General features: G+C 42.3%; 70 protein-coding genes, 2 rRNA genes and 2 other annotated features (1 of these 74 running past the window's edge). All 72 genes read right to left on the bottom strand.

The genetic code is table 11. The annotated features are described in order from the left end of the window. Window positions 1–176, bottom strand: partial view of an N-acetylmuramoyl-L-alanine amidase CwlD gene (cwlD, locus tag BAA9072_RS20060; protein WP_201716430.1) — the start only. The gene continues 553 nt to the left of window position 1, outside the view; the window shows 176 of its 729 coding nt (coding positions 1–176); it begins with the start codon at window positions 174–176; its stop codon lies beyond the left edge, outside the window. A gap of 95 nt (window positions 177–271) precedes the next feature. Further along, window positions 272–718, bottom strand: coding sequence for a DUF2521 family protein (locus BAA9072_RS20055; protein ID WP_201716429.1), 447 nt, complete (start codon window positions 716–718; stop codon window positions 272–274). 246 nt (window positions 719–964) lie between these two features. Then, the gene (gene rpsI, locus BAA9072_RS20050) at window positions 965–1357 is read right to left on the bottom strand and encodes a 30S ribosomal protein S9 (protein ID WP_034765933.1); all 393 of its coding nucleotides are present in this window, start codon (window positions 1355–1357) and stop codon (window positions 965–967) included. A gap of 22 nt (window positions 1358–1379) precedes the next feature. After that, complete coding sequence (rplM, locus tag BAA9072_RS20045) at window positions 1380–1817, bottom strand: 50S ribosomal protein L13 (RefSeq protein WP_034765935.1); 438 nt, start codon at window positions 1815–1817, stop codon at window positions 1380–1382. Window positions 1818–2357: 540 nt separating this feature from the next. Continuing rightward, window positions 2358–3116: a tRNA pseudouridine(38-40) synthase TruA gene (gene truA, locus BAA9072_RS20040; RefSeq protein WP_201716428.1), complete on the bottom strand. Its 759-nt coding sequence runs from the start codon at window positions 3114–3116 to the stop codon at window positions 2358–2360. A gap of 14 nt (window positions 3117–3130) precedes the next feature. Further along, window positions 3131–3928 carry an energy-coupling factor transporter transmembrane component T family protein gene (locus BAA9072_RS20035; protein ID WP_201716427.1) on the bottom strand — a complete coding sequence of 266 codons (798 nt, stop codon included), beginning with the start codon at window positions 3926–3928 and terminating at the stop codon, window positions 3131–3133. Then, a complete protein-coding gene (locus BAA9072_RS20030) occupies window positions 3925–4794 on the bottom strand; it encodes an energy-coupling factor ABC transporter ATP-binding protein (RefSeq protein ID WP_201716426.1) in 870 nt (289 codons plus the stop codon). Before BAA9072_RS20030 ends, BAA9072_RS20035 begins: the two co-directional genes overlap by 4 nt. Then, on the bottom strand, window positions 4770–5633 hold the full coding sequence (locus BAA9072_RS20025; protein ID WP_201716437.1) for an energy-coupling factor ABC transporter ATP-binding protein: 864 nt from the start codon (window positions 5631–5633) through the stop codon (window positions 4770–4772). The genes BAA9072_RS20030 and BAA9072_RS20025 overlap by 25 nt, the downstream gene beginning before the upstream one ends. A 253-nt stretch (window positions 5634–5886) precedes the next feature. After that, the gene (gene rplQ / locus BAA9072_RS20020) at window positions 5887–6249 is read right to left on the bottom strand and encodes a 50S ribosomal protein L17 (protein ID WP_034765940.1); all 363 of its coding nucleotides are present in this window, start codon (window positions 6247–6249) and stop codon (window positions 5887–5889) included. Window positions 6250–6295: 46 nt separating this feature from the next. Then, a complete protein-coding gene (locus BAA9072_RS20015; protein ID WP_034765941.1) occupies window positions 6296–7240 on the bottom strand; it encodes a DNA-directed RNA polymerase subunit alpha in 945 nt (314 codons plus the stop codon). A gap of 170 nt (window positions 7241–7410) precedes the next feature. Further along, window positions 7411–7800 (bottom strand): 30S ribosomal protein S11, encoded by a 390-nt coding sequence (rpsK, locus tag BAA9072_RS20010; RefSeq protein ID WP_032085294.1) that lies wholly within the window; start codon window positions 7798–7800, stop codon window positions 7411–7413. A 25-nt stretch (window positions 7801–7825) separates the two neighbouring features. Then, window positions 7826–8191 (bottom strand): 30S ribosomal protein S13, encoded by a 366-nt coding sequence (rpsM, locus tag BAA9072_RS20005; RefSeq protein WP_034765943.1) that lies wholly within the window; start codon window positions 8189–8191, stop codon window positions 7826–7828. 24 nt (window positions 8192–8215) lie between these two features. Beyond that, the gene (gene rpmJ / locus BAA9072_RS20000; protein ID WP_003156543.1) at window positions 8216–8329 is read right to left on the bottom strand and encodes a 50S ribosomal protein L36; all 114 of its coding nucleotides are present in this window, start codon (window positions 8327–8329) and stop codon (window positions 8216–8218) included. Between the two features lie 38 nt (window positions 8330–8367). Then, window positions 8368–8586, bottom strand: coding sequence for a translation initiation factor IF-1 (infA, locus tag BAA9072_RS19995; RefSeq protein WP_034765945.1), 219 nt, complete (start codon window positions 8584–8586; stop codon window positions 8368–8370). Then, window positions 8579–8902, bottom strand: coding sequence for a KOW domain-containing RNA-binding protein (locus tag BAA9072_RS19990; protein ID WP_201716425.1), 324 nt, complete (start codon window positions 8900–8902; stop codon window positions 8579–8581). The genes infA and BAA9072_RS19990 overlap by 8 nt, the downstream gene beginning before the upstream one ends. A gap of 15 nt (window positions 8903–8917) precedes the next feature. Then, window positions 8918–9664: a type I methionyl aminopeptidase gene (gene map / locus BAA9072_RS19985; RefSeq protein WP_201716424.1), complete on the bottom strand. Its 747-nt coding sequence runs from the start codon at window positions 9662–9664 to the stop codon at window positions 8918–8920. Beyond that, a complete protein-coding gene (locus tag BAA9072_RS19980) occupies window positions 9664–10314 on the bottom strand; it encodes an adenylate kinase (protein WP_034765951.1) in 651 nt (216 codons plus the stop codon). The genes map and BAA9072_RS19980 overlap by 1 nt, the downstream gene beginning before the upstream one ends. 61 nt (window positions 10315–10375) lie before the next feature. Then, on the bottom strand, window positions 10376–11668 hold the full coding sequence (gene secY / locus BAA9072_RS19975) for a preprotein translocase subunit SecY (protein ID WP_201716423.1): 1293 nt from the start codon (window positions 11666–11668) through the stop codon (window positions 10376–10378). Beyond that, entirely contained in the window at window positions 11668–12108 is a 441-nt protein-coding gene (gene rplO / locus BAA9072_RS19970) for a 50S ribosomal protein L15 (RefSeq protein WP_060674101.1), read from the bottom strand. Before rplO ends, secY begins: the two co-directional genes overlap by 1 nt. A gap of 32 nt (window positions 12109–12140) precedes the next feature. Further along, a complete protein-coding gene (rpmD, locus tag BAA9072_RS19965) occupies window positions 12141–12323 on the bottom strand; it encodes a 50S ribosomal protein L30 (protein ID WP_034765956.1) in 183 nt (60 codons plus the stop codon). Between the two features lie 13 nt (window positions 12324–12336). Continuing rightward, a complete protein-coding gene (gene rpsE, locus BAA9072_RS19960; protein WP_098438509.1) occupies window positions 12337–12837 on the bottom strand; it encodes a 30S ribosomal protein S5 in 501 nt (166 codons plus the stop codon). 23 nt (window positions 12838–12860) lie between these two features. Continuing rightward, window positions 12861–13223 (bottom strand): 50S ribosomal protein L18, encoded by a 363-nt coding sequence (gene rplR / locus BAA9072_RS19955; RefSeq protein WP_201716422.1) that lies wholly within the window; start codon window positions 13221–13223, stop codon window positions 12861–12863. A gap of 33 nt (window positions 13224–13256) precedes the next feature. Beyond that, the gene (gene rplF, locus BAA9072_RS19950; RefSeq protein ID WP_201716421.1) at window positions 13257–13796 is read right to left on the bottom strand and encodes a 50S ribosomal protein L6; all 540 of its coding nucleotides are present in this window, start codon (window positions 13794–13796) and stop codon (window positions 13257–13259) included. A gap of 30 nt (window positions 13797–13826) precedes the next feature. Then, on the bottom strand, window positions 13827–14225 hold the full coding sequence (gene rpsH / locus BAA9072_RS19945) for a 30S ribosomal protein S8 (protein ID WP_060674108.1): 399 nt from the start codon (window positions 14223–14225) through the stop codon (window positions 13827–13829). A gap of 30 nt (window positions 14226–14255) precedes the next feature. Continuing rightward, complete coding sequence (locus tag BAA9072_RS19940) at window positions 14256–14441, bottom strand: type Z 30S ribosomal protein S14 (RefSeq protein ID WP_010191505.1); 186 nt, start codon at window positions 14439–14441, stop codon at window positions 14256–14258. A gap of 24 nt (window positions 14442–14465) precedes the next feature. Further along, window positions 14466–15005 carry a 50S ribosomal protein L5 gene (gene rplE, locus BAA9072_RS19935; protein WP_060674110.1) on the bottom strand — a complete coding sequence of 180 codons (540 nt, stop codon included), beginning with the start codon at window positions 15003–15005 and terminating at the stop codon, window positions 14466–14468. A gap of 26 nt (window positions 15006–15031) precedes the next feature. Beyond that, window positions 15032–15343, bottom strand: a complete 312-nt coding sequence (gene rplX / locus BAA9072_RS19930) for a 50S ribosomal protein L24 (RefSeq protein WP_034765969.1) — start codon at window positions 15341–15343, stop codon at window positions 15032–15034. Between the two features lie 39 nt (window positions 15344–15382). Then, the gene (rplN, locus tag BAA9072_RS19925; RefSeq protein ID WP_060674112.1) at window positions 15383–15751 is read right to left on the bottom strand and encodes a 50S ribosomal protein L14; all 369 of its coding nucleotides are present in this window, start codon (window positions 15749–15751) and stop codon (window positions 15383–15385) included. A 44-nt stretch (window positions 15752–15795) separates the two neighbouring features. Then, on the bottom strand, window positions 15796–16059 hold the full coding sequence (gene rpsQ / locus BAA9072_RS19920; RefSeq protein WP_032085279.1) for a 30S ribosomal protein S17: 264 nt from the start codon (window positions 16057–16059) through the stop codon (window positions 15796–15798). 20 nt (window positions 16060–16079) lie between these two features. After that, complete coding sequence (gene rpmC, locus BAA9072_RS19915; protein ID WP_060674114.1) at window positions 16080–16283, bottom strand: 50S ribosomal protein L29; 204 nt, start codon at window positions 16281–16283, stop codon at window positions 16080–16082. Continuing rightward, entirely contained in the window at window positions 16273–16707 is a 435-nt protein-coding gene (gene rplP, locus BAA9072_RS19910; RefSeq protein WP_060674116.1) for a 50S ribosomal protein L16, read from the bottom strand. The genes rpmC and rplP overlap by 11 nt, the downstream gene beginning before the upstream one ends. Before the next feature lie 2 nt (window positions 16708–16709). Next, the gene (gene rpsC / locus BAA9072_RS19905) at window positions 16710–17366 is read right to left on the bottom strand and encodes a 30S ribosomal protein S3 (RefSeq protein WP_060674118.1); all 657 of its coding nucleotides are present in this window, start codon (window positions 17364–17366) and stop codon (window positions 16710–16712) included. Window positions 17367–17369: 3 nt separating this feature from the next. Then, complete coding sequence (gene rplV, locus BAA9072_RS19900; RefSeq protein ID WP_034765976.1) at window positions 17370–17711, bottom strand: 50S ribosomal protein L22; 342 nt, start codon at window positions 17709–17711, stop codon at window positions 17370–17372. A gap of 19 nt (window positions 17712–17730) precedes the next feature. After that, on the bottom strand, window positions 17731–18009 hold the full coding sequence (rpsS, locus tag BAA9072_RS19895) for a 30S ribosomal protein S19 (RefSeq protein ID WP_060674120.1): 279 nt from the start codon (window positions 18007–18009) through the stop codon (window positions 17731–17733). A 60-nt stretch (window positions 18010–18069) separates the two neighbouring features. Then, the gene (rplB, locus tag BAA9072_RS19890) at window positions 18070–18900 is read right to left on the bottom strand and encodes a 50S ribosomal protein L2 (protein WP_201716420.1); all 831 of its coding nucleotides are present in this window, start codon (window positions 18898–18900) and stop codon (window positions 18070–18072) included. A gap of 31 nt (window positions 18901–18931) precedes the next feature. Continuing rightward, window positions 18932–19216, bottom strand: coding sequence for a 50S ribosomal protein L23 (rplW, locus tag BAA9072_RS19885; RefSeq protein ID WP_034765982.1), 285 nt, complete (start codon window positions 19214–19216; stop codon window positions 18932–18934). Then, on the bottom strand, window positions 19216–19839 hold the full coding sequence (gene rplD, locus BAA9072_RS19880; protein WP_201716419.1) for a 50S ribosomal protein L4: 624 nt from the start codon (window positions 19837–19839) through the stop codon (window positions 19216–19218). Before rplD ends, rplW begins: the two co-directional genes overlap by 1 nt. Window positions 19840–19869: 30 nt before the next feature. Beyond that, window positions 19870–20499 (bottom strand): 50S ribosomal protein L3, encoded by a 630-nt coding sequence (gene rplC, locus BAA9072_RS19875; protein ID WP_060674124.1) that lies wholly within the window; start codon window positions 20497–20499, stop codon window positions 19870–19872. 35 nt (window positions 20500–20534) lie between these two features. Further along, on the bottom strand, window positions 20535–20843 hold the full coding sequence (gene rpsJ / locus BAA9072_RS19870) for a 30S ribosomal protein S10 (RefSeq protein ID WP_034676072.1): 309 nt from the start codon (window positions 20841–20843) through the stop codon (window positions 20535–20537). A gap of 1044 nt (window positions 20844–21887) precedes the next feature. Next, a complete protein-coding gene (gene tuf, locus BAA9072_RS19865; RefSeq protein ID WP_044340522.1) occupies window positions 21888–23078 on the bottom strand; it encodes an elongation factor Tu in 1191 nt (396 codons plus the stop codon). Window positions 23079–23207: 129 nt separating this feature from the next. Further along, window positions 23208–25286 carry an elongation factor G gene (fusA, locus tag BAA9072_RS19860; protein WP_201716418.1) on the bottom strand — a complete coding sequence of 693 codons (2079 nt, stop codon included), beginning with the start codon at window positions 25284–25286 and terminating at the stop codon, window positions 23208–23210. Between the two features lie 51 nt (window positions 25287–25337). Next, window positions 25338–25808 (bottom strand): 30S ribosomal protein S7, encoded by a 471-nt coding sequence (gene rpsG / locus BAA9072_RS19855; RefSeq protein WP_034765993.1) that lies wholly within the window; start codon window positions 25806–25808, stop codon window positions 25338–25340. A gap of 44 nt (window positions 25809–25852) precedes the next feature. Further along, on the bottom strand, window positions 25853–26275 hold the full coding sequence (rpsL, locus tag BAA9072_RS19850; RefSeq protein WP_034765995.1) for a 30S ribosomal protein S12: 423 nt from the start codon (window positions 26273–26275) through the stop codon (window positions 25853–25855). A 99-nt stretch (window positions 26276–26374) separates the two neighbouring features. Beyond that, on the bottom strand, window positions 26375–26623 hold the full coding sequence (locus BAA9072_RS19845) for a 50S ribosomal protein L7ae-like protein (protein ID WP_201716417.1): 249 nt from the start codon (window positions 26621–26623) through the stop codon (window positions 26375–26377). A gap of 160 nt (window positions 26624–26783) precedes the next feature. Further along, window positions 26784–30383, bottom strand: coding sequence for a DNA-directed RNA polymerase subunit beta' (gene rpoC, locus BAA9072_RS19840; protein WP_201716416.1), 3600 nt, complete (start codon window positions 30381–30383; stop codon window positions 26784–26786). A gap of 51 nt (window positions 30384–30434) precedes the next feature. After that, window positions 30435–33992, bottom strand: a complete 3558-nt coding sequence (gene rpoB / locus BAA9072_RS19835; protein WP_201716415.1) for a DNA-directed RNA polymerase subunit beta — start codon at window positions 33990–33992, stop codon at window positions 30435–30437. A 232-nt stretch (window positions 33993–34224) separates the two neighbouring features. Then, window positions 34225–34833: a class I SAM-dependent methyltransferase gene (locus BAA9072_RS19830; RefSeq protein ID WP_201716414.1), complete on the bottom strand. Its 609-nt coding sequence runs from the start codon at window positions 34831–34833 to the stop codon at window positions 34225–34227. A 123-nt stretch (window positions 34834–34956) separates the two neighbouring features. Continuing rightward, window positions 34957–35316, bottom strand: a complete 360-nt coding sequence (rplL, locus tag BAA9072_RS19825) for a 50S ribosomal protein L7/L12 (protein WP_201716413.1) — start codon at window positions 35314–35316, stop codon at window positions 34957–34959. A 57-nt stretch (window positions 35317–35373) separates the two neighbouring features. Beyond that, window positions 35374–35874: a 50S ribosomal protein L10 gene (gene rplJ / locus BAA9072_RS19820; protein WP_201716436.1), complete on the bottom strand. Its 501-nt coding sequence runs from the start codon at window positions 35872–35874 to the stop codon at window positions 35374–35376. Between the two features lie 42 nt (window positions 35875–35916). Beyond that, window positions 35917–36061 (bottom strand) — a sequence feature (ribosomal protein L10 leader region). A 51-nt stretch (window positions 36062–36112) separates the two neighbouring features. Beyond that, window positions 36113–36814 carry a 50S ribosomal protein L1 gene (gene rplA / locus BAA9072_RS19815; RefSeq protein WP_034766007.1) on the bottom strand — a complete coding sequence of 234 codons (702 nt, stop codon included), beginning with the start codon at window positions 36812–36814 and terminating at the stop codon, window positions 36113–36115. A 125-nt stretch (window positions 36815–36939) separates the two neighbouring features. Beyond that, window positions 36940–37365 (bottom strand): 50S ribosomal protein L11, encoded by a 426-nt coding sequence (gene rplK, locus BAA9072_RS19810; protein WP_032085258.1) that lies wholly within the window; start codon window positions 37363–37365, stop codon window positions 36940–36942. Between the two features lie 176 nt (window positions 37366–37541). After that, window positions 37542–38075, bottom strand: coding sequence for a transcription termination/antitermination protein NusG (nusG, locus tag BAA9072_RS19805; RefSeq protein ID WP_098353402.1), 534 nt, complete (start codon window positions 38073–38075; stop codon window positions 37542–37544). A 170-nt stretch (window positions 38076–38245) separates the two neighbouring features. Next, window positions 38246–38425, bottom strand: coding sequence for a preprotein translocase subunit SecE (gene secE / locus BAA9072_RS19800; protein ID WP_201716412.1), 180 nt, complete (start codon window positions 38423–38425; stop codon window positions 38246–38248). A gap of 45 nt (window positions 38426–38470) precedes the next feature. After that, window positions 38471–38617 (bottom strand): 50S ribosomal protein L33, encoded by a 147-nt coding sequence (rpmG, locus tag BAA9072_RS19795; RefSeq protein ID WP_079534455.1) that lies wholly within the window; start codon window positions 38615–38617, stop codon window positions 38471–38473. Window positions 38618–38689: 72 nt separating this feature from the next. Next, a complete protein-coding gene (gene sigH / locus BAA9072_RS19790; RefSeq protein WP_374056919.1) occupies window positions 38690–39334 on the bottom strand; it encodes an RNA polymerase sporulation sigma factor SigH in 645 nt (214 codons plus the stop codon). Window positions 39335–39411: 77 nt separating this feature from the next. Then, window positions 39412–39921, bottom strand: coding sequence for an NYN domain-containing protein (locus BAA9072_RS19785; protein WP_201716411.1), 510 nt, complete (start codon window positions 39919–39921; stop codon window positions 39412–39414). Between the two features lie 5 nt (window positions 39922–39926). Then, complete coding sequence (rlmB, locus tag BAA9072_RS19780) at window positions 39927–40670, bottom strand: 23S rRNA (guanosine(2251)-2'-O)-methyltransferase RlmB (RefSeq protein WP_201716410.1); 744 nt, start codon at window positions 40668–40670, stop codon at window positions 39927–39929. Window positions 40671–40672: 2 nt separating this feature from the next. Continuing rightward, window positions 40673–41092, bottom strand: coding sequence for a Mini-ribonuclease 3 (locus tag BAA9072_RS19775; RefSeq protein ID WP_201716409.1), 420 nt, complete (start codon window positions 41090–41092; stop codon window positions 40673–40675). Further along, the gene (gene cysS, locus BAA9072_RS19770) at window positions 41092–42492 is read right to left on the bottom strand and encodes a cysteine--tRNA ligase (RefSeq protein ID WP_201716408.1); all 1401 of its coding nucleotides are present in this window, start codon (window positions 42490–42492) and stop codon (window positions 41092–41094) included. Before cysS ends, BAA9072_RS19775 begins: the two co-directional genes overlap by 1 nt. Beyond that, on the bottom strand, window positions 42489–43139 hold the full coding sequence (gene cysE / locus BAA9072_RS19765; RefSeq protein ID WP_201716407.1) for a serine O-acetyltransferase: 651 nt from the start codon (window positions 43137–43139) through the stop codon (window positions 42489–42491). Before cysE ends, cysS begins: the two co-directional genes overlap by 4 nt. 426 nt (window positions 43140–43565) lie before the next feature. Continuing rightward, window positions 43566–43787: a binding site (T-box leader), on the bottom strand. A 43-nt stretch (window positions 43788–43830) separates the two neighbouring features. Then, window positions 43831–45288 carry a glutamate--tRNA ligase gene (gene gltX, locus BAA9072_RS19760; protein WP_201716406.1) on the bottom strand — a complete coding sequence of 486 codons (1458 nt, stop codon included), beginning with the start codon at window positions 45286–45288 and terminating at the stop codon, window positions 43831–43833. A gap of 87 nt (window positions 45289–45375) precedes the next feature. Continuing rightward, the gene (gene ispF, locus BAA9072_RS19755; RefSeq protein ID WP_201716405.1) at window positions 45376–45852 is read right to left on the bottom strand and encodes a 2-C-methyl-D-erythritol 2,4-cyclodiphosphate synthase; all 477 of its coding nucleotides are present in this window, start codon (window positions 45850–45852) and stop codon (window positions 45376–45378) included. After that, window positions 45845–46549: a 2-C-methyl-D-erythritol 4-phosphate cytidylyltransferase gene (gene ispD / locus BAA9072_RS19750; RefSeq protein ID WP_201716404.1), complete on the bottom strand. Its 705-nt coding sequence runs from the start codon at window positions 46547–46549 to the stop codon at window positions 45845–45847. Before ispD ends, ispF begins: the two co-directional genes overlap by 8 nt. Window positions 46550–46627: 78 nt before the next feature. Further along, window positions 46628–47719, bottom strand: coding sequence for a PIN/TRAM domain-containing protein (locus tag BAA9072_RS19745; RefSeq protein WP_201716403.1), 1092 nt, complete (start codon window positions 47717–47719; stop codon window positions 46628–46630). Between the two features lie 213 nt (window positions 47720–47932). Next, a complete protein-coding gene (gene disA / locus BAA9072_RS19740; RefSeq protein ID WP_201716402.1) occupies window positions 47933–49006 on the bottom strand; it encodes a DNA integrity scanning diadenylate cyclase DisA in 1074 nt (357 codons plus the stop codon). Between the two features lie 3 nt (window positions 49007–49009). Next, window positions 49010–50386: a DNA repair protein RadA gene (gene radA, locus BAA9072_RS19735; RefSeq protein ID WP_201716401.1), complete on the bottom strand. Its 1377-nt coding sequence runs from the start codon at window positions 50384–50386 to the stop codon at window positions 49010–49012. A gap of 340 nt (window positions 50387–50726) precedes the next feature. Continuing rightward, entirely contained in the window at window positions 50727–53174 is a 2448-nt protein-coding gene (gene clpC / locus BAA9072_RS19730; protein ID WP_201716400.1) for an ATP-dependent protease ATP-binding subunit ClpC, read from the bottom strand. A gap of 1 nt (window position 53175) precedes the next feature. Further along, complete coding sequence (locus BAA9072_RS19725) at window positions 53176–54258, bottom strand: protein arginine kinase (protein ID WP_201716399.1); 1083 nt, start codon at window positions 54256–54258, stop codon at window positions 53176–53178. After that, the gene (locus BAA9072_RS19720; protein WP_201716398.1) at window positions 54255–54803 is read right to left on the bottom strand and encodes a UvrB/UvrC motif-containing protein; all 549 of its coding nucleotides are present in this window, start codon (window positions 54801–54803) and stop codon (window positions 54255–54257) included. The genes BAA9072_RS19725 and BAA9072_RS19720 overlap by 4 nt, the downstream gene beginning before the upstream one ends. 20 nt (window positions 54804–54823) lie before the next feature. Further along, window positions 54824–55285: a CtsR family transcriptional regulator gene (locus tag BAA9072_RS19715; RefSeq protein ID WP_201716397.1), complete on the bottom strand. Its 462-nt coding sequence runs from the start codon at window positions 55283–55285 to the stop codon at window positions 54824–54826. Window positions 55286–56039: 754 nt separating this feature from the next. Next, window positions 56040–56156, bottom strand: a 5S ribosomal RNA gene (rrf, locus tag BAA9072_RS19710). A gap of 103 nt (window positions 56157–56259) precedes the next feature. Further along, window positions 56260–56387: ribosomal RNA gene (locus BAA9072_RS19705) — 23S ribosomal RNA — on the bottom strand; the annotation flags it as partial.

Genomic DNA, 56387 nt, shown 5'->3' with positions numbered 1-56387 from the left:
TCATCACCGGCGCCGCCGTCCGGTCCACCATGTCCTGGATCTATATAAATGATCTTTCCTGATAAGGGGAGATTCCATGAATCCCATGTATCTTTGTCTAATATCTTATATTGAATGATGAATAATAAAATAGCCAGTGCGGAAATTATCCCGATAACCTTAAGTTTCTGAACCATTCCAGTCCTCCTATTTCAAGTGTTAACCACGGAGAACAGCCCCTCCGTTGCCCTTACTAAAAAATATGGGACAAGAATGGATTTTAGAACTGAAATTAATGCAAACGTAATTTGAGGCGCTTGATTCCCTTTTCGTACCCTTCTGACCACCATGTTTCCACAAAGTGCTCACAGCAAAAATAAAAGGACTCGTCAACCTGATTCGAAACACCCATCTCAGACCAATACAGCCAGAAATTATAAAGTGTATCAATAAAATGCTTCAATTCTTCTTCGCAACGTTTTTTTACTAACTCGGTGTCTTCACCTGAATAACCGAACTTGCTGACCTTCCCTCCAAGGAGATAAGCTTCAATGGCTACATCAAAACATGCCTCATCAAAGCCCTGCTGCATAAACACGCCGCCTTGAACCTTTATATATCCAAAATGCCTGCGAACACTCTCCTGCAGCATCTTAATCGAAATTTCTTTCAGTAATGTTCTTTCCGTCTTAATTTGCTTCTCTCTTCTCTTTGTATTGAAAGTAGTAATAACGTTCAAAAATCATCCACCCCTTTGAACGTATTTTCCTACTTAACACACCACTTCATTCGAGTAACTGTTACCAATTTTTTGAGGGACGGACCTCTGGATTCAGTATTTAAATTGAGGAATTTCTTGGTATTAAAGGATTCAGGTAGAGAATTGAAGTGAAAGGAGAGGTCCGTCCCTCAAAATGAAATTCCCTCAAAACCAATAAAAAATCCCAGCCGACAGAATCGGCTGAGCTTTCGTGTGAAATAATAATTAACGCTTAGAGAATTGTGGCGCGCGACGTGCACCTTTAAGACCGTATTTTTTACGCTCTTTCATACGAGAGTCACGAGTTAATAATCCAGCGCGTTTTAGTGTTCCACGGTATTCAGGGTCTGCTTGTAGTAAAGCACGAGCGATTCCGTGACGGATCGCACCAGCTTGACCAGCATAGCCTCCACCATTAACGTTTACTAAAACGTCATAGTTACCAAGAGTTTCAGTTGCAACTAGTGGTTGCTTAATTACTTCTCTTAGTGCTGCGAATGGGATATAAACTTCTACTTCACGATCATTGATAACAATGTTTCCGTTACCTGGTACTAAACGTACACGAGCTACTGAGCTCTTACGACGACCAGTTCCGTAATATTGAACTTGAGCCAAGATAATAACCTCCTCTTATTAATTATCCACGAAGTTCGTAAACTTCAGGTTGTTGTGCTTGATGTGGATGCTCTGCTCCAGCATATACATGTAATTTCTTGAACATTTGACGACCTAGAGAACCTTTTGGAAGCATACCTTTGATAGTAAGCTCAAGCATTTTCTCTGAGTAGTTTGTACGCATTTCTAATGCTGTACGTTGTTTTAAACCACCTGGGTGATTTGTGTGACGGTAGTAGATCTTGTCCGTTAACTTCTTCCCAGTTAATTCAATTTTTGAAGCATTAAGAATGATTACATGATCACCAGTGTCAACATGTGGTGTGAATGTTGGTTTGTGTTTTCCGCGTAGAATTGAAGCAACTTCACTGGATAGACGTCCAAGAGTTTTACCTTCAGCATCTACAACGAACCATTTACGATCGATTTGATTGGCTTTTGCCATATACGTTGTACGCATGATTTAACCTCCTATTTAATGAATCCGTAGTATTTATTTTCTAATCACAATAAGTTTCCGGGGCTTATCGTGGGGTTAATAACATACCATATGCTATATTATCTTGTTCCCAGTCTATTGTCAAGAGAATGTTACACCAGGATTAGTTGTTTTAGTATTTTTTTTGAATCATGATTATCATTTATAATACATGTTCAAGCTTTTCACTGGAAAAACTGTTGTTTTTCAAATAGATAGTGGTCGTTGATTTCCGCTTCAAGTGCTCGCTTTCCGCGGGGCTGGCGGTGAGCCTCCTCGGGCTAAAGCCCTGTGTGGTCTCACCTGTCCAGCTACGGCGGCAAGCCCCTCTAGGTCATAAGCTAAATGGTCCAAGAAGGCAAAAAACGCCTTCTCGGCCCATTCATCTTATGCTTGGCGGGGCAGGACGAGCTGCCTCCGCTTTTCGTACTGTCCAGCGTTTCCCGCAGGAGTCGAGCACCTTCCCCTCCAATCAACAAAAGGGTGCTTTACTATACCCTCTTTCAAAATGCTAAAGACCCTCTAAATCTCATCAGATCCATAATCCACTTTCCACAGATATAACCCATGTGGCGGGGCAGTCTTTCCTGCACGGTTGCGATCCCGTGCATCCAGTATTCCGGGTATTTCCTCCACAGGTATATTCCCAGAACCTACCTCCAATAAAGTACCGACCAGGATCCTCACCATATTATATAGAAATCCATTGCCCACAAATGAAAAAATGATTTCTTCTTCGTGTTCCTGAATTTCAATATGATGAATGGTTCTTACTTTGTCTTCCACTTCCGTCTTCGCTGAACAAAAGCTTGTGAAGTCGTGCTCCCCGATCAGGTGCCGGGCAGCGCGCTTTATATCAGGAACGGAAAGCGTATCGGGATAGTGAAGGGCAAAATGCCGGTTGAACGGACTTCTTGATTCCCCCGTATAAACCCGGTAACGGTATTCTTTCTGCTCCACGGAAAACCGCGAATGAAAGTCTGTTGAAACAAACTCGGCTTCTTTCACGTTCACTTCATCCGGTAACCTTGTATTCAGAACGATCGGCCATTTCTCTTCTGGAATGGATAAAGGTGTGTCAAAATGAAAGACCTGACCGTTTGCATGGACACCTGCGTCGGTACGGCCAGACCCGCTGATCCGGATCCGGACAGGACCACCTTTATGGATAGTGGACAAGATGCTCTCAATAAGGCCCTGGACGGTACGTTGATTCGGTTGTACCTGGTAACCATGAAAATACGTCCCATCATAAGCGATGGTACACTTCACTCTTTGCATACACGACACTCCCATTATCCTCTGAAAATAATCAATACAGCCGTCAGGAGGGCAAGTACAACCAACGCTCCTGTATCCTTCTTATGCCAGGATAACAGGCGGTACTTCGTCCTGCCCTCCCCTCCTTGATATCCTCTTGCTTCCATGGCCGTTGCCAGGTCTTCGGCGCGTTTAAATGCACTGACAAACAGAGGAATCAACAGAGGGATGATGGCTTTGATCCGATCTTTAATGGGGCCGGATGAAAACTCAGCACCCCTTGCAATCTGTGCTTTCATGATTTTGTCGGTTTCCTCCATCAAGGTTGGAATAAATCGTAAGGAAATCGACATCATCAGTGCCAGTTCATGAACGGGAAACTTCACTTTTTTCAATGGATTCAAAAGGGTTTCAAGACCATCCGTAATCGTGATGGGAGAAGTCGTTAGCGTTAATAAAGATGTAACAAGAATAAGATAAAAGAACCGTAAAGAAATAAAGATCCCCTGTCTTAACCCCTCTTCATGAACAGACAATATCCCTAAGTCAAGAATGACAGGACCTTCCTTTGTGAAAAACACATGTAAGAAAAATGTAAATAGAATCAGCCAAAGGATTGGCTTCAGTCCTCCGATAATAAAACGGATGGAAAGATTGGATAGTATGAGTGCGCTAAACGTAAAAAGACCTAGCAGTGCATATGTCACAGCATTGTTTGCCAAAAAGACGACACATATAAATCCGAAAATAAATAAAAGCTTTGCCCTTGGATCCATTTGGTGAAGAATGGATTTGGCCGGCACATAACGGCCGAAGATCATCTTTTCCATCATAGATCTTCACCCCCATCCTGAATTCCACGGATGGCTGAGGCTAATTCGGTGATGGTTAAACAGGTCTTCGGGAGCTTCTTCCCTGTTCTCAGTTCAAATTGATATTGAAATCGAACGACATCAGGTACGTCCAACCCCATCTTAAACAGGTCTTCGGTCTGGGAGAAGATTTCCGCAGGGCCTCCTCTTCTCTTTAAACGTCCCTTCTGCATGATCACGATCTCTTCCGCATAATGAGCGGCGTCTTCCATGCTGTGGGTGACGAGAATAGTGGTCAGACCCTTTTCCTTATGAAGGGCATAGAACATATCCATGATCTCCCTTTGCCCTCGTGGGTCGAGTCCTGCAGTCGGCTCATCCAACACAATGACTTCGGGATTCATTGCCAGTACTCCTGCAATGGCAACACGCCTCATTTGTCCACCTGACAAATCAAATGGGGATTTCTGTAACACATCTTCAGATAAGCCCACCTTTACGATCAGTTCTTTCGCCCTGAGTATCGCTTCTTCTTCTGATACGCCAAAATTCATTGGACCGTAGCAGATATCTTTAAGGACGGTTTCTTCAAACAATTGATGTTCCGGAAATTGAAAGACGATTCCTACCTTCTGTCTGACAGGCTTTAAGTTCTTGGCCTTTTGCTTTGCCTTGATTTCATGTTCTCCAACTTTGACAAGTCCCTCTGTCGGCTTTAGTAATCCATTAAGATGCTGCAACAGTGTAGACTTACCTGAACCAGTGTGACCAATCACCGCAAGAAACTGACCTGTCGGAATGGTTAGGTTAATATCCTGAAGGGCAAGTTTTTCGAATGGAGTGTTGAATGAATATCGGTATTCTACCTGTTGAAATGTGATTTGCATAATTCATCCACCAACTCTTCTTCTGTAAAATAGGTTTTAGACAAAGGAATTCCTGCTTCCTTCAGTGCTCCAGCAAGCTTAATGGTAAATGGGGAATCCAACCCAAGCTTAATGAGCTCGTCCTCCAATAGGAAAATCTCTTCTGGTATTCCCTCCTTAAAAACACTCCCCTGATTTAAGACAATCATACGATCTGCCTTCGTCGCTTCTTCCAGGTCATGAGTGATGGAGATCACCGTTAAGTTTTCTTCTTCTTTCAGTTTCCGGACTGTTTCAAGGACCTCTTGTCTTCCCTTAGGGTCCAGCATAGATGTTGCTTCATCTAAAATGATGATCGAAGGCTGCAGGGCTACCACTCCGGCAATCGCAACACGCTGTTTCTGACCACCAGATAAATGGTGCGGCTCTTGATCAAGAAAATCTTCCATATGGACACTTTTTAAAGCATCATTGACTCTCTGTACCATCGTTTCATGAGGTACCCCATGGTTTTCTAACCCAAAAGCCACATCATCTTCTACTGTAGCACCTACAAACTGATTATCGGGATTCTGAAAAACCATACCCAGCTTTGATCGGATGTCCCAAATAGAACTTTCCTCAAGAGTGATCCCATCCACTGTTACTTGCCCCTTCTCCGGAAAATGAAGCCCGTTCAACATTTTGGCAAGGGTGGATTTACCGGAACCGTTATGTCCGACAATCGCTAACCACTCACCTTTATTAACCTTCAGGCTAATACCTTTAAGTGCATAGGTATTCTGATCAGGGTATCTGAAATGCACATCGTCAACTTTAATGATTTCTTTCAATTCTGTAACCTCCTCTACGCTATCCATACTCAGCTCTGCTAAAAACCTTTGCATATAAAAAAAAGCCTGCACCCCGACCAAAGAAAAGATTGTCTTTTCTTGTTCATCCACTGAACAGCTTCTATAAACATAGAAGTTGGAAGGGGTGCACGAGCTAGACGAGTCAGACTGCGCTGCTCATCGTAACGCTCTGCTTTTCATCACATGCACTTATACAAAAAGGGCAAAGAAGCAGTTAAGGATTAACTGTCCCGCCCTTAATGTTAGAAGTCACGAATTATTAAACTAATTCGATGATTGCCATTGGAGCACCGTCACCACGGCGAGGACCAACCTTCATAATGCGAGTATATCCGCCTTGACGCTCTGTGTAACGAGGAGCGATGTCAGAGAATAACTTTTGTAAAGCATCTTGGTTGTTTTCAGCGTTTGCAACTTCTTTACGAATGAATGCACCAGCTTGACGACGCGCGTGAATGTCACCACGTTTACCTAGTGTGATCATTTTTTCCACAACTGAACGAAGCTCTTTCGCACGAGTTTCAGTTGTTTCGATGCGCTCGTTAATGATTAGGTCTGTAGCTAAATCACGTAGCATTGCTTTACGTTGAGCACTGGTACGTCCTAACTTTCTGTAAGCCATTAAGGGTTCCCTCCTTTGTTGAATCTATATATGAAAGAAGATGTTATCAGTCGTCTTTACGTAAGCCAAGTCCAAGGTCTTCAAGTTTAACTTTAACCTCTTCCAGGGATTTACGTCCTAGGTTACGTACTTTCATCATATCTTCTTCAGTCTTGTTAGCAAGCTCTTGAACAGTATTGATTCCAGCACGCTTCAGGCAGTTATAAGAACGAACAGAAAGATCTAGTTCTTCGATGGTCATCTCAAGAACTTTTTCTTTTTGATCTTCTTCTTTTTCTACCATGATTTCAGCATTCTGCGCTTCATCTGTAAGGCCAACGAAAATATTTAAGTGTTCTGTTAGAATCTTAGCACCTAAAGAAATCGCTTCTTTTGGTCCAATACTTCCATCAGTCCATACATCAAGAGAAAGTTTATCGTAATTAGTCATTTGACCGACACGAGTATTTTCTATTTGATAGTTAACGCGTGAAACTGGAGTGTAAATAGAATCGATTGGGATCACGCCAATAGGAAGATCCTCACGTTTGTTCTGGTCTGCTGGTCTGTACCCACGACCACGGGAAGCACTTAATCGTACCCGGAAGTGACCACTCTTAGATAATGTTGCGATGTGTAAATCAGGATTTAACACTTCTACATCACTATCATGAGTAATATCTGCAGCCGTTACGACTCCTTCGCCCTGCACATCAATTTCTAGCGTTTTTTCTTCATCAGAGTAGATCTTCAACGCTAACTTCTTGATATTCAAAATGATGGATGTGACATCCTCTACGACGCCTTCAATTGTTGAAAACTCATGCAGTACTCCATCTATTTGAATAGATGTGACAGCAGCACCTGGGAGTGACGATAGTAGGATACGACGTAAGGAGTTACCCAAAGTTGTACCATATCCACGCTCAAGTGGTTCTACGACGAACTTTCCATATGTGGCATCATCGCTGATCTCAACCGTTTCAATTTTTGGCTTTTCAATTTCGATCATTAATATTTACCCTCCTTCAAAACGTCGAAACTCCGGGCTAAATAACATAAAGTCCGAAATTCCCCATGTTTACGTTCCCTATTGTGCACCAACAACTGGTTACTTTTCTGAATGAACGTATCTTGTATCATATCCCATTATAGACAACGATACAAAATTTATACAGAAAATTAAACGCGGCGACGTTTTGGTGGACGGCATCCATTATGAGGAACTGGAGTAACGTCTCTGATTGCAGTAACTTCTAGACCTGCTGCTTGAAGAGCACGGATAGCTGCTTCACGACCAGCACCAGGACCTTTAACTGTTACTTCAAGAGTCTTTAAACCATGTTCTTGAGAAGCTTTCGCTGCAGTTTCAGCTGCCATTTGCGCTGCGAATGGAGTGGATTTACGAGAACCTCTGAATCCTAGTGAACCTGCACTTGACCATGCAACAGCATTTCCGTGAACATCAGTAATAGTTACGATTGTGTTATTGAATGTAGAACGAATGTGTGCAATACCAGCTTCGATATTCTTTTTCACACGACGTTTACGAGTGTTTGTTTTACGTGCCATACTAAGAAGTAACCTCCTTTACCTATTATTTTTTCTTGTTAGCTACAGTCTTACGAGGACCTTTACGTGTACGAGCATTGTTCTTCGTATGTTGTCCACGAACAGGTAGTCCACGACGGTGACGAAGACCGCGGTATGAACCGATTTCCATAAGACGTTTAATGTTTAGTGATACTTCACGACGAAGATCACCTTCTACTTTTAATTTATCAACGATATCACGAATCTTTCCTAGTTCGTCGTCAGTAAGATCGCGAACGCGAGTATCCTCAGATACACCAGCTTCAGATAAGATTTTCGCTGCAGTATTTTTACCAATACCGTAGATGTATGTTAATGAAATGACAACACGTTTGTCACGTGGAATGTCTACACCAGCAATACGTGCCATAGTGATAGCGCACCTCCTTTAAGATTAGCCTTGTTTTTGTTTGTGTTTAGGGTTTTCACAGATAACCATGACTTTACCTTTTCTACGAATAACTTTACATTTTTCGCAGATTGGTTTAACAGATGGTCTAACTTTCATCTTATTCTAACCTCCTTAATAGTACGGAGTGCAATAGATTATTTATAACGATAAGTGATTCTACCACGAGTTAAGTCATACGGTGATAATTCTACTGTTACCTTGTCACCAGGTAGGATACGAATGAAATGCATACGGATCTTCCCTGAAACATGTGCCAGTACTGTATGACCATTTTCTAATTCTACCTTAAACATCGCATTGGGCAAAGTCTCAGCGACCTTACCTTCAACTTCAATTACATCATCCTTAGCCATCGAACATGTCTCCCTTCTTCTCATCATTTAACACTTCGTTAACAAACTTTGAAACAGCATAACGCAGTTTACCGTTCGTTACTCTGCCTGATTCAATAATACTGTTTTGAACTTCTGGAGAAACATAGTCACACAAGTGAAGATGAGCGATGTTCTTTCGCTTAGCGCGATCAAACTTTCGTCTATCCCCATCTGCTATGAGTACAAAACGTTCATCCAACTGCTGAACAACGACCGAGTAGCTTCCTGTTTCTCTCCCTTTAAGGGTTTGAACAATCTGGCCTATCCTCGGAATCGTCGAATCTGACTCGATCAATCCAATCACCTTCACTTAGGCTTTCGTCAATATCTCATAGCCGTCTTCAGTAATTGCAATGGTGTGTTCAAAGTGCGCACACATTTTATCATCTACTGTGACGACTGTCCAGTTATCTGATAACGTTCTAACATATCGACTCCCTGCATTAACCATTGGTTCAATAGCCAGTACCATGCCAGGCTTTAGACGCGGACCTTTGTTGGGTGGTCCATAATGAGGAATTTGCGGATCCTCATGTAAGTCTTGACCAACTCCGTGTCCCACATACTCTCGAACGATCGAAAAGCCATTAGCCTCAACAAAAGTTTGTATACTATGAGAGATATTCGACAGACGCTCGCCTGGTTTCGCTTCCTTAAGTCCCAGAAATAATGATTCTTCTGTTACCTCGAGAAGCTTCCGGGTTTCATCATCTATTGTTCCAACTGGATATGTCCAAGCTGAGTCACCGTGATAACCGTTATATTTAGCACCGATATCGATACTGATTATATCGCCATCCTTCAATACCCGATCGCCTGGAATTCCATGTACCAACTCATTGTTGACTGAAGCACAGATGCTGCCACGAAACCCATTATACCCTTTAAAAGATGGAATTGCATCATGTTTACGAATGAATTTTTCAGCAACTGCATCCAATTCCTTCGTTGTTATTCCCGGAGAAATATACTTTTGCAATTCCGCATGAGTTAATGCAACGATCTTACCAGCATGCCGCATAATCTCAATCTCTCTCGGAGTTTTAGAAATGATCATTATGAAAGGCCTCCAAGTAGTTCATCAATGTCATCAAACACTCTATGGATGTCTTGTTGACCGTCAATGTTTTTCAGATAGCCTTTATCTTCGTAGTAAGCCAATAGTGGTTGAGTTTGTTTAATGTTTACGTCCAAACGGTTTTGGACCGTTTCTTCGTTATCATCTGCACGTTGATATAACTCGCCGCCGCAGCGATCACAAACGCCCTCTTCTGTTGGCGGATTAAAGACAAGATGATAAGTAGCGCCGCACTCTTTACAGATCCTGCGACCTGTCAAGCGCTCCATCAGGATGTCCTTATCTACATTTATATTGATGACATAATTCATTTTTTTACCAAGATCAGCTAGGATGTTTTCAAGTGCTTCTGCCTGAGCAACCGTTCTTGGAAACCCATCCAGTAAGAAGCCTTTTTCACAGTCCTCTTTGCTTAAACGTTCACGGACGATACCGATTGTTACTTCATCAGGAACAAGATCGCCATTATCCATGAATGATTTAGCCTTCAAGCCTAGTTCAGTACCTTCTTTAATAGCTGCACGGAACATATCGCCTGTAGAGATATGGGGGATACCATATTTATCTACGATTTTTTCAGCTTGAGTGCCTTTTCCTGCGCCTGGTAAGCCCATAAGAACTATATTCACTCGTACTCCCCCTAATTGTCTATAAAATGGTTTCAGGAACAAGACGTTCCCGAAAACCCTCTTATTTAATAAATCCTTTGTAGTGACGTTTCACTAACTGTGCCTCTAGTTGCTTCATTGTCTCAAGTGCAACACCTACTACGATCAGTAAACTTGTTCCACCGATTTGAGCTGCAGGAGGCAATCCTGCAAAGTTAATGAAGAAAACTGGAAGGATTGAAATAACAGCTAAGAAGATAGCCCCAACAAATGTTAGACGATACAGAACGCGAGTGAGATATTCTTGTGTGGTTTTACCTGGACGAATACCAGGGATATATCCACCTTGCTTCTTCAAGTTTTCAGCCATTTGTTCTGGATTCACTTGAATGAATGCATAGAAATACGTAAAGGCAACGATCAGAGCTACATAGATGATCATACCAACTGGTTTGGTGTAATCAAAAATGTACTGGATAGTACTGGTCACATCATTATCTCCAAAGAAGGATGATATGGTCTGTGGCGTGATAATGAAAGAAATCGCAAAGATAACTGGAATAACACCCGCAGCATTCACCTTTAATGGAAGATGTGTTGATTGTCCACCAACCGGACTACGCCCCACTAAACGTTTTGCATATTGAATCGGAATCTTACGAAGTGCTTGTTGGATAAACACAACACCAACCACGATTGCAATAACTGCTAAAACAAGAAGTGCAAGAACCACAATTCGAAGAAAGAGCTGTTCGCCTGCTCCCTCAATTTGTTGAGCATAGATTTGGTTTACAGTGTTAGGGATCGCAGCAACGATACCTGCAAAGATCAGGATCGAAATACCATTCCCAACACCTTTAGCCGTGATTTGTTCACCCAACCACATAAGAAAAGCCGTACCAGCTGTTAGAACTAACGCTATTAGTAGGTACGTACTGACTCCCGGGCTTTGGATAAGCATTCCACCGTAAATTCTATTGAAGCCGTAGGACATACCCAAGGCCTGGATGAATCCTAGAACGATAGTGAAATACCGTGTGAACTGAGCTAATTTACGGCGCCCGACTTCACCCTGTTTAGACCACTCTGTAAACTTCGGTACAACATCCATTTGCAGGAGCTGTACAATGATCGAAGCTGTGATATAAGGCATGATACCCATCGCAAAGATGGAGAAGTTCTTCAATGCACCGCCACCAAATGTATTCAGGAATCCAAGGATCCCTGCCTGGTCTTGCATTTTCAATACATTAGCATCTACGTTTGGTACCGGAATGAAGGTACCAAGACGGAAGACTATTAACATTAGAAGGGTGAAGATAATTTTGTTTCTTATATCACCCACGCGCATAAAATTGGAGACAGCTTGAAACATTAGATCACCTCGGATGTACCGCCAGCAGCTTCGATAGCTTCTTTAGCAGTGGTTGAGAATTTGTGTGCTTTTACTGTAAGCTTTTTCTCGATTGAACCTTTACCAAGAATCTTAATTCCTGCTTTTTCGTTACTCACTACACCAGATTCTACAAGTAGAGCTGGAGTAACTTCTGTACCATCTTCGAAGCGATTCAATACGTCAAGATTGACGATTGCATATTCTTTACGGTTGATGTTCGTGAATCCACGTTTCGGCAGACGTTGGAACAATGGTGTTTGACCACCCTCAAAGCCAGGACGAGTTCCGCCACCTGAACGGGCGTTTTGTCCTTTATGACCTTTACCAGAAGTCTTTCCATTACCTGAACCAATACCACGTCCTACACGATTGCGGACTTTACGTGAACCTTCTGTAGGCTTTAACTCATGTAATTTCATGTCGGCACCTCCTTTTTTTTAAGCGTTAAAAATTATTTTTCAGTTACAGTAACAAGGTGAGCCACTTTGTTGATCATACCGCGGATAGCAGCATTATCTTGTTGCTCAACTGTTTGGTGCATTTTGCGAAGTCCTAAAGCTTCAACCGTTTTGCGTTGATCTTGAGGACGGCCAATGATGCTGCGAGTGAGGGTAATTTCTAGTTTGTTAGCCATCGTTATCCCTCCCTTAACCTAATATCTCTTCTACTGATTTACCACGTAATTTTGCAACGTCTTCAGCGGTCTTTAATTGTTTTAAACCTTCGATTGTAGCGCGAACCATGTTGATTGGAGTGTTAGATCCTAAAGACTTAGATAGGATATCTTGAACACCAGCTAATTCAAGTACGGCACGAACAGGTCCACCGGCAATAATTCCTGTACCCGCAGAAGCAGGTTTAATCAGAATTTGACCAGCACCAAATCGTCCAGTTACTAGGTGAGGTGTTGTACCTTCAACCATAGGAACTTCAATTAGATTTTTCTTCGCATCTTCAATCGCTTTACGGATTGCTTCAGGTACTTCCTGAGCTTTCCCAGTTCCGAAACCAACGTGGCCGTTTTTATCGCCCACTACTACAAGAGCAGCGAAACGGAAACGACGTCCACCTTTAACTACTTTCGCAACACGATTGATTGTAACTACGCGTTCTTCAAATTCTAGTTTGCTTGAGTCAATACGACGCATCTGGATTGTCCCTCCTTTTTTTATTAAAATTCTAAGCCGTTTTCACGAGCTGCTTCAGCTAAAGCTTTGATACGGCCATGATACAAATATCCACCACGGTCAAATACTACGGATTTCAATCCTTTTTCTACTGCACGTTTCGCAACTAGTTCTCCTACTTTCGCTGCTGCATCAGCAGTAGCAGATGAGTCTAGATTGAAATCTTTATCTTGAGAAGATGCACTAACTAGAGTAACACCGTTCATATCATCGATAAGTTGAGCGTAGATATTTTTGTTAGAACGGAAAACGTTCAAACGAGGACGAGTTTCAGTTCCAGTAATTTTTGAACGGACACGAGCATGTCTTTTCTTACGTGTTTTGTTCTTATCTGGCTTAGTAATCACCTACGGTCACTCCTTTCTTTTGCCTACGCGGCATTATTTACCTGTTTTACCTTCTTTACGACGAACATATTCACCTTCGTAGCGAATACCTTTTCCTTTGTAAGGCTCAGGTGAGCGTACAGCACGAATGTTAGCAGCTAATGCCCCAACACGTTCTTTGTCGATACCTTTAATAGATATCTTTGTATTAGCCGGTACTTCGATCTCGATACCTTGTTCTGGTTCAATCTCAACTGGGTGAGAGTAACCAACGTTCAGTACAAGCTTCGTACCTTGTTTTTGAGCACGGTAACCTACACCGACTAGCTCAAGATTTCTTTGGAATCCTTTAGATACACCTTCAACCATGTTCGCGATTAAGGCACGAGTTGTACCGTGTAACGCGCGGTGTTCTTTTGCATCAGAAGGACGAGTAACTGTTGCTACATTTCCTTCCAATTCTATTTTAATATCAGAATTGAATGTACGAGAAAGTTCCCCTTTAGGTCCTTTTACAGTTACAGTGTTATCTTCACCTACTGTTAGAGTAACGTCAGATGGAATTTCGACTGGTAGTTTTCCTACACGTGACATCCTGTTGCACCTCCATTCATATAAAAAATATTACCAAACGTAAGCTAGTACTTCTCCGCCTACTTGTTGAGCACGAGCTTCTTTATCAGTTAATACACCTGTAGAAGTAGAAACAAGTGCAATACCTAAGCCGTTTAACACTCTAGGTACTTCTGTAGATTTAGCATAAACACGTAAACCAGGTTTAGAGATACGCTTTAATCCAGTAATTACGCGTTCGTTGTTTGCTCCATATTTTAAGAAAATGCGGATAACACCTTGCTTGTTATCTTCTACATATTCTACGTCACGTACGAAACCTTCACGTTTGAGGATTTCAGCAATTTCTTTCTTGATGTTAGAAGCAGGAACTTCTAATCTTTCGTGACGAACCATGTTCGCATTACGGATGCGAGTTAGCAAATCTGCAATTGGATCTGTCATTGTCATAATAATTTACCTCCTTCCCAATATGGGGTATTACCAACTAGCTTTTTTAACGCCAGGAATCTGACCCTTGTATGCAAGTTCACGGAAACAAATACGGCAAAGCTTGAATTTACGGATTACTGAATGAGGACGTCCGCAACGTTCGCAACGAGTGTACGCTTGAACATTATGCTTTGGCGTGCGTTTTTGTTTCGCAATCATAGATTTTTTAGCCACATTTTCGCCTCCCTTATATAGCGATTACTTTTGGAATGGCATTCCGATTTGTGTCAATAATTCACGAGCTTCTTCGTCTGTGTTAGCAGTTGTTACGATTACGATATCCATACCGCGTGCTTTAGACACTTTATCATAATCAATCTCAGGGAAAATCAATTGCTCTTTTACTCCTAATGTATAGTTACCGCGACCGTCGAATGCTTTTTTAGAAACACCGCGGAAGTCACGTACACGTGGAAGTGAAACAGAAATTAATTTATCTAAGAATTGGTACATACGCTCTCCGCGAAGAGTAACTTTTGCACCGATTGGCATACCTTCACGAAGACGGAAGCCTGCGATAGATTTTTTAGCTTTTGTTACGACTGGCTTTTGACCAGTAATTTGAGTCAATTCGTCAACAGCTACATCAAGAGCTTTTGAGTTTGAAACAGCATCACCGACACCCATGTTGACAACGATCTTTTCAACTTTAGGTACTTCCATTACTGATTTGTAATTGAATTTGCTAACTAGAGCTGGACTGATTTCTTGTTGAAATTTTTCTTTTAGGCGGTTCATTCAGAATACCTCCCTTCTTAATCGTACTATTTATCTAGAACTTCACCTGATTTTTTTGCTACACGTACTTTTTTGCCGTCTTCTGTCTTATAACCTACACGAGTTGGCTCGTTAGATTTCGGATCTAGAAGCATAACATTTGATACATGGATAGATGCTTCCTGGCTGATGATTCCGCCTTGCGGATTCATCTGTGAAGGTTTAGCGTGTTTTTTTACAACGTTGATTCCTTCAACTAGCACTCGGTCTTTCTTTGGGAATGAAGCAAGAACAACACCTGTTTTGCCTTTGTCTTTCCCTGTAATGACCATTACTTTATCGCCTTTTTTTACATGCATTTCATCGCACCTCCTTGAATGGCCCAATGCTAATATCTATTAAAGAACTTCTGGAGCTAAAGATACAATTTTCATAAAGTTGCTGTCACGCAATTCACGGGCAACAGGTCCGAAGATACGAGTTCCACGTGGTCCCTTATCGTCACGGATAATGACACAAGCGTTCTCGTCGAACTTAATGTAAGTACCGTCTTGACGACGTACACCAGATTTAGTACGTACAACAACTGCTCTGACTACGTCACCTTTTTTAACAACGCCACCTGGTGTTGCTTGTTTTACTGTACACACGATAACATCACCGATGTTAGCTGTCTTGCGTCCAGAACCACCAAGCACTTTAATAGTTAATACTTCACGAGCACCAGAGTTGTCAGCAACTTTTAAACGTGATTCTTGTTGAATCATGTAGGTAACCTCCCTTCGGAATATAAAATATCCGAACAAATATATTAGATAATAACTGCTTTTTCAACAACTTCTACTAAACGGAAACGTTTTGTAGCAGATAGTGGACGAGTCTCCATGATACGTACGATATCGCCTACTTTTGCTTCGTTGTTCTCATCATGAGTTTTAAACTTCTTAGAGTACTTAACGCGCTTGCCGTATAGAGAATGCTTTTTATAAGTTTCTACCATAACCGTTACTGTTTTATCCATTTTGTCGGAAACAACACGGCCAGTGTATACCTTACGTTGGTTGCGGTCACTCATTTAAGCAAACCTCCTCTCATTTATCGATTGTTAACCCCGATCTCTCTTTCACGGATTACAGTTTTCATACGAGCGATCCCTTTGCGGACTTCACGGATGCGAGCTGTATTTTCTAATTGCCCAGTCGCAAGTTGGAAGCGAAGGTTAAATAACTCTTCTTTCAGAGTCTTTACTTTTTGTTCTATTTCAGCAGTGGTTAGGTCACGAATTTCATTACTTTTCATTTGATTCACCACCAATTTCCTCACGTTTTACAAACTTCGTTTTAATTGGAAGTTTATGTGATGCTAGACGAAGCGCTTCACGAGCTACCTCTTCAGAAACACCAGCGATTTCAAACATGATTTTTCCAGGCTTAACTACTGCTACCCAACCTTCTGGAGCACCTTTACCTGAACCCATACGAACTTCTAAAGGTTTTGCTGTGTAAGGTTTATGAGGGAAGATTTTAATCCATACTTTACCGCCACGTTTCATGTAACGAGTCATAGCGATACGAGATGCTTCGATTTGACGGTTTGTGATCCAAGAAGCTTCAACTGCTTGTAAACCGTATTCACCGAACGCTACTTCTTGACCGCCTTTAGCACGTCCACGCATTTTTCCGCGGTGTTCGCGACGATGTTTAACGCGTTTAGGTAATAACATAATTATTTGCCTCCTTCCTCAGATTTCTTTCTTGTAGGAAGAACTTCTCCACGATAGATCCATACTTTAACGCCAAGCTTACCATAAGTTGTATCAGCTTCTGCATGAGCATAGTCAATGTCAGCGCGTAGAGTATGAAGTGGAACAGTACCTTCACTGTAATGTTCTGAACGAGCGATATCTGCTCCGCCTAAACGACCAGATACTTGTGTTTTGATTCCTTTTGCACCGGCACGCATCGCACGTTGAAGCGATTGTTTTTGAGCACGACGGAAAGAAACACGATTTTCTAATTGACGAGCGATGTTTTCAGCTACAAGTTTAGCATCAACGTCCGCTCTTTTGATTTCAACGATGTTGATGTGTACACGTTTTGAAGTAAGTTCGTTCAGTGCTTTACGAAGTGCTTCAACTTCTGTACCACCTTTACCGATAACCATACCAGGCTTAGCTGTATGAACAGTAATGTTAATACGATTTGCTGCGCGTTCGATTTCTACTTTAGAAACAGAAGCGTCAACTAAACGTTTTGCAATATATTCACGTACTTTAATGTCTTCGTGTAATAGATTAGCGTAATCCTTATCTGCGTACCATTTAGATTCCCAATCACGGATTATACCGACACGAAGTCCGACCGGATGTACTTTTTGACCCACAGCTTATCCCTCCTTCTTTTCTGATACGACAAGTGTAATGTGACTTGTACGTTTGTTAATTTGACTTGCACGTCCCATCGCACGAGGACGGAAACGTTTAAGTGTTGGTCCTTCATTTACATAAGCCTCAGTTACCACTAGGCTATTAATATCCATGTCAAAGTTGTGCTCTGCGTTCGCAATAGCAGACTTAAGTACTTTTTCGATTACTGGTGAAGCAGCTTTAGGTGTATGCTTTAAGATAGCAACCGCTTCTCCAACTTGCTTACCTCGGATTAGATCAACGACTAAACGTACTTTACGAGGAGCAATACGTACTGTTCTTGCAACAGCTTTTGCTTGCATTAGGATACCCTCCTCTCAATTAGCGTCTTGTTTTCTTATCATCACTTGCATGACCTTTGTAAGTACGAGATGGTGCGAATTCACCAAGCTTGTGTCCTACCATGTCTTCAGTGACGTATACAGGTACATGTTTACGACCATCGTAAACTGCGATAGTGTGACCGATGAATGCTGGGAAGATCGTTGAGCGACGAGACCAAGTTTTAACAACTTGTTTGCCTTCAGTTTCGTTCAATTTCTCAACCTTATTCATTAAATGATCATCAACAAAAGGTCCTTTTTTTAAGCTACGACCCATGTTTGAACCTCCCTTCGTGACTGATCTACGGCTCTTTTGAGGAACCGTAGTACAATCCCGTTATTTTTTGCGACGACGCACAATAAATTTATCAGATTTGTTGTTTTTCTTACGTGTCTTGTATCCAAGAGTAGGTTTACCCCAAGGAGACATTGGTGATTTACGTCCGATTGGAGCGCGACCTTCACCACCACCGTGTGGGTGATCGTTAGGGTTCATTACAGAACCACGAACTGTTGGGCGTTTACCTAACCAACGAGAACGACCGGCTTTACCAATGTTGATAAGTTCGTGTTGTTCATTTCCAACTTGACCTATAGTAGCACGACAAGCAGAAAGAATCATACGAGTTTCACCAGAGTTCAAACGTACAAGTACATATTTACCTTCTTTACCAAGTACTTGAGCAGATGTTCCAGCAGAACGAACTAACTGGCCACCCTTACCTGGTTTAAGTTCAATATTGTGTACGATTGTACCAACTGGGATGTTGATAAGTGGTAATGCATTACCTACTTTAATATCTGATTCAGGTCCAGACATTACTTCCATACCTACAACAAGTGTTTTAGGTGCAAGAATGTAACGTTTTTCCCCATCAGCATAATTGATTAGTGCAATATTAGCTGAACGGTTTGGATCATATTCGATCGTAGCAACGCGTCCAGGTATACCATCTTTTTCACGTTTGAAATCGATGATACGGTATTGGCGCTTATGACCGCCACCTTGATGACGAACTGTTAACTTACCTTGGTTGTTACGGCCACCCTTTTTGTGTAGGGGTGCTAAAAGTGACTTTTCCGGAGAATCAGTCGTGATTTCAGCGAAATCAGAACTAGTCATGCCGCGACGACCATTAGAGGTAGGTTTATACTTTTTAATCGCCATGTTTTTCCCTCCTCTTCTTAATTAAAGAATTTTATACTTCAAAGAATTCGATTTCTTTACTATCGGCAGTAAGTTTAACGATAGCTTTACGACGCTTGTTAGTGTAACCAGCGTGTTTACCCATGCGTTTGAACTTACCTTTGTAGTTCATGATGTTTACTTTATCTACTTTCACGTCAAAGATTGCTTGAACGGCGTCTTTTACTTGAGTTTTGTTGGCTCTAGTATCAACTTCGAAAGTATACTTTTTCTCAGACATAAGATCAGTTGAAGCCTCTGTAATTACGGGGCGCTTAATGATTTCACGTACATCCATTATGCGAGCACCTCCTCTACTTTTTCAACAGCTGATTTAGTCATCACTAGTTTGTCATGTCCTAATACATCCAGAACGCTAATTCCTTCTGCAGTGACAACCGTTATACCAGGGATGTTACGAGCTGAAAGTGCTACGTTTTCGTCAAGACCGTCAGTGATCACTAATGTTTTAGAATCAACAGAAAGACCTTTTAGAACGCTAGCAAATTCTTTTGTTTTAGGAGCATCGAACGATAATGCTTCTAATACTAAGATGTTTTCTTCTACTACTTTAGAAGATAGTGCGGATTTAATCGCTAAGCGACGAACTTTCTTAGGAAGTTTGTAGCTGTAGCTGCGTGGAACTGGTCCAAATACAGTACCACCACCGCGCCATTGTGGAGAACGGATTGACCCTTGACGAGCACGACCTGTTCCTTTTTGACGCCAAGGCTTACGCCCACCGCCACGTACTTCAGAACGATTTTTTACTTTGTGATTTCCTTGACGTAGAGACGCTCTTTGCATCAATACTGCTTCAGTCATCACATGTGTGTTTGGTTCAATACCAAAAACAGTGTCATTAAGTTCAATATCACCAACTTTAGAACCGCTTTGGTTAAATAATGCTACTTTCGGCATTCTTGTTTCCTCCTTTCTTGAAAAGTTCTATTAGTTTGCTTTAATAGCAGACTTTACTTTGATCAGTTGTTTCTTAGGTCCAGGCACATTACCTTTGACTAAGATAAGGTTACGTTCAGCATCCACTTTTACAATTTCAAGGTTTTGAATTGTAATTTGCTCTCCGCCCATACGTCCAGGTAGTAATTTACCTTTGAATACGCGGTTTGGATCAACAGGACCCATTGAACCGGGACGACGGTGGTAACGAGAACCATGGGACATAGGTCCGCGGGATTGGTTGTGACGCTTGATAGCACCTTGGAAACCTTTACCTTTTGAAACTCCTGTTACATCTACGATTTCGCCTGCAGCGAAAATATCAACTTTGACTTCTTGACCAACTTCGTACTCTTCTACGTTTACACCGCGGATTTCACGGATGAAGCGCTTAGGAGCAGTTTCAGCTTTAGCAACGTGGCCTCTCTCTGGTTTGTTAGAAAGCTTTTCACGTTTGTCTTCAAAACCTACTTGGATAGCTTCGTAGCCATCAACGTCTGTAGATTTCTTTTGAAGTACCACGTTTTGAGCAGCCTCGATAACAGTTACAGGGATAAGATCACCGTTTTCAGCGAAAACTTGAGTCATACCAATCTTTCTTCCTAAGATTCCTTTGGTCATAAGTCACACCTCCTAGTTATTATGGTTTTTATGAATTAAAGTTTGATTTCGATATCTACACCTGATGGTAAGTCTAAACGCATAAGCGCATCAACTGTTTGCGGTGTCGGGTTTACAATGTCGATTAAGCGTTTGTGAGTACGCATTTCGAATTGCTCACGAGAATCTTTGTATTTGTGCACAGCACGTAAAATTGTATAAATAGACTTTTCAGTCGGTAGTGGGATCGGTCCTGAAACCGCCGCACCAGAACGTTTTGCTGTTTCAACAATTTTCTCAGCTGATTGATCAAGAATTCTGTGATCATAAGCCTTTAAACGGATACGAATCTTTTGTTTTGCCATTATTTTCCCTCCTTTATCGCCTATTTTTGAATAGACATTCTCCACAGAAATTTCCCACACACTCGCCATGGCAAAGCGGCCGTGTGTGTCAGCAACCTTCTGTTTCATCGCAGTCAAAGACCAACATTGTCTATTATAACTAAAACACCTAGAAGAAGCAAGGGTTTCTTGCAATTTCTTTATGTTTTGCACACTTTCTCTATTATACAAACGAACCGTTTAATTTTCAAGGTTATGTGTTATTTTCACAATATTTAATATCTGATCTTGCTAAAAGCTATAAGAAATTTGTAAGACGAATATTTTAATTACTGATGAGTGAGTTCATGTTGATTTCCACTGCAGGCAGCTCGCTTTCCGCGGGGCTGGCGGTGAGCCTCCTCGGGCTTCGCCCTGTGGGGTCTCACCTGTCCAGCTTTTCCCGCAGGAGTCGAGCTGCCTTCCGTTGCAATCAACAATGGGTATCATATCTATTGGTGTAGAGATTGGATTTCGCAAAATCCTATAAATATATTAAATATTTGATTGTGATCATTTTGTATAAACAATTCTTGTTAATAATGACAGCCTCGTATTATATATAGAAGAAAGTCGTAAATATAAACATTGAGTTTGGTGGAACTATCTTCTCACTTTTCGTACAAAAAAGGGTTGGAATAAATGGTTTTACCCGAATAAAGATTCGAACTATCATTAGAAATTCTTTTATCGATATCGAATGATAGTTCGGATCTTTTGTTTTTGTTAAACATACAAAGTGTATTTAGACGTTTCTAGCTGTTGATTGGAGTGCAAGACGTAGACTCCTACGGGAAAAGCGGAATAGGTGAGACCCCGCAGGAGCGATAGCGACGAGGAGGCTCGCCTTCCGCCCGAGGAAAGCGAAGTCTTGCACGGAGATCAACAGCGGTTCAGTAAAACGATTCATTTTGTCCTTTAGATTAGATCAAATTTGTTTTGTCCATGTAATTTACTCCCCTCTTATTTAAAATGCGCACAAAAAAACAGATGGACATGATGTCCATCTGTTTTTGATATCAATGATTACTCAGTGATTGTCGCTACTACTCCAGCACCTACAGTACGTCCACCCTCACGGATAGAGAACTTAGTACCTTCTTCAATAGCGATTGGAGCGATAAGCTCAACAGTCATTTCGATGTTATCGCCAGGCATAACCATTTCTACACCTTCAGGAAGGTTACAAATACCAGTTACGTCAGTTGTACGGAAGTAGAACTGTGGGCGGTAGTTAGTGAAGAATGGAGTGTGACGTCCACCTTCTTCTTTTGAAAGAACATAAACTTCTGCTTTGAATTTTGTGTGTGGAGTGATTGTACCTGGCTTAGCAAGTACTTGTCCACGTTGGATATCTTCACGAGCTACACCACGAAGTAGTGCACCGATGTTGTCTCCAGCTTCAGCATAGTCAAGAAGTTTACGGAACATTTCTACACCTGTTACAGTTGTAGACTTTGGTTCTTCAGAAAGACCGATGATGTCGATAGTGTCTCCAACTTTAACTTGTCCACGCTCAACACGACCTGTAGCAACTGTACCACGACCTGTGATTGAGAAAACGTCCTCAACAGGCATCATGAATGGTTTTTCAGTGTCACGCTCTGGAGTTGGGATGTAGCTATCTACAGCTTCCATAAGTTCGAAGATTTTCGCTTCCCACTCAGCATCTCCTTCAAGAGCTTTAAGAGCAGAACCTTTGATTACCGGTACGTCATCACCAGGGAAATCGTACTCAGAAAGAAGGTCACGTACTTCCATTTCTACTAATTCAAGTAGTTCTTCGTCGTCTACCATGTCACATTTGTTCATGAATACAACTAGGTATGGAACACCTACTTGACGAGAAAGAAGGATGTGCTCACGAGTTTGTGGCATTGGGCCGTCAGCAGCAGAAACTACTAGGATCCCACCATCCATTTGTGCAGCACCAGTGATCATGTTTTTAACATAGTCAGCATGTCCTGGGCAGTCAACGTGTGCATAGTGACGAGTATCAGTTTCATACTCAACGTGCGCAGTAGAGATTGTGATTCCACGTTCTCTTTCTTCTGGAGCACCGTCGATTTGGTCATATGCCATTGCAGTTCCACGACCATACTTCTTGTGAAGTGTAGTTGTGATAGCAGCTGTTAGAGTTGTTTTACCGTGGTCAACGTGACCGATTGTACCGATATTCGCATGTTGCTTGGAACGATCAAATTTTTCCTTACCCATTTGAAAATCCTCCTTTAATTTTAAAGAAAATAAGTATATTTTAGGTGCCTCAGAGACAGCAATAAAACCATCTCTGACGCAACAATTGCTTACATTAGTATTTATACTTTATAAAAGCGAATAAATCAATTATTCACCTTTATTTTTTTTGATGATCTCTTCAGAAATCGATTTAGGTACTTCTTCATAGTGGTCGAAGTGCATGGAGTATGTTCCACGTCCTTGTGTGTTAGAACGAAGGGAAGTTGCATATCCAAACATTTCTGATAGTGGTACGAACGCTTTAACGACTTGAGCGTTTCCGCGGGCTTCCATACCTTCTACACGTCCACGACGTGAAGTAACGTCACCCATGATATCTCCAAGGTATTCCTCAGGGATAACAACCTCTACTTTCATCATCGGCTCAAGGATTACCGGCTTACATTTAGAAGCAGCATTCTTAAGTGCCATTGATGCAGCGATTTTGAACGCCATCTCCGAGGAGTCAACGTCATGGTATGAACCATCGAATAATCTTGCTTTAACATCAACAAGTGGGAAACCAGCTAAGACACCATTTTCTAAAGCGTCAGATAGACCGGCTTGTACTGCAGGGATGTATTCACGAGGAACAACACCACCGACAATACCGTTCTCGAATTCGAATCCTTTACCTTCTTCATTAGGTGAGAATTCGATCCAAACGTGTCCGAATTGTCCACGTCCACCAGATTGACGAGCGAACTTACCTTCAACTTTAGCCGTATCACGGAAAGTCTCACGGTAAGATACTTGAGGAGCTCCTACGTTTGCTTCTACTTTGAACTCACGTTTCATACGGTCAACGATGATGTCTAAGTGAAGCTCACCCATTCCAGCGATGATAACCTGTCCAGTTTCCTGGTCAGTATGCGCACGGAATGTTGGATCTTCTTCTTGAAGTTTTTGTAGAGCAGTTGTCATTTTATCTTGGTCAGCCTTTGACTTAGGCTCAACAGATAAAGAGATAACCGGTTCTGGGAATACCATTGATTCTAAGATAACAAGGCTCTTTTCATCACATAGTGTATCTCCAGTACTAGTATCTTTAAGACCAACTGCTGCCGCAATATCTCCAGCGTAAACAGTAGAGATTTCTTCACGGGAGTTTGCGTGCATTTGCAGGATACGTCCTACACGTTCACGCTTGCCTTTAGAAGAGTTTCTTACATATGAACCAGAATCTAACGTTCCTGAGTACACACGGAAGAATGTTAATTTACCAACATAAGGGTCAGTTGCAACTTTGAACGCTAATGCAGAGAATGGTGCATCGTCAGCAGATGGACGAGTTACTTCTTCTTCTGTATCAGGTACAAAACCTTTGATATCTTCAACATCTGTTGGTGCTGGAAGATAATCAATTACTGAGTCAATTAATAATTGAACCCCTTTGTTTTTGAATGCAGACCCACAAACAACCGGGTAGAACTCGACAGTTAGTGTAGCTGCACGGATTGCTGCTTTGATTTCTTCGTTAGAAAGCTCTTCGCCTTCTAAGTACTTCATCATAAGCTCTTCATCAAGTTCAGATACAGCTTCAATTAGCTTTCCGCGGTATTCTTCAGCTTGATCTTTATACTCTTCAGGAATGTCACGAGCTTCTGCACGTGTTCCAAGGTCATCTTCATAGAAATAAGCTTTCATTTCTACTAAGTCAATGATACCTTCGAAATCGTCTTCAGCACCGATAGGAAGCTGAATTGGATGTGCATTTGCTTGTAAACGCTCATGAAGTGTACCTACAGAATAAAGGAAGTCAGCACCGATTTTGTCCATTTTGTTAACGAACACAACACGAGGAACCCCGTAAGTTGTTGCTTGGCGCCATACAGTTTCAGTTTGAGGCTCAACACCAGATTGAGCGTCAAGTACTGCTACTGCACCATCAAGTACACGCAGTGAACGTTCAACTTCAACTGTGAAGTCTACGTGTCCCGGTGTATCGATGATGTTGATACGATGGCCTTTCCATTGAGCTGTTGTCGCAGCAGAAGTGATTGTGATACCACGTTCCTGCTCTTGCTCCATCCAGTCCATTTGAGAAGCACCTTCGTGAGTTTCACCAATTTTATGGATACGACCAGTATAAAATAGGATACGCTCAGTAGCAGTTGTTTTACCGGCATCGATGTGAGCCATGATACCGATATTACGAGTGTTTTCTAAGGAGAACTCTCTAGGCATGCGGTCTTTCTCCTTCCTTATATAAGAATGTTTTGTTTGTTAAAGTTCAGATTACCAACGATAGTGAGCAAACGCTTTGTTCGCTTCAGCCATCTTGTGTGTATCTTCACGCTTCTTAACAGAAGCTCCAGTGTTGTTAGCTGCATCAAGAATTTCGTTAGCTAAACGCTCTTCCATTGTCTTCTCACCGCGAAGACGAGAGTAGTTTACTAACCAACGAAGACCTAATGTAGTACGACGCTCTGGACGCACCTCTACAGGTACTTGATAGTTTGAACCACCTACACGACGAGCTTTAACTTCCAATACCGGCATGATATTTTTTAAAGCTGCATCGAATACTTCCATTGCATCTTTACCTGAACGCTCGCTAATGATATCAAACGCTGCGTATAATTTCTTTTGAGCTTTACCTCTTTTACCGTCAATCATGATTTTATTGATTAAACGAGTAACTAATTTAGAATTGTACATTGGATCAGGTAAAACGTCTCTTTTTGCTACAGGACCTTTACGTGGCATGTGATTTCCTCCTTTCAACGAGAAATGAATTTATAGTCGTTTTATTATTTTTTAGCTGCTTTAGGGCGCTTAGTTCCGTATTTAGAACGTCCTTGCATACGGCCGTCAACTCCAGCTGTATCAAGCGCACCACGTACGATATGATAACGTACCCCTGGTAAATCCTTTACACGTCCTCCACGGATAAGAACAACACTGTGTTCTTGAAGGTTGTGTCCGATACCAGGAATGTAAGCAGTAACCTCGATTCCATTTGTTAAACGAACACGTGCATATTTACGTAAAGCCGAGTTCGGTTTCTTTGGAGTCATTGTACCAACACGAGTACATACACCACGTTTTTGTGGAGAAGACAAGTTCGTGTGCACCTTCTTAAAGCTGTTATAACCTTTGTTTAGAGCTGGTGACTTTGATTTAGTTGATTTTGATTGACGAGGCTTGCGAACTAATTGGTTAATAGTTGGCATTTTGTTTTCCTCCCTTCTTATTTGGTAAGCCCACACATCCAGGTGGTTCTTTTTTGGGTAAAAGTAAAGTTTTTGCAGATCGCTTCTACAAAAACTATTTTACTGTATAATCGCAACAGCTGCTGCTCCAACATCTATTCCGCACGATTTACCAAGCTTCTTCATTGAATCCACTTTGTTAACCTGTACATTAAGATCAATCGCGGCCTGAACTACTTTCGCTGTAACCTTGGGATCAGCATCCTCCGCAATTACAACTTCAAGTACATGACCTGTTTTAAGAGCTTTCACTGCTTGCTTTGTTCCTACAATAATTTCTTTGGCCTGCGCTACTTTTTCATAAGACATTTCATATCCTCCAAAGTAACAGGTTATTAATAGGAGCAACCTTGAATATATTATCATCTTAAAATCTCTATGTCAACAAAGATTTAAAAGATTTATAAAAGCTAACTCTTAAGCCTGTTGTTTGAGCAATCAAACCAGCCTAAGAGTTAGCCTTAATAGATTACTCTACTGTTACTGTTTCTTCACTAGTATCTTCTGCTAATACCGGTTCTGCTTTGCGGTAACGTTGCATACCCGTTCCTGCTGGAACCAGCTTACCGATGATAACATTTTCTTTTAATCCAAGTAACTCATCACGTTTTCCTTTAATTGCAGCGTCCGTTAACACACGAGTTGTTTCCTGGAATGATGCTGCAGATAAGAAGGAATCCGTTTCAAGTGAAGCTTTGGTGATTCCAAGCAGTACAGGACGTCCTGTAGCCGGAAGCTTTCCGCCGAATAATGCTTTTTCGTTCGCATCTCTGAATTGATGGATATCCATAAGAGTACCCGGAAGTACTTCAGATTCACCAGCATCGATGACTCGAACTTTACGTAACATTTGACGAACCATAACTTCAACGTGTTTGTCGCCAATTTCAACCCCTTGCATACGGTAAACCTTTTGTACTTCCCGCAGCAAGTATTCTTGAACGGCAGACACATCACGGACTTTAAGAAGTTCTTTAGGATCGATCGAACCTTCAGTGATTTCCTGACCGCGTGCTACTTTATCGTTCACAGCGAACTTCAGGCGTGCTGTGTAAGGAGCAGTGTAACTTCTCGTTTCCACGTCACCTTGAACGGTTATTTCATACTGACGATCTTTTCCTTCACTGATGGATGTGATCACACCATCGATTTCAGAAATGACGGCTTGACCTTTAGGGTTACGCGCCTCGAAGATCTCTTGGATACGCGGTAAACCTTGGGTGATATCGTCTCCTGCAACCCCACCGGTGTGGAACGTACGCATCGTTAACTGAGTACCAGGTTCCCCAATGGATTGAGCAGCAATGATACCAACAGCTTCCCCGACTTCGACTTTTTGACCGGTTGCAAGATTCGTTCCATAACATTTTTCACACACACCATGTCTTGTGTTACATGTGAAAGCAGAGCGGATCGAAACATGCTCGACACCAGCATCAATAATCGTTTTAGCCAAGTCTTCTGTGATCAGCTGATTCTCTGTGATGATGATTTCATCTGTCTCAGGATGACGTAAAGTTTTTCGTGAGTAACGACCGAGTAAACGTTCTTCAAGAGGTTCGATGATTTCCGTACCCTCTTTAATGGAGCCTACAAGCAGGCCTCTATCCGTTCCACAGTCTTCTTCACGAACAATAACATCTTGTGCAACGTCTACAAGTCGACGTGTCAGGTAACCTGAGTCAGCTGTTTTCAGTGCTGTATCGGCAAGACCTTTACGGGCACCATGTGTTGAGATGAAGTACTCAAGAACCGTTAGACCTTCACGGAAACTTGATTTGATCGGTAACTCAATGATACGACCAGCCGGGTTGGCCATCAGTCCACGCATACCAGCAAGCTGAGTAAAGTTGGATGCATTACCACGGGCACCCGAGTCACTCATCATGAAGATAGGATTGCGTTTATCCAGTGTCGCCATTAACTTACCTTGAATCGTATCTTTCGCAGCACTCCAGATGGAGATAACACGATCGTATCTTTCATCTTCTGTAATAAGACCACGCTTAAATTGTTTTAATACGTTGTCCACTTTACTTTGCGCTTCAATAAGGATCTCTTCTTTTTCCGCTAGTACAACGATATCCGCGATACCTACAGTAATACCGGCTTTAGTTGAGTATTTAAATCCAAGGTCCTTCATCTTATCAAGCATACGAGAGGTTTCGGTGATGGCGAACTTCTTGAATACTTCCGCAATGATATTCCCTAAGAAACCTTTTTTGAATGGGTTAATTAACTCACGGCTTTGGAATACTTCTTTCACGTTCGTTGACGGATCAACAAAGTAGTTCTCAGGAGTCGCAACTTCCAAGTTCGTTCTTGTCGGTTCGTTAATGAACGGGAATGTATCTGGTAAAATCTCGTTAAAGATTACTTTACCTACCGTTGTTAATAATAACTGTTTATTTTGCTTCTCAGTGAACGTTTTGTTGTTGATGGTGCTTGCATGGATCGCAATACGGGTATGCAAGTGTACATAACCGTTTTGATATGCAAGGATGACTTCACTTGCATCATTGAAGATCATTCCTTCACCAACCGCATTTTCACGTTCAAGTGTCAGGTAATAGTTACCTAATACCATATCCTGAGACGGAGTAACAACCGGTTTACCGTCTTTCGGATTTAAGATGTTTTGGGCAGCAAGCATCAGCATGCGAGCTTCAGCTTGTGCTTCAGAAGACAACGGTACGTGAACCGCCATTTGGTCACCATCAAAATCCGCATTGTATGCTGTACACACAAGTGGGTGAAGACGGATCGCTCTACCTTCGACAAGAGTTGGTTCAAATGCTTGAATACCAAGTCTGTGAAGTGTAGGGGCACGGTTTAAAAGAACTGGATGTTCTTTAATGACCCCTTCTAATACATCCCATACTTCCGGCTGAACGCGTTCAATCTTGCGCTTAGCACTCTTAATATTGTGAGCCAATCCTTTTTCAACGAGCTCTTTCATCACAAATGGCTTGAATAACTCAAGAGCCATTTCTTTAGGAAGACCACATTGGTACATCTTAAGGTTAGGTCCAACAACGATCACAGAACGCCCGGAATAGTCAACACGTTTACCGAGAAGGTTCTGACGGAAACGACCCTGCTTCCCTTTAAGCATATGTGAAAGGGATTTTAACGGACGGTTACCCGGTCCAGTAACTGGACGGCCGCGACGACCATTATCAATTAAAGCATCAACCGCTTCTTGAAGCATACGCTTCTCGTTTTGAACGATGATGCTTGGAGCACCAAGATCCAATAAACGCTTAAGACGGTTATTACGGTTAATAACACGACGATATAAATCATTTAAGTCAGAAGTCGCAAAGCGTCCACCGTCAAGTTGAACCATCGGGCGAAGCTCTGGAGGAATGACAGGAAGTACATCAAGAATCATCCAGTCCGGATCATTTCCTGAGTTTCTGAAAGATTCCACTACTTCCAACCGCTTGATTGCACGGGTACGGCGCTGACCTTGAGCTGTTTTGAGTTCTTCTTTTAAGAAATCAGCTTCTTTGTCCAGGTCGATGTCCTGCAGAAGCTTTTTAATCGCTTCTGCTCCCATTGCAGCTTGGAATTTCACTCCGTATTTCTCACGGTATGCACGGTACTCTTTTTCAGAAAGAAGTTGTTTTCTCTCAAGAGCCGTATCACCTGGTTCTGTTACAACATAAGAAGCGAAATAGATCACTTCTTCCAAAGCACGTGGGGACATGTCTAAAACAAGACCCATACGGCTTGGGATTCCTTTGAAGTACCAGATGTGAGATACAGGGGCAGCAAGTTCGATGTGTCCCATACGTTCACGACGAACTTTAGCCTTTGTTACTTCGACACCACAGCGGTCACAAACGACGCCCTTATAACGGACACGCTTGTATTTACCACAATGACATTCCCAGTCCTTCGTAGGACCGAAGATACGTTCACAGAACAAACCATCTTTTTCTGGTTTTAACGTACGATAGTTAATTGTTTCGGGTTTTTTAACTTCCCCGAAAGACCACGAACGGATCTTATCGGGGGATGCTAAACCAATTTTCATATACTCAAAATTATTTACATCTAGCAAGGGGCCTACCTCCCTTTTAATCTACAGGCTCTAACCCTAATTGCTCTAAATTTATTCTTTAGACCCTACTGTCTCGGATTCTTGTGCATTAGATTCAGAGATATTTAGCGTGTCTGCTTGTTGAACTTCTTCTTCATCCTCTAAGTCGCGCATTTCAATTTCTTCTTCGGTGCTAGAGAGGATCTTAACATCCATACCTAAACTTTGAAGCTCTTTGATCAGAACTTTAAATGATTCCGGAACTCCAGGTTCAGGAACGTTTTCACCTTTGACAATGGCTTCGTATGTTTTCACACGACCCACAACATCATCAGACTTAACTGTTAGAATTTCTTGCAGAGTATAAGCAGCACCGTATGCTTCAAGTGCCCATACCTCCATCTCACCGAAACGCTGTCCACCGAATTGCGCTTTACCACCCAGTGGCTGCTGCGTAACAAGTGAATAAGGACCGGTTGAACGTGCGTGAAGCTTATCATCAACCATGTGAGCAAGTTTGATCATATACATGATTCCAACTGATACACGATTATCAAACGGTTCACCACTTCTACCATCGTAAAGAACGGTTTTGGCATCGCGCGCCATACCTGCTTCTTCAATGGTTGCCCATACATCTTCCTCACGTGCTCCATCAAATACTGGTGAAGCAACATGAATTCCAAGGTATCTGGCTGCCATACCCAAATGAAGCTCCAACACCTGTCCGATATTCATACGAGATGGTACCCCTAATGGGTTCAACATGATATCGATCGGTGTGCCGTCTGGTAAGAACGGCATGTCTTCTTCAGGAAGGATTTTTGAGATAACACCTTTGTTACCATGTCGACCAGCCATTTTGTCCCCTTCAGAAATTTTACGTTTCTGAACGATGTATACACGTACAAGCTGATTCACACCTGGTGGTAATTCGTCGCCATCTTCACGGTTGAAGACTTTAACATCAAGGATAATTCCCCCACCACCATGTGGTACACGAAGAGATGTATCTCGAACTTCACGAGCTTTCTCACCGAAGATTGCATGTAATAAGCGTTCTTCAGCAGTCAACTCTGTTACACCTTTTGGCGTTACTTTACCAACAAGTAGGTCGCCATCTTTCACTTCAGCACCGATTCGGATGATTCCGCGCTCATCAAGATTGCGTAGGGCATCCTCACCGACGTTAGGAATATCACGAGTGATTTCTTCTGGCCCTAATTTCGTATCACGAGATTCGGACTCATATTCTTCAATATGAATAGAAGTATATACATCGTCTTTCACAAGACGTTCACTCATGATGATCGCATCTTCATAGTTGTAACCGTCCCACGTCATGAATCCAACCATAACGTTACGTCCCAAGGCGAGTTCACCTTTCTCCATGGAAGGACCATCAGCAAGGATTTCTCCTTTTACCACACGGTCGCCTTCACTTACGATCGGACGCTGGTTGTAACATGTCCCTTGGTTAGAACGGATGAATTTCTGCATACGATACTTATCGAGGTCACCTTTTACTTCTTGACCATCAATTTCTTTCACACGACGCACCCAAACTTGTTTCGCTTCAACCTTTTCCACGATACCTTCGTATTTACAAATCACGGCTGCACCAGAGTCTTTCGCAGATACGTGTTCCATACCCGTTCCGACGATCGGTGATTCAGGATTCATTAAAGGTACTGCTTGACGTTGCATGTTGGCTCCCATAAGAGCACGGTTGGAGTCATCGTTCTCTAAGAATGGAATACATGCTGTCGCAGCTGAAACTACTTGTTTAGGAGATACATCCATGTAGTCAAGACGTTCGCGCTTGATGACCGTGTTTTCACCACGGAAACGAGCGATGACTTCTTCATCAAGGAATGCGCCGTCATCTCCAAGGCGTGCGTTCGCTTGCGCCACTACATAGTTATCTTCTTCGTCTGCTGTCAGATAATCGATACGATTGGTTACTTTCCCTGTATCAGGATCGACGCGACGATACGGTGTTTCGATAAAGCCGAATTTATTCACTTTCGCAAAGGAGGAAAGTGAGTTGATCAGTCCGATGTTAGGACCCTCAGGTGTTTCAATCGGACACATACGACCGTAGTGGGAATAATGGACGTCACGCACTTCGAATCCAGCACGTTCACGTGTTAATCCACCAGGTCCTAAAGCAGAAAGACGACGTTTGTGCGTTAATTCTGCAAGAGGATTCGTTTGATCCATGAATTGAGATAATTGAGAGCTTCCAAAGAACTCTTTAATTGATGCGATAACCGGACGTATGTTAATCAGTTGTTGAGGCGTGATGGTGTTAGTGTCCTGGATGGACATTCTTTCACGAACTACACGCTCCATACGAGATAAACCAATACGGAATTGGTTTTGAAGCAATTCACCAACCGAACGTAAACGACGGTTACCTAAATGGTCAATATCATCCGTAAGTCCTACTCCATGCAATAAGTTAAAGAAGTAAGAAATAGAAGAAATGATATCTGCGGGTGTAATATACTTAACCTCTTCTTCAACATACGCATTGCTGATTACGTTGATTTCAAACTCTCCCTCTTCGTTAGGAGAATAGATTTTGATAGATTGAAGAACGACGTCTTCTTCTAACACGCCACCAGACTGTTGGTAATTTTTAAACCCGATACCATTTTCTAGATAAGGAATAACCTTATCCAGAGCGCGACGATCAAGAACCGTACCCTTCTCTGCCAAAATCTCACCCGTTTCCGGATCTGCTAGAGTTTCTGCTAGAGTTTGACCGAATAAACGGTTCTTAATGTGAAGCTTTTTGTTCATTTTGTAACGTCCAACGTTTGCTAAGTCATAACGCTTTGGATCAAAGAAACGAGAAACGAGTAAACTTTTAGCATTTTCTACTGTAGGAGGCTCTCCTGGACGCAGACGCTCATAAATCTCGAGCAATGCCTTGTCGATACCTTCCGTGTTGTCTTTCTCGAGCGTGTTACGAATGTACTCATTATCACCGATCAGATCGATGATTTCTTGATCAGAGCCAAACCCAAGGGCACGTAAAAGAACCGTTACCGGTAGTTTGCGAGTTCGATCAATTCGCACATATACAACATCTTTTGCATCTGTTTCATACTCAAGCCAAGCTCCGCGGTTTGGTATAACGGTAGCAGTAAACCCTTTCTTTCCGTTCTTATCTACTTTTCCGCTAAAGTAAACACTAGGTGAACGTACTAGCTGAGATACGATAACACGCTCAGCACCATTAATGACAAAAGTACCTGTGTCCGTCATTAACGGGAAATCACCCATAAATACGTCTTGATCTTTTACTTCTCCTGTTTCTTTGTTCACAAGACGGACTTTCACTCTAAGCGGTGCAGAGTAAGTAACATCTCTTTCCTTTGATTCTTCCACCGAGTACTTTGGCTCTCCCAGACTATAATCAATAAATTCCAAAGAGAGATTACCAGTGAAGTCCTCAATCGGAGAAATGTCACGGAACATTTCTCTTAACCCCTCATCAAGAAACCATTGATACGAGGAAGTTTGAATTTCGATTAAATTCGGTAATTCTAAAACTTCACTGATACGCGCAAAACTTCTGCGTTGGCGGTGTCGTCCATACTGAACTAGTTGACCTGTCAACTGATTCACCCCTCAAATCAAGCGTTTTGGTTGTGTCTATATGCCTTAAAGTAGGAATACTACTCTACACAAGACAAAAAGAAAAAGGGTTTTAATGATAAAACCTCATTTTCAAATGACGAACTATTATTTTATAATCTTTTCCAATTCATCCAATATATATACATATGGACATAATACCGGAAAATAATATTTTTGCATTTTATAATGTTATCATAGCAGTAAAGCTACGTCAACGGATTTCTTTTACCGATTTCAAGATGTAGTATCCCTTTTTCCTTGTGACAATCTCTACATTTGAAAACAGTTTTTCCATTTTATCCATGGCAGATGGAGCACCTTGTTTCTTTTGGATAACGACCCACAATTCACCCAGTTCCGTCAGATGGTCGTAACTATTTTCAAGAATGGAATGAACGGTTTCTTTCCCTGCCCGTATTGGTGGATTCGTTAAAATGGCAGCAAACTCCTTTTCGAAGACACTCGCATATCGGTCACTTTGATAGATGCTCACATTCTGAACTTTATTCTCTTTAGCGTTTTCTTCCGCCAAAGACAATGCTCTCTCATTTACATCAATCATATGAACCTTTCGATCCACAAGGTCTTTTGCCAGGGACAACCCGATCGGGCCATATCCACAGCCGACATCCAATAACGCACCCTTAACAGCAGGAATTTCAAACGCTTCGATTAACGCTCTTGATCCAAAATCCACTTCTTTTTTCGAAAAGACACCCTGGTCCGTTTTGAAACGGAACGTATGCCCTCTTAATTCAAAGGTTATGGTTTGGGGGTTACTTTCTACATCCGGGTTATGGGAATAATAGTGATTGGTCATTATATCATCTCCATCCATTTGTACCTTCTGTCTGTTAACCATCTTTCCCAAAAGAAAATGAAGGTAGAAGCCAGACAAGAAAAAAGCCCGCCAACAATAGCGAGCTTTTCATCTATACAATCATTACTTAACTTCTACGCCAGCTCCAACTTCTTCAAGTTTAGCTTTAAGTTCTTCAGCTTCCTCTTTAGAAATACCTTCTTTAAGAGCTTTAGGAGTGTTATCAACCATTTCTTTCGCTTCTTTAAGGCCAAGACCTGTGATTTCACGAACAACTTTGATAACCTTGATTTTTTGAGCTCCAGCGCTCTCAAGGATTACGTCGAATTCAGTTTTTTCTGCAGCAGCGTCTCCGCCACCAGCAGCTACAGCTACAGGTGCAGCAGCAGTTACTCCGAATTCTTCTTCGATTGCTTTAACTAGATCATTTAATTCAAGAACTGACATTTCTTTAATCGCGTCAATGATTTGCTCTTTACTCATTTTAAATTTCCTCCTTGTGATGTTTGCTTATTTTTTATTTAAACGACTTGCTTTAGCTTACGCGCCTTGCTCTTCTTTTTGATCTGCAACGGCTTTTGTTGCCAACGCAAAGTTGCGCATTGGTGCTTGAAGCACGCTGAGTAGCATAGAAAGAAGTCCTTCGCGGTTTGGAAGTTCAGCAATTGCTTTAACATCCTCAACTGAAGTGATTGTTCCTTCGATGACACCCGTTTTGATTTCAAGCGCTTCGTGTTCTTTAGCGAAGCTGTTAAGGATCTTTGCAGGTGCAACTACTTCTTCTGTACTGAACGCGATTGCGTTAGGACCAGTTAAGAATTCGTTTAACCCTTCAAGACCAGCTTCTTCTGCCGCACGACGTACCATAGTGTTTTTGTACACTTTGAACTCGATGCCAGCTTCACGAAGTTGTTTACGAAGCTCAGTTACTTCGGAAACGTCTAGGCCACGGTAATCTACAACGATTGTAGATACACTGTTTTTTAGCTTGTCAGAGATTTCTCCAACGATGTGTTTCTTTTGATCTAGAATGCTGCTCATCATTACACCTCCTGTAGATTGACTGATGAACATTTATACCGTCATCCAATAAAAAATGCCCTTATGTCAAGGTAGACATAAGGGCATTGCAAACACGCTATAAGCGGTTATTTTATCGCAATTACCTCGGCAGGATATTAAGCTCGTAATGAGCCCCTACTGTCTACGGTACAAATGTATTCGTTTTTTAACAACAGAACTAATTATAATCACTAGTTCATGGTAAGTCAATACCAAATTATGCCTTAACTGCGAAAGTTGAAGGATCGACTTTAACGCCAGGTCCCATTGTAGAAGTTACAGAAACGTTTTTCATGTAAGTTCCTTTTGCAGCAGCAGGTTTAACTTTAAGCATTGTTTCATACATTGTAGCAAAGTTTTCAACAAGCTTTTCGTTATCGAATGAAATCTTTCCAACAGGAACATGAACGTTACCTGATTTGTCAGCACGGTATTCAACTTTACCTGCTTTGATTTCATTAACAGCTTTCGTTACGTCAAATGTAACTGTACCAGTTTTAGGGTTTGGCATTAAACCTTTAGGTCCTAATACACGACCAAGCTTACCAACTTCACCCATCATGTCTGGAGTTGCAACGATTACGTCGAACTCGAACCAACCTTGGTTGATCTTGTTGATAAGTTCTGCATCACCTACGAAATCAGCGCCGGCAGCTTCTGCTTCTTTAGCTTTATCGCCTTTAGCGAATACAAGAACCTTTTGAGTTTTACCAGTTCCATGAGGAAGTACAACTGCTCCACGGATTTGCTGGTCGTTTTTACGTGTATCTACACCTAAGCGGAACGCTACTTCAATCGTTGCGTCAAACTTAGCGAAGTTTGTTTTCTTAACTAGTTCGATTGCTTCTTCCACTGAGTAAGCTGTAGTACGATCTACAAGCTTTTGAGCTTCAAGAAACTTTTTACCTTTTTTAGCCATTATAAATTTCCTCCTATATGTGGTTTTAGCGGAATAACCTCCCACGAAATAAGGTTGCGAGTGAAACGTACATTTCATCATCGCAACCTCGTTCAACAGGAACCTCTACTTTAACGAAGCAGGGATTAGTCTTCGATGACGATACCCATGCTGCGCGCAGTTCCTTCTACCATGCGCATAGCTGATTCAACACTAGCTGCATTTAAGTCAGGCATTTTTGTTTCAGCAATTTCACGTACTTTGTCGCGTTTAAGTGTTGCCACTTTCTTGCTGTTTGGTTCGCCTGAACCAGACTCGATACCTGCAGCTTTCTTAAGAAGAACAGCAGCGGGTGGAGTTTTTGTGATGAATGTAAATGAACGGTCTTCAAATACCGTGATTTCAACAGGAATGATTAAGCCAGCTTGATCTGCTGTACGAGCATTGAATTCCTTACAGAATCCCATGATGTTAACACCTGCTTGACCTAGTGCAGGACCAACTGGTGGAGCTGGATTAGCTTTACCGGCAGGAATCTGCAATTTAACCATTTTGATAACTTTTTTAGCCACGAGACACACCTCCTTAAGTCCGTGATGTGGTTATTGGGTTTTTCACCCTCCCACTCAATGTAAAAAATGTCTTTATCAACATAAAGAACGTCTATTAGTTTCAGTATCTCTTTGTGGAGACGCACTGACTTATGAAATAGTACCATTTTTTCAGAATGATTTCAAGTTCTTTTCCATTATAATTTATCAATCTGGGAGAAATCCAGTTCTACCGGGGTGTCTCTACCAAACATATTAACGTGGACTTTGACTTTAGCTTTCGCATTATCGATCTCTTCAATCGAACCTGTAAAGTTTGCAAATGGACCTTCATTCACTTTTACAGTTTCCCCTAATTCGAAGTCGATCTCTACCTTTTTCTCTGTCATGCCCATTTGCTTCAGAAGATTTGTCACTTCTTCCGGCAGTAACGGAGTAGGCTTTGAACCTGATCCTGATGAACCGACGAAACCGGTCACTCCAGGTGTGTTGCGGACAACATACCAGGAATCATCCGTCATGACGATTTCAACAATCACATAACCTGGAAATACTTTCTTCTTCACTACTTTCTTCTTACCGTTCTTAAAGTCCGTTTCTTCTTCTTCAGGAACGATCACTCGGAAGATCTTATCTTGCATCCCCATCGTTTCAACACGTTTCTCAAGGTTTGCTTTTACCTTATTCTCATATCCTGAATACGTATGGACTACATACCAATTCTTCTCCATTACATAGGACTAAACGTCCGTCCCTCCTCGCTATTTAAGAATACTCATTCGCCTTTTTTCTCCAAATGAAAAAACCCGTAAAAAGATAACGGGCTCTAAGGTCATGTACTCTATTAACATTCATTATACCATGCTTTCATGGTATATATACAACTAATTCTATGTTTCTCTTACTTAGAACCAATGATCAATCGCATAAGTTCTGAGATGCCCAGGTCGATAACTGCAAAGAAAAGGGCAACAAATACCACTGTTGTAATAACCGTGATCGTATAGCGCGTTAACTCTTTACGTTTAGGCCAGCTGACCTTTCTCATTTCCAATGCAACATTGCGAAAGAATTTAAACATCCGTTAGTAACCTCCAACTAATATCAATACGCAAGACTTCCTGCACTATTTAGTTTCTTTGTGCAGAGTGTGAGCATTACATGTATTACAGAATTTCTTTAATTCTAATCGAACAGCCTGATTACGATTTCCCGGTACAGAATAATTCCTCGAACCGCACACCGTACAAGCCAATATTAATTTAGTAGTCATATATTCCACCTATATTATACATAGTAAGTCCTATCAAAAATAACATGACCACCAATTTGTGTCAATATGACTTTACATGGTTATTTCGCGAACTTCCAAGTACCGTTCAAGCTTTCGTTTTACTCGCTGCAATGCGTTGTCGATGGACTTCACATGGCGGTTAAGCTCTTCGGAAATCTCCTGATAAGACTGCCCGTCCAAATAAAGGGCCAGGACTTTCCGCTCAAGGTCGCTTAACAGCTGAGCCATCTTGTCCTCCATATTATCGAATTCTTCACGATTGATAATGAGCGCTTCCGGATCCATTACTTTCGCACCTGAAATGACATCTAATAGCGTTCGGTCAGATTCATCATCATAAATGGGCTTATCCAATGAAACATATGAGTTCAACGGTATATGCTTCTGTCTCGTGGCTGTCTTAATGGCAGTTATGATTTGTCTTGTGATACAAAGTTCCGCAAACGCTTTAAAAGACGTCAGCTTGTCCTCCTTATAATCCCGGATGGCTTTGTATAATCCAATCATACCTTCCTGGACTATATCTTCCTTATCTGCCCCTATTAAAAAATACGAGCGTGCTTTCGCTCTTACAAAATTACGGTATTTCCTGATTAAGAAATCTAACGCTTCGCTGTGACCCTGATGGACGGCTTCTATTATCTCTTCATCATCCATGCCTTCTAATCGATTATCAAATGCTTCTGTCCTGGTGATATTGCTCACACACATCCCCCCGCGCAAAACAATAGATAGAAATATTATACATTACAGAAAATTCAATCGTCAACCTATCATTGTTCCCCACGCCGCCATTTTTCGAAAATTTCAGCAACTTCTTCAGACAATTGTATCTTAGAAGCCGGTCTTTGTGTACTTGAGCTTCGTACTTTTCTCTCAATCTTTTTTTCGATGACTTTCACTTCGGTCAAGAGCTCCCTCGCAGATTTCCGAAGGGCTCCTTGACCAAAGATCGCCCATTGTTCGGTAAAATCAGAGGTGGCGACATGAATCTGTGTTTTGATATTGCTTAATTCAATGGCCAATCTTTCAATTCGTTCATCTGCTGTTTCATTTTCTCTTGTAAAGAGCACTTCCACTTTGTAATTTTGATATTTCCGGGCAATTCCCTGAACATAATAGGCATCAAATACAACAATGACACGGTAACCCGTATACCCTTGATACTCCGCCATTAGTTCGACCAGGCGGTCTCTTGCTGCGGCTAAGTCTTTCTGCTTCAACTCATTTAATTCCGGCCAGGCACCGATTATGTTATAGCCATCCACAAGGAGAATATCCATCTCCCTTATTCTCCCAATGGGTGGCGCTTACGATAAACCTCATACATTAAAATACTAGCTGCCACCGAAGCGTTTAGTGATGTAACATGACCGATCATAGGCAACTGAACAAGGAAATCGCATTTATCTCTCAAAATGCGGCTCATCCCTTTTCCTTCACTTCCGATAATTAATCCGATAGGAAGAGTGCCGTCCAACTGGCGGAAATCCTGCTTTCCCTTCGCATCCGTTCCAGCTACCCACACACCTCGCTCTTTCAGCTCATCCACCGCTCTCGATAGATTCGTCACGCGGGCAACGGGGATATGCTCAATGGCACCAGTGGACGCCTTCGCTACGGTTGAGGTAAGTCCCACCGCTCTTCTCTTAGGAATAATGATTCCATGGGCACCCGCCGCATCTGCAGTCCTCATGATGGACCCCAGGTTATGGGGGTCTTCCAATTCATCCAGGATCAGAATAAAAGGATCCTCCCCTTTTTGTTCTGCTTTTTGAAACAAATCATCAAGTTCAGCATACTGATAAGCGGCAACAGAAGCGACCACCCCTTGGTGATTCTCTGATACCATCTGTTCGATTTTCTTTTTCGGGACATATTGAACCATGACGTTCGATTCCTTGGCAAGTCCTACGATTTGCTGAATGGAACCTTTCTGTGAACCCTCTGCAATCCAAATCTTGTTGATATCCCTCCCTGACTTTAACGCTTCAATGACGGGATTTCTTCCTCCGATAAAATCTTTACTCATTCCTACTCCTCCTTTCCTGCCTGGGCTTGTTCAAAAATGATCTTCAATAGTTCCTCTAATCGTTCCGTCCGATTCAGCAAAAACAAATATCCAATAAGTGCCTCAAAAGCAGTACTATGTTTATATGTCTGTACATCTGTATTTTTAGGGGTGGTCCCGGATTTCGCATTCCGACCACGCTTAACAATCGAAATCTCTTCTTCCGTTAATACCTCATAATCAAACAATGTTCTGAGAATAGCCGCTTGGGCTTTCGCAGACACATACTTCGTCGCCGCTCTGTGCAGCTGATTCGGTTTGATCTTCCCTTTCGTTAACAGGAGCTGCCGTACATATGTTTCATATACAGCATCCCCCATATACGCAAGTGCCAGTGCATTGATCTGTTTCGCCTCGATTTGTTCATTTGTCTCGTGCAGCATTAAGAACCTCTTTTCCAGCGTATGCCTTGAGGGGTATCTTCCAGAATGATATTCATGTCTTTCAATGTGTCACGAATTTCATCCGCTAGTTGGAAGTTACGGTCCTTACGTGCTTGAATACGTTTTTGTATCAACTCTTCCACTTCTTCGTCCAGTAGTTCCGCTTCCTGAAGAGTCAATCCCAGCACAGAGAAGAAATCTTCGAAATGCTGTAAAAATTCTTCAATTACCTCAGTGGAAGTATTCTTCTCCATCAAATAATAATTCGCTTGCCTGGATAGTTCGAATAAAACGGATATCCCATTGGCAGTGTTAAAATCATCATCCATATCTGAAATGAACTGATTTTTCAACTCTGCGATTTTGTCCACCCACTCCTGATTGTTCTCCGTTAAATTTGTACTTGATTCCTTACGATGCTTCAAGTTGTCATAAGCTGTCTTGATCCGTTCCAAAGAGGTCTCTGCGTTCTGGAGAAGCTCGAGATTGTAGTTGATCGGATGACGGTAATGAACGGATAGCATGAAGAAACGAAGTACCTGCGGATCTTGTTCTTTAATAATATCGTGAACTAATACGAAATTACCGAGGGACTTTGACATCTTCTCATTATCGATATTAATATATCCATTGTGCATCCAATAGTTTGCAAAGGTCTTACCTGTGAGGGCCTCCGATTGGGCGATTTCATTCTCGTGATGAGGGAAGGTGAGATCCTGTCCCCCGGCGTGAATATCAATGGTATCTCCCAAGTAGCGCTTTGCCATGGCGGAGCACTCGATATGCCAGCCCGGGCGTCCTTCACCCCATGGACTTTCCCAAGAGATCTCCCCTTCTTTCGCCGCTTTCCATAGAACGAAATCAAGGGCGTCCTCTTTTTTGTCGCCTACATCAATCCGGGCTCCCGCTTTCAGTTCATCAATAGGCTGATGAGAAAGCTTACCATAGCCATCAAACTTTCTTGTTCGATAATAAACATCACCCTGTGACTCATAGGCATACCCTTTTTCAACAAGGGCTGTGATAAAATCAACAATGGTGTCGATATTATCGGTTACAGTCGGATGAACATCTGCCTGCTTGCATCCGAGGGCTCCTGTATCTTCAAAGTAAGCATCTATGAAGCGCTTTGCAATAGTCGGGACATCTTCTCCCAGTTCCTTAGCCGCTCTAATTAATTTATCATCCACATCTGTGAAATTCGAAACGAATTGAACATCATAGCCCCTGTATTCCAGATAACGTCTCACTGTGTCAAACACAATCGCAGGTCGGGCATTTCCTATATGGATATAGTTATAAACCGTCGGTCCGCACACATACATTTTGACCTTACCCTCTTCCAGGGGTTTGAATTCTTCTTTTTGCCTTGTAAGTGTGTTATATAAACGAATCGTCAAGATGATCGACTCCTTCCCTCATATTCCCTTAATAGTGATTTCAACTCATTCACTTCTTTTTCAAGCTGTTTCATACGGTCGTTCATTGGATCCGGCAAATCACAGTGGTTCAGGTCCTTCAGTATCTTCACTCCGTCCTGGATGACGACCTTCCCCGGGATGCCGACTACGGTAGAATTGGGGGGAACATCTTTCAGGACCACGGACCCTGCTCCTACCTTAGAATTTTCCCCAACTACGATGGATCCTAATACTTTCGCTCCTGTCGCAATAAGGGCATTATCCTGAATGGTGGGATGCCTCTTCCCTTTTTCTTTTCCGGTTCCACCGAGGGTGACGCCTTGGAAGAGCGTGACATTATCTCCGATTTCACATGTCTCGCCAATCACTACACCCATCCCATGATCGATGAAAAAACGCCGGCCGATTTTAGCCCCGGGGTGAATTTCCACTCCCGTGAAAAAGCGGCTTACCTGTGAAATGACCCGTGCAATAAAAAAGAATTTACGTTTAAAAAATGCGTGAGCAACACGATGAGCCCAAATAGCATGAAGACCCGAATACGTGAGGATGACCTCCACATAATTCCTCGCTGCCGGATCCTGATCAAACACGACATCTATATCTTCCTTAAACGACTTAAACATTCGGATCCCCCTCTCTTTAAAAAATAAAAGCGCTGGTGGCTTGGTCAGAGGCGACAAGCATAAGGCGAGGCCACCGGAAAGGCGTTTTTTGCCTTCCTGGACCATTTAGCTTATGACCTCGAGGGCCTAGCCGCTGGAGCTGGACAAACAGAAAAGCGGAGGCGGCTTGGGAAGAGGCGACAAGCATAAGACGAACCTGCTGGAAAGGCGCCCTTTGCCTTTGTGGCAGGTTTGGCTTATGACCTCGAGCCTCTAGCCGCCGGAGCTGGACAAACAGAAAAGCGCAAGCGGCTTGCTCAGGCCCGGCAAGCATAAGATCAATGGGCCGGGAAGGCGTTTTTTTGCCTTCCCGGACCATTTAGCTTATGACCTCGAGGGCCTAGCCGCTCGAGCTGGACAATAAAAAAACGCCCCTGTCAATAAAATGACAGAGACGCTTAGGTAGCGCGGTTCCACTCTGATTGAAAAGAAAAATAACCTTCTCCAACTCAAATCCTGTTAACGGTAGGAAACCGCCTTTACCTACTATATTTCAGTAACGGACTCAGAGGTGCATTTCAGAATCGGAGGGGCTTAAACCACTTTCAGCCGGTGATGGTTCTCTCTATTAAGCATCCTTTTCTTACTTCTCCTCATCAACGCGATATCATTTATTGTGATACTCTTACTATATTACATTTCCTTCAAAATGTTAACCTAAAAGACTTTGCAGACGATGTTTAACCGTATCTTTCCCTAAAAGTTCAATCGCATTCGGCAATTCAGGACCATGAGTCTGACCCGTAACCGCTACACGGATTGGCATAAAGAGCTTTTTCCCCTTATGACCTGTCGACTTTTGGACAGCCTTTATAGAGGATTTAATTTCTGCTGCTTCATAATTTTCAAGAGCTTCTATCTCGTTCAAGAAAGCTTGAAGGACTTCAGGGACCTGTTCTTCTTCCAGTACCGCTTTTGCCTCTTCACCGTATTCAAGATCTGCCTTAAAGAACATTTCAGACAACTCAACGATTTCAGCCCCGAAGCTCATTTGCTCCTGGTATAAAGAAATGACGCGGGCCGCCCATTCACGCTGCTCATCGGACATGTTCCCGTCCAGTTTACCCGCACTGATTAAATGAGGAAGGGACAGCTCAACAACTTGAGCCAATTCTAAATTCTTCATGTACTGATTGTTCATCCATGTTAGCTTCTGGTTATCGAACAGTGCAGAAGAAGTAGATAAACGCGCCGGGTCGAAAATTTCAATAAATTCATCTTTAGAAAATAGCTCTTCCTCTCCTTTTGGAGACCAGCCGAGTAGTGCAATGAAGTTGAATAAAGCTTCCGGTAAGTACCCTAAAGCTTCGTATTGCTCGATGAACTGAATGATACTTTCATCGCGCTTACTAAGCTTTTTACGGCTTTCATTAACAATTAATGTCATATGTCCATAAACAGGAGCTTCCCATCCAAGAGCTTCAAAAATCATTAATTGTTTTGGCGTATTGGATATATGATCTTCTCCACGTAGAACGTGTGAAATTTTCATCAGATAATCATCAACCGCAACGGCAAAGTTATAGGTTGGCGTTCCGTCTTTTTTCGCAATGACAAAATCGCCGATGCCATCAGATTCAAACGCCACATCTTCTTTCACGATATCATTGAAAGAATATACTTTTCCTGCAGGTACACGAAAACGAATGCTCGGTTGACGACCTTCCGCTGCTAATTTCTCCTGATCCTCTTTTGTCAGGTTGCGGCATTTTCCGGAGTAACGTGGCATTTGACCTGATGCCGATTGAGCTTCACGTTCCGCTTCCAGCTCTTCCTCCGTACAGTAGCATTGATAAGCCTTTCCGCTTTCCAACAACTCATTTAAGTACTGCTCATAAATATGGTTACGCTCAGATTGACGATAAGGACCGTATTCACCCGGCTTGTCTACACTCTCGTCCCAGTCGATTCCCAGCCACTGAAGATACTTAAGCTGACTTTCTTCTCCACCTTCGATATTACGCTTCTTATCTGTGTCTTCAATACGTATGATGAACTTCCCACCTACGCTGCGGGCGTAAAGGTAATTAAATAAAGCGGTTCTTGCATTTCCAATATGTAAATGACCCGTTGGACTCGGGGCATAACGGACGCGTACTTCCTGTGTCATTTGTATTTCCTCCTCTTATGATTCCTGCTTTAAAGTCTATGACCTATTTTAACACCGTTAAGTATGGGAATAAAGCGAATTTATCCCCTACTTCTTTTTAATTAATACAGTTGTTTGGGCTGCAATCCCTTCGCCTCTTCCGGTAAATCCAAGCTTCTCAGAAGTAGTTGCCTTTACATTTACATCAGCAATATCCGCTTCCAATAATGCAGCGATGCTTTGTCTCATTTCGTCGATATATGGAGCCATCTTAGGTTTCTGGGCAATGATCGTGCAATCGATATTCCCTAATTCATAACCTTCCTCTTTCACAAGAGCCCATACATGCTCGAGAAGTTTTGCTGAATCAGCATCCTTGAACTCGGGATCTGTATCCGGAAAATGCTTGCCGATGTCTCCTGCGGCAATAGCACCTAAGCACGCATCCGCAACAGCATGCAACAAGACATCCGCATCGGAATGCCCCAATAATCCTTTATCATATGGAATCGTAATGCCTCCCATGATAAGCGGTCTCTCTTCCACTAATTGATGGACATCAAATCCTTGTCCGATTCTAAACATGTTCCTCTCCTCCACTCATTTCCTCTCGCTTCTTCAAAATGGCCTCTGCAAAATATAAATCTTCTGGTGTGGTCAGTTTAATGTTGTCGTAATCACTCTCAACGACAGCCACCTCAACATCCGATCTTTCTACCAGTGAAGCATCATCTGTACCAAGGAAACCATCTTGATCAGCATCTTTATGTGCCTTTATCAAAACAGAAACACGAAAAGCCTGTGGGGTTTGAACCATCCACAAGCTTGAGCGTTCAATCGTTTCCTCGACTTCTCCATCCAGTACTTTTTTGATCGTATCTTTAACAGGCACGGCCGCAATGGCCGCCCCTGTTGAATATGTCTTTTCTACCAATTGGTGAATCGTGGATTCCTTAATAAATGGTCTTGCTCCGTCATGTACCAGAACAATCTCATGATCAACCTCAAGCAACGCATTGTATACACTATGCTGCCTTTCTTCGCCTCCATCAACTAGCTTGACGACCTTCGTGATCCCAAACCGTTCTAGCATGTCACAGAATACAAGTCGCTCAGATGGATGTATGGCTAAATAGATTCCCTTACAATGGGGATCCTGTTCGAAAACGCGTAATGTATGGATGATGACCGGGCAACCCTTCAACTCGAGTAGCAGTTTGTTTTTGCCCGCTTTCATTCGTTTTCCCTGCCCTGCAGCCGGAATGACAACTTCATATTCCATAGAATAACTCCTTTAACACAAAGTAATACTATTCATTATACCTTACTGAATCAATGGAGTCAGGGCAAAACAACCTTCTTATAATGCTTTTTCTAATTGCTTCGGTTTTGCAAAGATCATTCGGCCTGCCGATGTTTGTAGAACGGATGTTACGAGGACATCGATATACTTACCGATGTAATTGCGTCCCTCTTCCACGACAATCATCGTACCATCATCCAGGTATGCAATTCCCTGGTTATGCTCTTTACCATCTTTAATGACCTGTACCTTCAATTCTTCACCAGGTAATACCACCGGCTTGACGGCGTTGGCTAAGTCATTGATATTTAATACTTGTACACCTTGAAGGTCACACACTTTATTCAAGTTAAAATCATTCGTCACAACGATTCCATTCGTAAGCTTTGCTAATTTCACCAGCTTCGAATCTACTTCTTGAATTTCTTCAAAGTCACCTTCATAGATTTGTACCTCTACGGGAAGTTCTTTTTGGATACGATTTAAGATATCCAATCCCCGACGACCACGATTTCGCTTCAATACATCTGAAGAATCCGCAATATGCTGGAGCTCTTCCAGTACGAATTGAGGAATCACAACGATCCCTTCTAAAAATCCTGTCTGGCAGATATCCGCTATACGGCCGTCAATAATCACGCTCGTATCCAATATCTTAAGGGTCTTAACACCCTCTTCATCCAGGTCCTCTTCCGTGCCTTTTTTCTTACCTCGGTTTGCCGTGCCTAATAGACCAACCAGTTCATCCCTTTTCTTAAAACCAACCTGGAATCCTATATATCCAAGAAGGAGCGTTAATAGAATAGGAACCACCGTATTCACAATCGGAATCTCCATCTGATTGAACGGGATCCCAAATAAATAGGCAACAAACAGACCGATAATCAGTCCTAAACTACCAAATAATAAATCAGTTACCGGTGCCTTTACCAAGCTATCTTCAAACCACTTGACGAAATTGACGACATACTCGACTGCCCAAAACGTAAGAATATAAAAAATGATGGCACCAAATATAGCAGTCATATAAGGGTTATTTATTAAAGGAATGTCTGATAAATTTATGACGGTAAATAATTCGGGAAGTAGAAATATCCCTAGTGTCCCCCCGACGATAAGGAAGCACGCTTGAACGATTCTTTTTAACATTCCCTCACCTCCTCCTACTCATTATAAACAATTTACTATTTTTGAAACGTGTCAGCCTTGAAAATTTCAAATTTCATACAATAGAAACAATTTTGATATAGTTATCCCATTTTAACAGCTTCCTTAAGTGAAGGCTAACATGTCTTATTGTGACTGTCAATTTTTTGAAAATGCTGCATTTATACCATATTTGGCAAGCGCAGGTCTTCATACCTACAACTGACGATCTGCAAACGTTTGTTCCTTAATCAATTTTAACCCCTCTTTAATTTTCCTTGCTCTCACCTCTCCAATTCCTTCGACTTCATCCAAGTCATCCACAGAAGCACTCACAACATGGGGAAGGGTTTCGAACCGTGTGATAAGATTTTCAATGATCACGATCGGTAAACGTGGAATCTTATTCAACACCCGGTATCCTCTTGGGTAGATGGCATCATCGTGATGGACATAGCCATGATAGCCTAGTAACTTTAAGAGGACATTATCCTCTAATACTTCTGAATGAACAAGTTCCTGGAATTTATAGAGAAGTTCAAACGGTTTGATATTTCTTTCCTGAGAGTAATCCCGGATTATGAGCATCGCCTCATCTTCAATATCCGTCAATAGCTCATTCATCTGAAGACGGATCAACCTGCCCTCGACACCGAGCTCGCTGAGATAAGTCAATAACTCGTTCTTGATCCTCAAAACCATCTCGAACCGGTGAAGAACCTGCAGCAAGTCACTTTGAGTGACTAGCTCCTCAAACTCCAACACCGATAAATTTGAAATACTCTGATCGAGAACCACCTTATACTTCTCCAAGGTTTGAATCGCCTGGTTGGCCTTCGTCAAGATGACAGAGATGTCCTTTAAAGCATATCGGAAGTTTCCTTGGTACAAAGTGATGACGTTTCTCCGTTGGGAAATGGCAATCACAAGGGCATTGGTCTGCCTGGCGACCCGCTCTGCCGTACGATGTCTCATTCCTGTTTCTGTGGAGGGAACGTAAACATCGGGAGCCAACTGTGCGTTTGCCAAAATGATCTTAGTACCCGCTTCATTCAGAATGATGGCCCCGTCCATCTTAGCCAGTTCATACAGGTAGCTTGGAGAGAAAGCACAATTAATGTGAAATCCCCCGTCCAACACAGATTTCACCTTATCATTGTACCCAACCACAATAAGGCCACCCGTATTGGCTCTCAACACATTGTCAATACCATCCCTTATAGGGGCACCGGGAGCAACAAATTGTAATATATCCGACATGGATTTATCTCTTGCCTTCTTATCTTCCATTCCTTATCCTCCTAAAATAATTGACAGTGCTTCGTTAATATTTGCTACTCCTGTAACCTCTATATCGGTAGGCGGCTGCCACCCACTTAAGTTATTTTGGGGGATAATCACTCGTTTAAATCCCAGCTTAGCCGCTTCCTGCACACGTTGCTCTATTCTCGATACCCTTCTTATCTCACCTGTTAAACCGACTTCTCCAATAATGCAATCATGGGCACTGGACGCTCTATCCCGAAAGCTTGAGGCGATACTTGCAGCGACGGCCAAATCAATCGCCGGTTCGTCCAGCTTGACCCCACCTGCCACTTTCAGGTAGGCATCCTGCTGCTGCAAAAGCATCCCTGCCCGTTTCTCCAACACCGCCATGATAAGTGAAACCCTGCTATGATCAATCCCTGTCGCCATCCTTCGGGGATTGTTAAAGCTGGTTGGTGTCACAAGAGCCTGAATCTCTACAAGAACGGGTCTCGTCCCCTCCATCGAAGCAACGACCGTCGAACCGGCCGCACCTTGTGAACGTTCTTCCAGGAAAATCTCAGAGGGGTTTGCCACTTCCTCCAACCCGAGCTCCTTCATCTCAAAGATTCCCATCTCATTCGTGGATCCAAAGCGATTCTTTACCGCTCTTAAAATACGGTACGAATGATGACGCTCCCCTTCAAAATACAACACGGTATCGACCATATGTTCCAATAAACGCGGCCCTGCAATTGATCCTTCTTTGGTAACATGCCCGACAATAAAAATGGCGATGCCCTTTGTTTTTCCGATTCTCATCAACTCTGCTGTACACTCCCTCACCTGGGATACACTGCCCGGGGCAGACGTCACATCAGGATGGAAAATCGTTTGGATTGAGTCAATGATGACAAAATCAGGTAAAATTTGTTCAATCGTTTGATGGATCAACTCAAGATTCGTTTCCGCAAATATATATAAATCATCTGATTCAACATGTAATCGGTCTGCCCGAAGCTTTGTTTGCTTGATGGATTCTTCTCCGGATATATATAAAACCTTTTGCTTCTGATCAGCAAGCTGAGCCGAAACTTGTAGCAATAAAGTAGATTTTCCAATACCCGGGTCTCCTCCGATTAACACCAGTGACCCGGGTACGACTCCTCCGCCCAACACCCGGTTCAGCTCTTTTGACTCAGTCAATACCCTCGGCTCCTGTTTGGTTTTGATGGAGATCAACTTCTCTGCTTTAGATGGCCCGTTATTTTCCGAATGCATAAACGACCCGCGTGGCTTCTTCCCAGTCATCTCAACCTCTTCCACCATCGTATTCCATTCGTTACACCCCGGACATTTCCCCATCCATTTAGCAGATTCATACCCACAAGATGAACACACAAACTTAGTCTTTTTCTTTGCCAATCTATTCTTCTCCTCTTTAACTCTATTTGTACTCATAACTATCCATGATAATACCATTTGGAATGATTGTAACGGTTTTATGTAAGGGATTCAAGAAAAGCGCAGGCGGCTTGAACAGAGGTGACAAGCATTAGTCGAGTTCACTGGAAAGGCGTTTTTTGCCTTTTTAGTGAACTTGGCTAATGACCTCGAGCCTCTAGCCGCCGGAGCTGGACAATACCAAAAGCGCAGGCGGCTTGAAATGAGGCGACAAGCATTCACGAAATCTCCTTAAGCTTCCATTTATGATAAAAGAGGTACACGAAAAACATATACGTGTACCTCTTAATCCGCCTTGCTATTATGTCGGAGTGTTGGCTGCTTCTTCTTCTTTAACTTTTACAACAAACTCATTATCTTCTACATCGATCAAAACATTCTGTCCTGTCAGCACTTTACCTCTCAATAGCTCTTCTGACAGTTTATCCTCAACATATTTCTGAATGGCTCGACGCAGTGGACGCGCACCGTATTCAGGATCAAACCCTTCATCTGCAATTTTCTCTTTGGCAGCGAGGGAAAGCTCTAAATGGATATCCTGCTCTTTCAAACGGCTTGTCAACTGGTTCGACATCAATGTCACAATCTCTTTCAAGTGATCTTTTTCAAGTGAATGGAACACAATGATTTCATCAATACGGTTAAGGAACTCAGGTCGGAAAGCACGCTTCAGTTCTTCCATGACCTTACCTTTCATATCTTTATAATCTTGTTTTCCATCCTGAATATTGAACCCGACATATTTATTGCTCTTAAGGGACTGTGCACCGACGTTCGATGTCATGATCAAGACTGTATTTCTAAAGTCTACCGTTCTTCCCTTGGAATCTGTTAGACGGCCATCCTCTAATACTTGCAGGAGGATGTTGAATACGTCCGGATGTGCTTTTTCAATTTCATCCAAAAGAACCACGGAATACGGTTTTCGGCGAACTTTTTCTGTTAACTGACCGCCTTCTTCGTATCCAACATATCCTGGAGGTGAACCGACTAAGCGGGAAGTGGAGTGTTTTTCCATGTACTCAGACATATCAATACGAATCATCGCATCCTCATCACCGAACATCGATTCAGCAAGTGCACGAGCCAATTCTGTTTTCCCTACTCCAGTTGGTCCCAGGAAGACAAATGAACCGATTGGACGTTTCGGATCCTTTAAACCTGCTCTTGCACGTCGAACAGCTTTTGATACGGCTACAACCGCCTCCGATTGACCAATGACTCTGGAATGAAGGATCTCCTCTAATTTTAGTAAACGATCCGTTTCCGTTTGCGCTAGTTTCGATACCGGTACTCCTGTCCAGTTCGATACAACCTTTGCAATATCTTCAACAGTTACTTCTGTATTTTCCTGACCTTGTTTCTCTTTCCACGTGTTCTTTGTTTCTTCTAATTCTTCCCGAAGCTTTTGTTCGGAATCCCGTAACGATGCAGCCTTTTCAAATTCCTGACTTTGAACAGCTGCATCCTTCTCTTTGCGGATTTCCTCAAGCTTTGCTTCAAGCTCCTTCAGGTTTGGCGGTGTAGTGTAAGAGCGTAAGCGTACCTTAGAACCAGCCTCATCGATTAAATCGATCGCCTTATCAGGAAGAAATCTGTCAGAAATATAGCGATCCGACATCTTCACAGCCGCATCAATTGCTTCATCAGTAATGGATACACGGTGATGTGCTTCATAACGATCGCGTAAACCTTTCAGTATCTGAATAGATTCAACTGCTGTTGGCTCATTGACTTGAATTGGCTGGAAACGACGCTCGAGGGCAGCATCCTTTTCGATATATTTACGGTATTCATCTAATGTGGTAGCACCGATACACTGTAACTCTCCGCGGGCAAGAGATGGTTTTAAGATGTTTGAAGCATCAATGGCACCTTCTGCTCCACCTGCACCTATCAGGGTATGAAGTTCATCGATGAACAGGATGATGTTACCCGCTTGACGGATTTCATCCATGACTTTCTTCAGTCGATCCTCAAATTCCCCACGGTATTTTGTACCTGCTACTACAGTACCCATATCAAGGGTCATAACTCGTTTATCCCTTAGAATTTCAGGTACTTCATTGGCAATGATCTGTTGTGCAAGACCCTCTGCAATCGCAGTCTTACCTACACCAGGCTCGCCGATTAACACCGGGTTATTCTTGGTACGTCGACTTAGGACTTCAATGACACGCTGAATTTCTTTGCTTCGTCCGATGACGGGATCTAAGCTGCCTTCACGGGCAATCGACGTTAAATCACGAGCTAAGCTATCAAGAGTAGGCGTATTGGCATTGGCATTGCCCCCACCCTGGTGATTGCTTGAATCATTGCTGCCAAGTAACTGCAATACCTGCTGCCTTGCTTTATTCAAGCTGACGCCAAGATTACCAAGTACGCGGGCGGCTACTCCTTCACCTTCACGAATTAACCCTAATAAAATATGTTCTGTTCCTACATATGAGTGACCCAATTTCCTAGCCTCATCCATGGAAAGCTCAATCACTTTCTTCGCACGCGGTGTATAATGGATCGTTTGAGATTTCTCGGTTCCTTTCCCGATTAACCCTTCGACTTCCTTCTGAATCTTTTCAGGGCTCAGACCTAATGCCGTAAGGGCCTTGGCGGCAATCCCTTCACCTTCGCGGACAAGTCCTAATAAAATATGTTCAGTACCAATATTACTGTGCTGCAAACGAATCGCTTCTTCTTGAGCTAATGCCAATACTTTTTGGGCTCTTTCTGTAAATCGACCAAACATCATATTATTTTTCCTCCTCACATGTATCTTTATCTAACTTAATTCGCTCTCGAATCAAAGATGACCTTCTTATATCTCTTTCATTTGGTCTCAATGGACCTCCAGAATATTGTTGTAAAAAACCAGGTTGGGTTAAAATCATTAGTTCATTCAATATATTCTTAGATATAACTTTGATGTATCCTAAATCAATTCCAAGCCTTACATCCGATAAACACTTCGCAGCTTCCTTGGACTCAATGATCCTGCTGTGCTCCAACACCCCTAAAGAGCGGAAGATTCTATCTTCTAATTGTATGTTTGACGTTTGAACTAATGCGTCCCTTGCTGATTGTTCTTTCTCGATGATCTGCTTCACAACGCTTAACAAGTCTTCTACGATATCCTCTTCAGACTTACCAAGAGTCGTTTGATTCGATATCTGAAAGATGTTTCCCAACGCTTCACTGCCTTCCCCGTAGATCCCTCTTACTACTAATCCCAATTGATTGATAGCGGGAATAATACGGTTTAATTGCTGTGTTAACACAAGCCCCGGTAAATGCATCATGACGGAAGCTCTGAGCCCCGTTCCTACATTGGTGGGACAAGTTGTTAAATATCCATGCTTCTCGTCAAACGCAAAATCAAATTCACTCTCAAACCAATCATCGATCTGATTGGCTTTCTGCAAGGCTTCCTTCAACTGAAGACCTGGATATAAACACTGTATTCGAATATGGTCCTCTTCGTTTACCATTATGCTAATATCTTCTTCACTCGATAAAAGGACGGCACCGTAGTTCGTGTCCTCTGCCAGATTTGGACTGATAAGGTGTTTCTCCATTAATACCCTCTTTTGGAGAGGCTGAATCTCACTTGTAGGCAAAAATTCTAATTCCCCTAAATTCCCCGGGTAAAAAGTCAGTTTTTCCTTCACACGTTCCACAATCTCCCGAGCTTCCTCAGATGAGTAAAGAGTGGAAAATCGAAATTCCGTCAGATTCCTCGCAAGCCTTACTCGGGAGCTGAGAACAATATCCGAATTCGGACCCTCCTCACACATCCAAGAACTGAGAGCGTTACTCAAGAACTTCTCCAGACTCATTCTTTATCGCCTCCCTCTTTCTTGATATCCTTTTCCAGGGAGCGGATTTCGTCTCGGATTTCAGCTGCTTTTTCAAATTCTTCATCTGCAATCATCGTTTGCAAGTCAGATTTCAACTGCTGTATTTTCTTTTTCGTATGGATGGTCCCACCCATACGCTCAGGGACCTTTCCATGATGCTCCACGTTACCGCTATGAACGCGCTTTAGCAGTGGAGTAAGCTCATCTCTAAACGTCTCATAACAATGGGCACAACCAAAGCGTCCTACATTTATGAACTGGTGAATTGTCATTTTACATTTTTCACACTGTAAAACTTCTGTCTTAGGAATCTCTGTTTCCTTTGCCTGCTTAAATGAAGGAGCTATATTAAGAAGACCCGCCAATAGGTTGTTCACAGAAAAGCCCGGAGAAGAATCAAACATAAACATTTCACCCTTATCCTGAGCACATTGCTCACATAAATGAACCTCTGTCTTTTCCCCATTTACCACCTTGGTAAAATGAAGGGTCGCAGGTCTTTCATTACACTCTTGACAAACCATCTCATTCACCTCTTTATCACTTACTCATACTTCAATGTATCCAGCATGGCTCTAAGCATTCTTCCTCTCAGGACATCCCGTTCGGGTAATTCGACCAAGATGACTGAACGATCCATCACGCTCAGCATGATCTTGGCTTCTCGTTCAGAAATGATTTCTTCTTCTACTAACCGAAAAACAATATCAGCTGCCGTATTCTGGCTGATCGTTTGTGAAATCAGTGCCACTAATTGGTCGATCAAATGAACTTGATCGTGGGCCTTCACCTTCATAATCCGGATGTAGCCACCGCCACCCCTTTTACTTTCTACTACATACCCTCGTTCAATTGTGAAACGGGTATTGATTACATAGTTAATTTGAGAAGGAACACATTGAAACTTATCAGCGATCTCGCTTCTTTTAATCTCGACTATCTCACTTTCACTCAGTTCTAAAACATTCTTTAAATAATGTTCAATGATGTCGGATATGTTCCTCATCAAACCTCCTCCTCATTTTGACTTTGACTATATTTGACTATAATTATACAACCGTGTTTTAAACTTTGCAATTATGAAGTTTGACCTTAGAAGTTTTCCTGTTTAAGGAAAGTTTTAAACGTGGGAAAGCGAGATTATTGGATAGAAATTAGAAAATGGGGGACTGGGAACATGTTGGACAAGAAGTATAGTGGTTAGATCGGGGAAGGTTTTTTAAGCCTGCTTGAGAATTAGACCCGTTTGTAAAGGCACTAAGGTGAGGGAACTATCCAATTATTTTTGGAAAAAATAGGGTTATTTATAACAGGAATGCATGGCGCCATTTTTTCATTGTCCCAAAGAAATAACCTTTCCCGCTGGCAGGCAGAGGTTTCCTTCCTAAAATAGCGTGCTTTTCGCTTTTTGATCTCTTTTCTCATTGATATTGGCTATTTCAGCTCAGAATATAGATGGGGATGAGTGTTTTCAGGCGTTTTAGTAGGCCGGTATTAAATTTCGATTAGCTTTGAGGAACAATCATGCGGGATACGAAAGCAATCATGCCGGATGTAGGATCATCATGCGAGAATTCAATTTTTCATGCGACTATGTGATTAATCATGCGCCATTTCAAAGAATCGTGCCACAATGTCGATTTTTCTTTACGCCGCTTCGTTTGGCATCCTTCAATGGGAGGTTAAGGAGATACCAAATACATATAGTTCTCAAAACCAAAAAAGAGTAACTCCTAAGAGCTACTCTTTCTTCACATTGTGCCTGGCGACGTCCTACTCTCACAGGGGGAGATCCCCCAACTACCATCGGCGCTGAAGAGCTTAACTTCCGTGTTCGGCATGGGAACGGGTGTGACCTCTTCGCCATTATCACCAGACGACTATTCAATTGAAGGGTTGTTCCTTCAAAACTAGATAAAGGATTGATGTCAAGAAAGCCGAATATCGACCAATTGTTGTTCATTAAAATCATGACTCTTTGTGGTTAAGTCCTCGATCGATTAGTATCAGTCAACTCCACATGTCGCCATGCTTCCATCTCTGACCTATCTACCTAGTCATCTTCTAGGGATCTTACTCACTTACGTGATGGGAAATCTCATCTCGAG

It is taken from the genome of Rossellomorea arthrocnemi, from assembly GCF_904424705.1.
GTDB classification, from domain to species: Bacteria; Bacillota; Bacilli; order Bacillales; family Bacillaceae_B; genus Rossellomorea; species Rossellomorea arthrocnemi.
This window is presented reverse-complemented; position numbering and strand designations above follow the sequence as displayed.

Coding starts and splice junctions, on each gene's coding strand:
- rplM (WP_034765935.1), bottom strand. CDS start 1,817: ATGCGTACAACGTATATGGCAAAAGCCAATCAAATCGATCGTAAATGG.
- truA (WP_201716428.1), bottom strand. CDS start 3,116: ATGCAAAGAGTGAAGTGTACCATCGCTTATGATGGGACGTATTTTCAT.
- BAA9072_RS20035 (WP_201716427.1), bottom strand. CDS start 3,928: ATGATGGAAAAGATGATCTTCGGCCGTTATGTGCCGGCCAAATCCATT.
- BAA9072_RS20030 (WP_201716426.1), bottom strand. CDS start 4,794: ATGCAAATCACATTTCAACAGGTAGAATACCGATATTCATTCAACACT.
- BAA9072_RS20025 (WP_201716437.1), bottom strand. CDS start 5,633: ATGGATAGCGTAGAGGAGGTTACAGAATTGAAAGAAATCATTAAAGTT.
- rplQ (WP_034765940.1), bottom strand. CDS start 6,249: ATGGCTTACAGAAAGTTAGGACGTACCAGTGCTCAACGTAAAGCAATG.
- BAA9072_RS20015 (WP_034765941.1), bottom strand. CDS start 7,240: ATGATCGAAATTGAAAAGCCAAAAATTGAAACGGTTGAGATCAGCGAT.
- rpsK (WP_032085294.1), bottom strand. CDS start 7,800: ATGGCACGTAAAACAAACACTCGTAAACGTCGTGTGAAAAAGAATATC.
- rpsM (WP_034765943.1), bottom strand. CDS start 8,191: ATGGCACGTATTGCTGGTGTAGACATTCCACGTGACAAACGTGTTGTC.
- rpmJ (WP_003156543.1), bottom strand. CDS start 8,329: ATGAAAGTTAGACCATCTGTTAAACCAATCTGCGAAAAATGTAAAGTT.
- infA (WP_034765945.1), bottom strand. CDS start 8,586: ATGGCTAAGGATGATGTAATTGAAGTTGAAGGTAAGGTCGCTGAGACT.
- map (WP_201716424.1), bottom strand. CDS start 9,664: ATGATCATTTCTAAAACTCCGAGAGAGATTGAGATTATGCGGCATGCT.
- secY (WP_201716423.1), bottom strand. CDS start 11,668: ATGTTTCAAGCTGTCTCCAATTTTATGCGCGTGGGTGATATAAGAAAC.
- rplO (WP_060674101.1), bottom strand. CDS start 12,108: ATGAAATTACATGAGTTAAAGCCTACAGAAGGTTCACGTAAAGTCCGC.
- rpmD (WP_034765956.1), bottom strand. CDS start 12,323: ATGGCTAACAAACTAGAAATTACCCTCACTCGCAGCATCATTGGCCGT.
- rpsE (WP_098438509.1), bottom strand. CDS start 12,837: ATGCGTCGTATTGACTCAAGCAAACTAGAATTTGAAGAACGCGTAGTT.
- rplF (WP_201716421.1), bottom strand. CDS start 13,796: ATGTCACGTGTAGGAAAACTACCAGTCGAAATTCCATCTGACGTTACT.
- rpsH (WP_060674108.1), bottom strand. CDS start 14,225: ATGACAATGACAGATCCAATTGCAGATTTGCTAACTCGCATCCGTAAT.
- rplE (WP_060674110.1), bottom strand. CDS start 15,005: ATGAACCGCCTAAAAGAAAAATTTCAACAAGAAATCAGTCCAGCTCTA.
- rplX (WP_034765969.1), bottom strand. CDS start 15,343: ATGCATGTAAAAAAAGGCGATAAAGTAATGGTCATTACAGGGAAAGAC.
- rplN (WP_060674112.1), bottom strand. CDS start 15,751: ATGATTCAACAAGAATCACGTTTAAAAGTTGCTGACAACTCTGGTGCT.
- rpsQ (WP_032085279.1), bottom strand. CDS start 16,059: ATGAGTGACCGCAACCAACGTAAGGTATACACTGGCCGTGTTGTTTCC.
- rpmC (WP_060674114.1), bottom strand. CDS start 16,283: ATGAAAAGTAATGAAATTCGTGACCTAACCACTGCTGAAATAGAACAA.
- rplP (WP_060674116.1), bottom strand. CDS start 16,707: ATGTTATTACCTAAACGCGTTAAACATCGTCGCGAACACCGCGGAAAA.
- rplV (WP_034765976.1), bottom strand. CDS start 17,711: ATGCAAGCAAAAGCTGTTGCAAGAACAGTACGTATTGCTCCTCGTAAA.
- rpsS (WP_060674120.1), bottom strand. CDS start 18,009: ATGGGTCGTAGCTTAAAAAAAGGACCTTTTGTTGATGATCATTTAATG.
- rplB (WP_201716420.1), bottom strand. CDS start 18,900: ATGGCGATTAAAAAGTATAAACCTACCTCTAATGGTCGTCGCGGCATG.
- rplW (WP_034765982.1), bottom strand. CDS start 19,216: ATGGATGTACGTGAAATCATTAAGCGCCCCGTAATTACAGAGGCTTCA.
- rplD (WP_201716419.1), bottom strand. CDS start 19,839: ATGCCGAAAGTAGCATTATTTAACCAAAGCGGTTCTAAAGTTGGTGAT.
- rplC (WP_060674124.1), bottom strand. CDS start 20,499: ATGACCAAAGGAATCTTAGGAAGAAAGATTGGTATGACTCAAGTTTTC.
- rpsJ (WP_034676072.1), bottom strand. CDS start 20,843: ATGGCAAAACAAAAGATTCGTATCCGTTTAAAGGCTTATGATCACAGA.
- tuf (WP_044340522.1), bottom strand. CDS start 23,078: ATGGGTAAGGAAAAATTTGATCGTTCCAAGCAACATGCGAATATCGGT.
- fusA (WP_201716418.1), bottom strand. CDS start 25,286: ATGCCTAGAGAGTTCTCCTTAGAAAACACTCGTAATATCGGTATCATG.
- rpsG (WP_034765993.1), bottom strand. CDS start 25,808: ATGCCACGTAAAGGTCCTGTAGCAAAAAGAGACGTTTTACCTGATCCA.
- rpsL (WP_034765995.1), bottom strand. CDS start 26,275: ATGCCAACTATTAACCAATTAGTTCGCAAGCCTCGTCAATCAAAATCA.
- BAA9072_RS19845 (WP_201716417.1), bottom strand. CDS start 26,623: ATGTCTTATGAAAAAGTAGCGCAGGCCAAAGAAATTATTGTAGGAACA.
- BAA9072_RS19830 (WP_201716414.1), bottom strand. CDS start 34,833: ATGACCAATCACTATTATTCCCATAACCCGGATGTAGAAAGTAACCCC.
- rplL (WP_201716413.1), bottom strand. CDS start 35,316: ATGAGTAAAGAGCAAATCATTGACGCGATTAAAGAAATGTCAGTTCTT.
- rplJ (WP_201716436.1), bottom strand. CDS start 35,874: ATGAGCAGCATTCTAGATCAAAAGAAACACATCGTTGGAGAAATCTCT.
- rplA (WP_034766007.1), bottom strand. CDS start 36,814: ATGGCTAAAAAAGGTAAAAAGTTTCTTGAAGCTCAAAAGCTTGTAGAT.
- nusG (WP_098353402.1), bottom strand. CDS start 38,075: ATGGAGAAGAATTGGTATGTAGTCCATACGTATTCAGGATATGAGAAT.
- secE (WP_201716412.1), bottom strand. CDS start 38,425: ATGTTTAAATTCTTTCGCAATGTTGCATTGGAAATGAGAAAGGTCAGC.
- rpmG (WP_079534455.1), bottom strand. CDS start 38,617: ATGACTACTAAATTAATATTGGCTTGTACGGTGTGCGGTTCGAGGAAT.
- BAA9072_RS19785 (WP_201716411.1), bottom strand. CDS start 39,921: ATGGATATTCTCCTTGTGGATGGCTATAACATAATCGGTGCCTGGCCG.
- rlmB (WP_201716410.1), bottom strand. CDS start 40,670: ATGAGTAAAGATTTTATCGGAGGAAGAAATCCCGTCATTGAAGCGTTA.
- BAA9072_RS19775 (WP_201716409.1), bottom strand. CDS start 41,092: ATGCTGCACGAGACAAATGAACAAATCGAGGCGAAACAGATCAATGCA.
- cysE (WP_201716407.1), bottom strand. CDS start 43,139: ATGTTTAAGTCGTTTAAGGAAGATATAGATGTCGTGTTTGATCAGGAT.
- gltX (WP_201716406.1), bottom strand. CDS start 45,288: ATGACACAGGAAGTACGCGTCCGTTATGCCCCGAGTCCAACGGGTCAT.
- ispF (WP_201716405.1), bottom strand. CDS start 45,852: ATGTTTAGAATCGGACAAGGATTTGATGTCCATCAATTAGTGGAAGAG.
- ispD (WP_201716404.1), bottom strand. CDS start 46,549: ATGGAATATGAAGTTGTCATTCCGGCTGCAGGGCAGGGAAAACGAATG.
- BAA9072_RS19745 (WP_201716403.1), bottom strand. CDS start 47,719: ATGTTAAAAAGAATCGTTCAAGCGTGCTTCCTTATCGTCGGGGGGACA.
- disA (WP_201716402.1), bottom strand. CDS start 49,006: ATGGAAGATAAGAAGGCAAGAGATAAATCCATGTCGGATATATTACAA.
- clpC (WP_201716400.1), bottom strand. CDS start 53,174: ATGATGTTTGGTCGATTTACAGAAAGAGCCCAAAAAGTATTGGCATTA.
- BAA9072_RS19725 (WP_201716399.1), bottom strand. CDS start 54,258: ATGAGTCTGGAGAAGTTCTTGAGTAACGCTCTCAGTTCTTGGATGTGT.
- BAA9072_RS19720 (WP_201716398.1), bottom strand. CDS start 54,803: ATGGTTTGTCAAGAGTGTAATGAAAGACCTGCGACCCTTCATTTTACC.
- BAA9072_RS19715 (WP_201716397.1), bottom strand. CDS start 55,285: ATGAGGAACATATCCGACATCATTGAACATTATTTAAAGAATGTTTTA.